The following is a 41,216-nucleotide window of genomic DNA, read 5'->3' as shown; positions in this document are numbered from 1 at the left end:
TGCGAATCGGTGCCAGACAAGGAATCACGGTCGATTCCTGCGATGCAATAGTTGGTGCGCTCCCTAAGCCCTCTCGGCTAAATGTGGGTAATTGAAAGCCTCACCGGACGGTTACGATCAAACTCGGGACAGCAACAAAAACGCCGCCCACTTAAATAAAGCGCAGGCGGCGGCTTACCAGCCCCGGGAGGGTGAGAGTAAATCCCGATGAAAATTGGTCTCCACGCGTCGTACCGAGGTTCATCACCTTGGCGAAGAAACTTAGATTGGGGGTTGTAGTCCCGGCGAGGTCAGCCACGTGTTGACCTCTCCGGCAGCATCGATCTGCCGGGCCTTTTGCAAGAGTTCCGTACGGCGGATGCCAGGGGGCATCCCTCTGGCCTGCTGGCGCAAACTAATCGCCTCTTGTGCGAGACGGTACTCGAATGTCGGTGATTGTTCCAGGATACGTGGGGCCGGCATGTTTGTGCTCCGCTGTGGCATTGAGCGAGAGCGCAATTTTGCGTCCACACCACCGATAGATGCTACGGGCCGCGCGGTGGCGGTGGGACCGTGCGCCTTTGGTGGCTGGATAGCGAGCGTTTTATTTCGTCGCAAACTATTTGCAACTGCCCCGGCGCTCGCGACTGGCTGGATCAATCATTCGCTCAAGGTCTTGTTCGAACGATCAACGCGGACCGCCGAAATTCCGCACGTCTTCAAGCAGGGCGCTGCTTTCTTATCGATTGGTCCTTGGAACTCGCTGAGTTGTCTGCTCTGTCATCTATAACGGCGCCGGCCAGATGAAGAGCACGCTTTCGTTGACTGGCCACTCGGCGACCTTTGGCACCCTCTTTCGTCATTTGACTGGCCCTCTGAATTGGAGCGCAAATGTTCGGAACACGCTCGCGCCATCGATGAACTCAGCAACCGCGGCAAATGTTCTTTAGCTTTGCGGCGGTTCGAGCTTCTTCCGCAAGGAATGGATCCTTGTCGCCTGGCGATGAGTCGATAACGGTCTCGGCTGGCTTCCTCTTTTTGGAGGAAAGGCCGCGTCGTAGCAGGAGAGGCGCGCGCTGGTGCTTTCGACCGCACGGCAGTTCGGCTCCGCGGCGAAAGCGGCTGGCGTAGGGATGCCAAGTGCCGAGGCCAGGAAAAGCGCCGCCGTCCATGAACCTGTTAGGCCCTTCGTCATGCTGAACCTCTCATTCCTACTTACCTGCCCAAGAGGGACGCTCGCCGGTCCATGCCAAGAGCATCCCACTCGGACCAACGCATCCGGCGCTCCTCGTCTCCGACCCTGACGAAAACAAAGGGCGCATCGTCCCGTCCTGTTTTCGAACCAACAAAAATTGCCGGAACCCCATAGGCATTCCTGATAATTGCTGCGTTTGCCATTTCCGACTCCTGTCTGGGGCCTGCCTTGTGTTGAGCTGCCCGGCCGCGATTGAAGGGACCTGCCGCTATAGAACGGCGGCGACAGCGATCAGCAGTAACAGGAAAATCGGCACCAATAATGGTGGTACGAGCCACTGACGAATATCGAATTTGCCGGGATCGGACATCTGACCGCCCTCTTTCGGGTGGAGGCGGGAGCGCAATGCTCTCAGCACCGATAGATGCCACTGATCGGGCGGTGATGGGTGATACCCTAGGCTTAAACAGCGCGCAGCGATACCGAAATGCACACAGGAACGCAGCACAATGGCTGTCAGCGGCCTAGCTCTGACGAGGGCAGAACGGTGGGATGCATCGCATCCCGTTTCTGCTGTAGGTCGACGATCACGCCACTAATGCGCTCCGCGGTGCATTCGAGGCGCATCTCGACAGATGGGAGCGTGAGGTTGCGAACGTTCGTATCCACGGCACGACCGGCGAGGCGCCGATCATCCGCTCCGCGCGTGACGAGATACATCGGTTGAAGCCGCTCGGCGGGCAGCCGTCGTTCGGATCCTTGCGTCAACTGACCCGCGTCGTCGGCAATGATTGCGCCGTCGAGATCGACACGAACAGCTACTCGGTGCCGTGGCGCCTGATTGGCGAGCGCGTGGCGGTAACGATCGCGGCCGGCCAGGTGCGGATCCGCCATGGATTGCACCAGGTCGCGGTTCACGAGCAATCGAAGGGGCGCCGGTTGCGGATCATCGACTCCGCCCATCTTGATGGTGTTGCTGGTCGCAATGGCGCGGTCCGCCGGGCGGAGATCGCGGCGGCCGCGGTGCTGGCGCCGTCCTCACCGCCGTCGTTGTTACTTCCTCTTGCCGAATACGAAGCCGTGGTCGGAGGAAGCTTCTGATGACGCGGGCAAAAAAGGTAACGGAAGCAACGACCGATCCGCTAGATGCTATGTTGGCGCGATTGCAGCTCTCCGGGATCCGCGATCAGCTCGACAGCCTGTGCGACGAGGCGGCGCGCGCGAACCTGTCGGCGCGTGAGACGCTGATCCTGCTGTGCGAGCGCGAGATCGCGCGCAAGGACCATCGCCGCATCGAGATGGCGCTGAAGCTCGCACACTTCCCGGCCGTGAAGGAGCTTGCGGGCTTCGACTTCGAGGCGCAGCCGTCGATCGACCCAAAGCAAATCCGCGACCTGGCCGCATCACGTTGGATCGCCAACGGAGAGAACGTGCTGCTGCTCGGGCCGCCCGGCGTCGGCAAGACGCACTTGTCGATCGCGCTGGGGCGAGAGGCGATCCTGGCCGGGTACACGGTGCAGTTCACCACGGCGACGACGCTGGTCGCGGGCCTTGCCAAGGCGCATGGCGAACGGCGTCTGGACGAGAAGCTGCTCGCGTTGTCGAAGCCAAAGCTGCTGATCGTCGACGAGCTCGGCTACCTGCCGCTGGAGCCTGACGCGGCACATCTGTTCTTCCAACTGGTCAGCCGGCGCTATGAAACTGGCGCCATGCTGATCACCTCGAACCGCAGTGTTGCCGAATGGGGCGCCGTGTTCGCCGATCCCGTGGTCGCCACCGCGATCCTCGACCGGCTCTTGCACCACAGCCACGTGCTGACGATCCGCGGCGACAGCTACCGGCTCCGCGCCAAGCGCAAGAGCGGCCTCATTAAGACGCCGACCGCCGGTGACGGCCCTCCGGTCGGCTCCGCCTCCCTCCGGCCCGTCACCGGCGGAAACAACCTTCAACCGAGATCATAATCCCGATGGTGGGGGCAGTTCTTCATGACGCAAAGGGGGCAGTTCCGGATGGCGTTTGACAGGGTATGAGCTGAAGATCTACGAATGCGCCAGCTGCGGCAGCGATTTGTGGCTTGTAACCAGACCGACCAAATCATTGGCGCGCAAACGGCCGAGGGGAAGACTTCCTTTGGGTACGCGGTTCAACACGATCGAGGCAGCGCTGAAGGGGGCCGCTCGTGCGACAGCTACTCCAAAGCTGAAGGGCCGCCCGCCAGCGTGAACCGGCGCAAACGAAGAGGCCGCCAACCGAGGCGGCTTTACCTTTAGGTCGGAGCTTTTAGGCCGGGTGAGGAGAGCCACTCGCCAACGTGGGAGGCGGTTTCCGCAAGCCGCGCCCTGCGAAGAAGTCGGTCGCGCTCTACCCCGGGCAGGGTGCCACGGGCTTCTGTCCTCAGACGCTCAGCCACGCCAGAAATGCGCTCGTCGAGGGGGTCGACTTGTTTGAAATGACGCCGCTCCTGCATGGCTCGCCCTTTTTCTCTGAGGAAGGCGGGAGCGCAACTGGCGTTCTCATCACAGATATAAGCCACATACCGTGCTGTGACGCCGAGAGTATGCGCCTACACGTTCCAAGGCGTGAGTCATTTATTATAACGGATTCGACCTCGTGGTCCCGTGGCAATACGGTGTCCGATCACCGATACACTCGCGTTCGCAATCTATTCGGTGTGACCGACGTGAACCGGCGAGATCGTGTCCCCCGGCGTGGTGTAGCTAAGCGGAGTTCACCACGTTCGCCGGCATGGGCCGGACAGGTCAGCTGGCGATTGCCGGGAAGCTGACGGCGGGATCATCGCTCAACGGCGCGATGGTTTCCAGCGTCATGTAGCGGGCGCGCTGGACGGCCCATTCATCGTTCTGCTCGAGCAGGATCGCACCAACGAGGCGAACGATGGCGTCCTCCTCCGACCACCTCGGTGCGCCGCTTGATCTCGCCGTTGAGGCGCTCGATCGGGTTGGTAACCGGTATGAGATGTCTCGGTGTCAACGTTCCCGCTGCGGTGTTCTAGATCGTGGCATATGGTGCGACCATCGGGACAGAGGCACCGGGAGCACGAAGTGCGGGCAGGCCGATGTTATTCGATGAGCCGAGAGCTCGAGTTAGTAGCTGGCCGCCTCTGCGACTCGCCCGGTTGCGCTGTGAGCGCGAATCCGTAGTTGTCGTGTCGCGCGCAGCTCCCGTCATATGTCAGGCAGGAGGTGCGAATGCGACGGGTGATTGGCATCGACGTCCACCGAACTTTCGGCGAGGTGGTGTTTTGGGAGGACGGCAGGCTCCGACATGCGGGCCGCATCGACATGACGCGGACTGCGCTGGAGGGATTTGGCAAGACCCTGCTGGCCAGTGATGAGGTGGTGGTCGAAGCGACTGCCAACAGCATGGCGGTGTCGCGGGTTCTGGCGCCGTTCGTGGCACGGGTGATTATCGCCAATCCGCTGCAGGTGAAGGCGATCGCCCAGGCTCACGTTAAGACCGACAAGATCGATGCCGGCACGCTCGCCAGTCTGCAGGCGGCCGGGTACCTGCCGCAGATCTGGACGCCTGACGCGGAGACCGAACGCAAGCGTCGGCTGGTGGCGCGGCGCTACCAGGTCGTGCGGCATCGCACGCGGCTCAAGAACGAGGTGCATTCGATCCTGCACGCGCACCTAATCCCGAAGTGCCCGCATGCCGATCTTTTCAACGCCCGCGGCCGGGCGTGGTTGGCCGCCCAACAGCTGCCGGGCGATGAGCGCGCGGCCATCGATCGGCACGTCCGTGAGCTTGACCGGCTGGCGGAAGACCTGGCTCTGCTCGACCGCGAGATCGCGCAGGTCGCAATCGATGATCCCGCGGCCAACAGATTGATGACCATCACCGGCGTGAACCTGGCGGTTGCCGCCGGCATCGTGGCGGCGATCGGCGACATCAGCCGGTTCAACAGCCCGCAGAAGCTGGTGAGCTATTTCGGGCTGAACCCGCGGGTGCGGCAGTCGGGACTGGGAGCCGCCCATCACGGTCGCATCAGCAAGATCGGCCGCAGTCACGCGCGCGCCATGCTGGTCGAGGCGGCCTGGGCCGCGGCCAAGGCGCCCGGTCCACTGCATGCTTTTTTCGTGCGGATCCGCGCCCGGCGTGGCCATCAGGTCGCCGCGGTGGCCGTGGCTCGCAAGCTCACGGTGCTCTGCTGGCATTTGCTGACGAAGGGCGAGGATTACCTGTGGGCGCGCCCGGCGCTGGTCGCCAACAAGACCCGCGCGATGCAACTTCAAGCTGGACATCCGCAACAGAAGGGCAGCCGGCGCGGACCAGCCTATGCCTACAACATCAAGGCGCTGCGCGACCGTGAGATGTTGATTGCCGCCCAGGCGGAGCGAAGCTACGAACGATTGGTGTCGCAATGGAAACCGCGGCGGCCAAACCCCGGCGCGCGGGCGCCTCAGCTCGGCAGGACAAAATAGGCAGTCCGGTAACGCTTGCAGCCGACGCGTCACGCTTCGCCACGAGGTCGCCCGCGCCCGACAACCATAACCGCCGCTGACGGCAAGTGCCAGCCAGGAATGCAGTCCCGTTCCACGCCAGCATGCCGCCGTGCTCGGGCCGGTCAAGGCCAAGCCGTGCGGTGGCCGCAAATGCGGCCAGCCTTGACCGACCCTGCGCGCGGCGGCTGCGAGATCGGTGGCCGGGACGGAAGAATGGCCCGCGGCGCGGCCGAACCAAAGAATGGACGCGATTCCCGCAATCGTCATCGCGGCGCGGTCATAAAAAATCGCTTGTCCATCTCATCCGTCGAGTGCAGCTTGGTCCGGTGCTGGGGCGGGAAGGTCATGTAGGCGAGTACATCGGTCTCCGCTTCGTCGAGGAAGCCGGCGAGCTTGGGGAGCTTGGGGCGGAGCTGGTCGGCGACCTTTCGCCATTGGGTCTTTGCGGCCTCGGCATCGTCCTGGGCAAAGGCGGTGGCGATGAAGGCGGAGACGACACGCCGCCCGCTTTTGCCGGCATGCGCGAGCGCGTTGCGCATGAAGTGCACGCGGCAGCGCTGCCAGGAGGCGTTGAGCACCTTGGCGACAGTGGCCTTGATGCCCTCATGGGCATCAGACACGACCAGCTTGACGCCGCGCAGGCCGCGGCGCGCGAGCTTGCGCAGGAACGCCGTCCAGAACGTCTCGGCTCAGACGGATCAATATCCATGCCGAGCACTTCGCGCCGGCCATCACTGTTGACGCCGACCGCGACAATCACCGCGACCGAGACGATGCGGCCCTGCTGGCGCACCTTCACGTAGGTGGCGTCGATCCACAAATACGGCCAGTCGCCCTCGATCAGACGGGCGAGGAAGGCCTTCACCTTGTCATCGATCTCGGCACACAGCCGGCTCACCTGGCTCTTGGAGATCCCGCTCATGCCCATGGCCTGCACGAGATCGTCGACCGAGCGGGTCGAGACGCCCTGCACGTAGGCTTCCTGCACCACGGCGGTGAGCGCCTTCTCGGCCATGCGGCGGGGCTCCAGGAAGCCGGGGAAGTAGGAGCCCTTGCGCAGCTTGGGGATGCGCAGTTCGACCGCGCCGGCGCGAGTTTTCCAAATCCGGTCGCGGTAGCCGTTGCGCTGCGCCAGACGCTCGGAGCTCTTCTCGCCATAGGCGGCCCCGGTCTGGCTTTCCACTTCCAGCTCCATCAGACGCTGGGCGGCAAAGCCGATCATCTCGCGCAGCAAATCCGCATCGGGGGTTTTCTCCACGAGCGTTCGCAGGTTCATCATCTCGTCGGTCATCGGTGGTTCCTCGAATCAGGTTGGTGTCAGCAACCCGACCCTACCGGCGGATCGCCGGTGACCACCGCAAAGCCGTCCGCCCGCTACGGCGCTATTTGAGGGCGCGCGTGCGGACGGCTTTGCTCTACCGAGCTACACCATCACTGGGGACACGACCACCGGCGAGCCTTAGTTCGTGGGCAATCAAACAATCAGCGAACCTTTACGCGCGCTGTGCAGACAGAGCAGTATCCGGGATTTTTGTTAATCCCGTCCCGGGGCTGGACGGATCAAGCCGCCGGGACGAAGGTATTGCGTGCCCGGCGGCGTATTTTTGTACAATTCATTCTACCGTTTGGATGACCGAAACCTCAGGTGATCGGAGCGACGAACCATCTCCGCCGCCGCTTCTTAATGGCTTTCATCTCCCCTGTGCTTTCGACCTCCGCGGTCTCTTCATGACCACACTTTGCGCACCGAAACTCAATTTGGGGCAACTGGCCTGCCCAGCTCGAGCGGATGAAGTTGGCGGGCATCGGCCAAGCATGACAGTTCGGGCAATCACGTAGGACATGATCTGGAGAGACCACGGGAAGTTATCTCCCATCAGCCTGGAGCACCCTGTTGATCGCCAACAATGCATTTTTCGGATCGTTCCGATAAAAACGGCCCCTGCGTCGGGGAGGCGCAGGAGCCGGGGATCAAATACTCCGGTCTGCAGGGGGCTTGAAGCCGGAGCACAGTGAGAACTGGGTGCATTGCCGTTTGTTCCCGACTCGCAAAACGCTTTGACGCTCCTATCGCACATGCGTATGGCGTACGAGCTTTGGCTGGCGACAGCCGAAAAGCGGGTCCCCTCGGGACCGGACTGGATTCACGAAGTCAAACACGATGGCTACCGGATGCTGGTCATCCGGGAGAACGAGCGCGTGCGGCTGTTCTCTCGCAACGGCACCGACTGGACCAGGCGCTATCCGTGGGTTGCCGAAGCCGCTTTGAAGAACCGACAGAAGCATTTCGTCGTTGACGGGGAAGCGGTCATTCTCGGCGTCGATGGCGTCTCCGACTTAACGCGCTGCACAGTCGCAAGCACGAGCACGAGGTTCAGCTCTACGCTTTCGACGTTCTCGCTATGGAAGGGGATGATCTCCGGCAGCTCCCGCTGCACCTGCGCAAGACCAACCTGGCGCGGCTGTTGCCCGCCGGCCGGACGGAATCACCGTCGCGCCGTTCGAGCGCGGCGAGATCGGGCCCGGACTGCACGTCTTCAAGAACCATCAGGGTCTGAGTCTTGGTATCGATTGATGCGACGACAGCACTATCGAATGCCTCAAACCCGGCGATCAATTCACTCGCTGAATCGAAGACGCGCCGCGGGTCGCCCACGCCTTTCCTGAAATCTATCGTAAATGAAAAATCCGAATCTGGCGGCACCGGCCAAGACGAAATGACCAAAGGCTGGGGGCGGCCTTTCGAAGATCCGATCGAGGTGGACGGCGCACGCTAGCGACATTGCTCGATGCGGGCGAGTACATCTCTAAGCTGCCGAAGAAGGAGCACGCCGCGCCTGAATGGCGAGCCGCGATGGAGGCCCTGATCCTGGTAGCCGAAGGTGGCGGCCCGACGATGTTCGCGCGGATCGGCATCATGCGGGCTCTGAACCGACACTACGCCCCGGAGCTTAACCCGAAAGGCAAAGAGCCGCACTGGGAACGCCGCAAGTTAAAGCGGGATCAATGAAAGACCGCCAACTGAGGCGACCTTACTCTTTGTCCTCGGTCCAAGTCTGCTCGCCGCACTGGCACTTGAACATGCGGACGACCCCGCCGGTCTGGGTGTTGAGCATCTTCACCGCGAGGGCTGGCCTTCGGCCACAGTGACTACATGGCTTGGCTGGATTTGGCTGATAGCTGGAAAAGACTTCGTTCTTAAAATCGCGGTCCACGGTACTGCCCTCGCCGAGAGGACTCACTAAGTGCCAAAGTATACACAAGTTCCAAATAGCCTAAGTTATAGGCGTCTCCAAAAGAGGGCAGGCTCGGAAGTTCGAGGGCGGCTATTCCGGTGGCTGTAGGCCGGGGGATCTCAGCCATTCGCTTATGTGCGATCCGGTTTCGGCTTGGCGGGCTTTGCGGATCATGTCCTCCCGCGCGCTACCATGTGGAAGCGACTTAGCTTCCTCGCGGAGGCGCTTCGCCTCTTCGGCAAGCCGTGTTTCTAGCGAGGACAATTGCACAACCTGGCGGCGCGATCCCATGGCTTTCTCTCCACGATGATGAAACCGACCATCCAAACGCGAAAGTTCCGGGTGGGTTCCTTCAGGTCGCTGTGATCGGACCTCCAAGATTTCGGATAGGTCGTTGAGAGGCGCCCGCCGGCGTGAACCGGCGGGCCTGCATAGTATGTAGACACCGTACTGTGCTGCCCGCCTGGCTCCCTCCTTTGGAGGGAGCCCATGTTATTCAGCAACGTGATCGCAAACGCACTCTTGGGCGTTGCTCGTGAAGGCGAGGCAGTTGCGCGCCCGATGCTTTGACTTTGTGCCTTATCTTGCCGATCAGACGCAGCGTCGCCTTCATCTCTTCTGGCGCGTCTTTGTTGTGACGGAGGAGTTGCCCGATGAAACTGTTAGCCTCGAAGTGTTTCGAGACGAACTCATCGAACTCAGGATCGAGCCTGCGTTGTCGCTGCAACTTGGGTCCTGTGGTGAGTATCAGCGAACGGTCGATTTCCCCACCGCCGGCCGGGTAGCCGTGACATATCTGGTTAAAGGTCGCGCCGTTAGCTACCGCTCCTTTGATTTCCTCGACCTTCTCAACCGGCATAGGATGCCCCGCCGCTGCGGCGTAGTGGCATGTTCGACACCGACGATGACCGATAGCGTTGACGATCATCACATTCTCCCCGTCATGCGGTGAAGCCCCTTGAGACAATATTCTTGCGTCAAGGCACGACGATCGCTGCCGTCCCTTTTCTTTATGCTGATGTTTTTCTTGTTGAGTTTCGCGATGCGCCTCGCCCATGCCGGATGCATGCCACAGTGCACCTTGTAGCGGGAGGCCGGCACTACATACGTCTTGCGGTCTGGACTCGTGAGATGCTTGACGGTATCGCCTCGCGTCATCCCCCGCTCGAAACGGCCAGCCAATGCTGGTGTCATCCCCGGGGCCATAGCCCACGACTTGCGTGAGGTTTTGCGTCGCGGCTTCATTGCTTTGTTCCATTCAAAGCCTTGAGGGCCTTGTTCAGGGGGTTTATCTCGACCTGCGGCAGATGCGACCTCGGGTCTAAGCCATGGTCGGAGATGATCTTCGCGGCCTGCACTTGCAGCGTAGCGCGACGCAATATTTGGTCCGCAACTGCTACAACAGCGTTCCCACGCTTAACTTCCGTTTCGATTTGCTCGGTTGTCAGATCCTCGTTTCCGAGCCGCTCTAATTGCGCGAAAAGATGGTCGTTGAGGTCGGTTAACCTGTTCTTTGTCATTCGGTCTTCTTTCGCTGTCAAAGCGCGAAATGCGCAACGCGGAGCCGAATCCTGAATCGCGGCAACGAAGCGACAATCGGCTCCATCAGGATTCCGCATTCGACGCGATCAACACTGAGTCGCAGTCGCAATATCATCGGAGTGTTTAGGAGCGCGCTCAATGAACAGGCGCGCTCCCTTCCCTCAGTTCGGGAGGCTGTCGAGCCGCGGATGATAGGCGGCAAGCATCTCAGTGGTAGGGGCCTGCTCCTGCATCATGCGGCCGATCTCAAAGATGGCCTCAGCGCTCATGATCAGCTTAGCTGTCACGGCTCGCATGCGTTCACCGCCCGAAGGATCTCGCACGGCGAAGACCAGCCGGCGGCAAGGCCCAGGTTGTCGATGCGCACCAGCGTCTCGCAAAACTGGTCAACGATCGCGAATGGTTCGAACGTGTTCTCGTCTGCCACAGTCAGGCCTCCCCGATTTTTGCCAAAGAGGGGAGGCGCTGGTTTGTGTTTGCGGGCGAACAGGACGCAGATTCCCATTGCCTCGCGATTGCTACCGCGTTGCTCATATCGTCTCTCGATTGTGAGGTTTGGGTGGGTCTATGCGCTTCAGCCGAGCGGTATGGTTCCGCCCTCGCCCGGCTGTTGCGCCTAAAGGACGGCTAGGATTGATTCACCTCCTTTCGATCTTCCCAGCCGAATAGCTGCGGCCAGAGCGGGTCAAAGTGGTCGCAAAGCGACTGGAAAGCAGTGCGCGCGGCGCTTTCAATCAACTGCATGCAGGCGCGGCCAGACGGCTGTTACGTGCACCTCGGGCGTCCAATGGTTGGAGGCAAAGCCCCTGCGCACAGGTCGGGATGGGCTCGGACGGCTCGTTGAAGGCGGAGAACGTGTCCCTGACACCAATGATGCGCCCGTTCGGCGTGTAGTCGAACTTGACCATGCCCAGCTCGATGAGTTCGTCTTTTCGGTGGTCGAGGCCGGTGGTTTCGGTGTCGAGCAGGATCCCGATCCTCGTTTCCTGTCCTGAGGCCGGCATCGACGTCGGCCGCGGCACCAGGCGGCGCAGCACCCGGTAGTCCGTCGACCGGCTCAAGGCTTGGGCCATCGCGGCCAGGTCCGATGCGTTTTGAAACATCTCTTCTCGTGGTGAGGGCAGGTGCCGCGTCAGCCCACAATACCGGGGGCGCCGGTCACGCGATATCCGGAACACAAGCAATTCACGGGCTTTTCGGGAGCGTCGGTGCAGTCGGATCCTGTTGCGGGGGCACTCGCGAAAGGGCTGCCGAGCGCGAGCGTTCCCTGTGGGCGCCGCTGTTCCACCGGCCTGCGAGCTACAGGGGCATATCGTCGCGCCAAGGCAAGCCGAACTACGGCTCGTTAACGCTGTGGCATGTAGGTTTGGGAGCCATGCAATACACGGACGGTTCATTCGCCGATGTGAAGTCCATCAGTCAGCAGGCCATGTGCCGGTACTGGGCACGCACGGCCGGCGATCTGCCCTTTCCTTCGCTCGATCAGTTCAGGCCGGAAGCGCGGCTGCATGACCCAAAACAGCTCATCATCTGGAGCGTTGAGCGGCGGGGAGACGGGCACACATTTCGCGCGCTTTACCAAGGTGCCAGCGTTGGAGAGGTCTTCAATTCGAGCTGGGCCGGGAAATCGATGGAAGAGGTTCTTCCACCAGCCTTGAAGGAGTTCGGTTTAGCCGCCGCCGAGCAATGCGTGACCAGCGGCTGCGCCACCTACAGCGTGTTTTCGACCTACAACAGCGGCGGCCATACGATCGATTGTGAGCGCTTGCTCCTGCCTTTGGGAAGGGCCGGCCGGGTCGAGCAAATGGTTGGCTCCCTTCAACTGATCAGCACGGCCGGATCGTTCAACCGCAAGACCGTCATCCGACACTTCGAATGGAAAACCGAGGTATCCTGCGCAATCCGCATCTACGCTTCAGCCGGTCTCCGCGGTCACCTCACATCGACGACCGAAAAGCGGGAAGCGGCTCGCTCTCCTTAGCCGGCTGCGCGCCGAAGGAGTGGGCGGATGGGCGGGGCATGTCCGGACGGCTAGACAGCAGCCGCGTATGGTTGCCGACCCCGGATTGCTACGGTCACACTGGTGCGTGATCGTTTACGATCTGCAACTATATTGCATCCATGGATCTCCAGTACGACCCCAAGCGCGAGGCCGTCGCGGCGATGAAGCTTGCCGCCGAAGCCGATGGGCTAGAACGGCAGAGATGGATCACCGCCGCGCTGGCATGGTCGGAACTGACTCGTCTACGCGGGTCTGCGAGGACACCTTGCCGGAACGGTGGCCTACACAGCAACTCGTTACCGGTGCAAGGCGCAGCGCCTTCCCACCGTGTTTCAGGCCGCTAGGCCCGCGTTCAGGGCGAAAGCGACGCCGCACCCGTCTACGATCTCAAATCCTCGCTGGTGAGGCCAGAACCACCGGCTGGGTAACGCGAGCTTCTCGGGAGGCGTCCGTCGGCGGCTTTCTTCGCGCCTTGCGGGAAGGCGGCCACGATCGCTAGAACGGGGGCGCGCTGCGCCACCATCAAGAAGGACAGGGGCGTGCGCGTCAGGCCTCGCCGGCTCCGGAGAAGCTCGATGCAGGCGGCGTCGTGCGAGACGCCAGCAGCGGCCGCTCGGTACGTCCGCTTATCCGCTAGACCGGAAGTCAAAGCCTCACGGGCAAACCGACACGATTGACCTGCAGCGGACGTGCACGCACTCGTCGGTGAAATCACGATTGGTACACCTAGTGGACTTCGGTGTGTTTTTTGTCAGAATCGTCCCGCGATCGTCAACCGCACCGCGAGCGGCTCGGCGGGGTGCACGTGGCGGTCGGCGACTCCCTCGATCGGCTCGCCCGGCAGGCGTGACAGGTAGTAGTATTCGATCTGATTGGTCTGCGCGTCGAAGAGATTGAGCACGTCGAGCTGCACCCGCAGGCCATTGTCGAAGCGATAGCCAGCGCGTGCGTTGAAAATGAGCGAGGAGAGCGAGCGAACGCTGTCGTCCTCGATGAGAGGCCGCGGGCCGAAATAGCGTGTCTTCAGGGCGCCGAACCAGCCGGTTTCGCAGCCGAGGACAATGGAGGCGCTTCCCACCCATGCCGGTGCGCCCGGTATGCGGTCGCCAGCGACGTCGAAATCGGTGAAACGCGCCTTCGTGTAGGCGACGTTGAGATCGAACGACAACCAGGGCACCGGTTTGTACTGGTTGACCCATTGGACGCCGACGCGCTGGCTCGGTCGGCTCGGCTCAGTTGTGCCGGCATCACCGACAAACAGGAGTTCGGAGTCGAAATCGAGCACAAAAACCGCAACCGAGCTAGTGAGACCCTCAATCGCCTTCGTGCGGACACCGACTTCCGCACCACGCGAACGCACCAGCAGCGGCACGCGATCGAGCAGGGTCACCTTGTCATTGGGATCGACGGTGATGGTGACGCCGCGCATGTCGTTACTGTGCAGACCATAGCCCGTATTGCCGTAGAATTCGGTCTTGAACCAGGGCCCAAGCACGATGCCTCCCTTCGGACTCGCCATCGAAGCCTGCGCATTGCCGGAATTCTCTGGCGTGTCGCTCAGCACATGTCCGCTGAAGAAATCTTCGCGGATACCGAAGGTGGTCCGCAGCCAGTCGGTCCAGCGGGTGGTAGTGTCGGTCCAGATCCCGACATCACCTTCCTGCACACGGTCCTCGCGCACCGTCGAAAGCCAGTTGCGTTGCTCGGTCTTGAAAAGTCCAACCTGAATGTCGTCGTATCGGCTCTGCAGGCCGATGCGGGTTTGCGTCTCCAGCCCCGAAAATCGCCAATCAAAGGTGTGCCGCGCGTCAAAGCCGGCGATGGTACGGCGATCAAGTTGATTGAACTGATCGCCGTTGATGGGTTTGTCGAGAAAATAGGTGAAATTGTTGTAGAGCTGCAGGTCGGAGCGAATGACGTAGGCGCTGACCTTGGTCTGGCCGTACTCGCTGGAATGCGCAAAATTGCCGGACAGGCTGAAGCGGCTGGAGACGCCGCCGTCGGTAGGATCGAGCGAACCAAGGCGGCCGATAATACCCTGATCGATCGCACGCTGAGCGACCTGATCGGTCGAATTCCAGGCATTGGAATAGGCCATGCCGGTGAGCATGAAGCCATCGGTCTCAGTGCCTTGGCTATAGCGCATCACGCTGTTTATTTTCCGGACATCGTCCGGCACATCCCACGGGCCGTCGTATTTGGTGCCTTCGATCGCCGCGAGGAGCGTGCCGTCGCCGACGGCGGTCGATGCGGCTGCAACGCCGCGGCGATATCCGAAACTGCCGAAAGTCATTTCTGCGATGTTCTTTGGCAGCTTGCTGATGTAGTCGATCCCGACCGTACCGGCGGAGCCGAAGTCGCCGACGTCGGCGTAGTACGGCCCTTTGCGGACATTCACCGACCGGATCAATTCGGGGATGAGGAAATTGACGTCAGCATAGCCCTGCCCGTGGCCGTGAGTCGGCATGTTGACGGGCATACCGTCCACGGTGAGGGCAAGATCAGTGCCGTGATCGAGATTGAAGCCGCGCAGGAAATACTGGTTGGCTTTGCCCTCGCCGGAGTGCTGGGTGACGATCAGGCCGGGCACGATTTCCAGAGCTTCGCCGGGCCGCGTGAAGGGCACTGCATTGACCTCGGCACCAGTGAAGCGGATAGCGCTGGCTGCAGAGGGCTGCAGGGTGCCCGTGCCGTCGGATGAAGCTGCAGGCGTAACGCCGCCGGAGCCTTGCGAAGCAGACTGCGGTTGCTCGGGGCGGAGAACGGCTCTGCTTCGTGCGCCGCGATTTTGCGCCGGCTTCGATCGGGCCACGCGCTTGGGCAACCCCGCACCGGGCGAAGAGACTGTGACCGGAGGGAGCTGGTCAGGCGAAGCCGCCGTGCGTTCCTGCGCCTCTGCGGGCAGCATCAGGACGGCAGACGAAGCTGTGGCGGAAAATAACCGCAACAGGACCGTACGCACTGCCGTGCCCCCGCACATCTGCTGCAGTCGCAAGCGGCTGCGCTAAATCCATACGCTTTCTTACCTAGCAGCGCGAGTATGACGTTTCAATAATAATATCATACTTGCGCAGCTTACGGAATCTTCGAATGCAACGGAGCTCCTGTGTCGCAGGTGTCGGACACGCGCCGACAAATGTCCGTTCTTGGCCCGCGGCTGACCGTTGCTGCCAGCACCGTGCCGTCTGCTGTTAGGCGATGAACGGACCAGGCTCGCGCGAACTCCTGAGGGTCGCCTTTGTGAAGGGTTTCGGATCCCGGCCGCTTGAGAGACGGCGCGGCAAGTTCGGCGGCCGGCGTCCGAAAGCCTCCAAGGGAGATGCTATGGGGCGGGCGGCGAGGATATTGCATCCATCGTTGCTGATGTGAACCGATGGAGCGCCCCATGCAGAAGTTGAACGACCTGAGCCGATCCTCGAACCCCCTCGATCCGGACGGCACACTGATCGCCGTTATCGAACTGAGCCTGTTGAGTTGGCTCGTCGCCGGCATAGTGCCTGGCGTCGAACGCCAGCCGTTAAAGAAGCTCGCGGTCGACGAGAACGCTTTGCTGAAGTTGCTGCATCGATGGCGAGAGGAAGCGGCGCAGGCAGGACATCGGATCAAACGCATTGCTGTCGCCTTCGAGGCCGGCCGTGACGGCTTCTGGCTGGCGCGCTGGCTCAGGGCGCGCGACATTGAGGCCCACGTCATTCACGCATCGAGTGTGGCGGTATCGCGCGAGCACCGGCGCGCCAAGACCGATCGGCTCGACACCGAGCTGCTCAAACGCTCTTTTCTCGGTTGGCTGCGCGGCGAGCGTGATCACTGCAAGATGGTGGCGATTCCGACAACCCAGGACGAAGATGCCAAGCGGCCCAACCGCGAGCACGAGAGCCTCGTCGGCGAGCAAAGTCGGATCGTCAACCGAATGAAAGCAACGTTGATCCGGCTCGGCATCCGCGGCTTCAATCCCAAGCTGAAGAAGGCCGCCGAACGCCTTGATGGCTTGCGCACCCCCGAGGGCGAACCGATCCCGCCCAACACGCGGGCTGAGCTGCGTCGCGACATGGCGCGCCGGCGGCTCGTCAGTGATCAGATAAGGCAGATCGAGCACGCTCGCCTGGAGCGTCTCAAGCAAGCGCCCAGTGATGGACCACACGCGATGGTGCGCCTGTTGGCGCGGGTGATCGGGGTTGGTGTCGAGACCGCCGACATGCTGGTGCAGGAAGTACTATCGCGAAGCATGCGCGACCGACGGGCCGTAGCGCGTTATGCCGGCCTCACGGGCTCGCCCGACGAGAGCGGCAGAAAACGCCGCGAGAAAGGGCTGACCCGTTCCGGCAACGCTCGGGTCCGACGAGGCATGATCCAATTGGCGTGGCGATTTCTCATGTTCCAGAAGGATAGCACCTTGGCGCAGTGGTTTCGAGCCCGCACCGAGAGCGCCCGTGGCACTCGCAAGACCATGATCGTGGCCTTGGCGCGCAAGCTACTGATCGCCCTGTGGCATCTCGTGCGGGAGGGCGTGGTCCCGGACGGCATCATTCTGCGGCCGGCATCATGAACGGAGGTCATTGAAGGACACCCAATAGTTTCGGCCCCGGTCCCGCTGTGACAAGGTCGCCGATGACGGTTCGAGGTGGCGGAGTCCCGACGTGTTTCCTTGGCTTTCAATGCCGAAAGGGAGAATGGGTCCGCCGCTTCGGAGCTTCGCTGCCGATGCGCATGACTGCATCATGGTTCGGGTCCTTGGACCCACCGGATACAAGGTTGTGGCGCGATTGATCGCGCCCGCAAGCGGGCTCCCCTCTGATCGTTACCCCGATCGCACCAAGCATGCCGTCGTGCTCGAAGCCGTCAAGGTGTGGCCTGGCAACCGCGGAGCATGCCGCAAGGCTGGCGCGGCGGCCAACCTTGACGGCTCCTGCGCGCGACGGCGCCAGCGAACCGCGGGTCGGGACGAAGAAACGGGCTTTGAGATCGAACAAAGAAACTGACGAAGGACAAAAGATTTGCCGCTGGCGAACACCTTGACAAAAAGTCCCATACAAGGAAACCGCGCTTGGGGAACGTAGAGCAGTGCGGCAGGCGCTATGGTGATTTGAGTGCCGCGGGCGAGCTGTCTGATTTGGATCGAGCCGATGCAACGAGTCGTACGACGGTGAAGCGGCTGACTAATAAGCGGCGGGTGGTATCGAACGCGGTAGATTGTCGGACGATTTGCGGCGGGTGAAGGATATCTGGGTGCGCTCTGCCGTGGCCGATCGAGAGCCGGCGAGCGCGAGGGGCAGATCTGCGGGATTGTGACGCGGTCATGAGGTGTCGATCCTGATGACGCTGGTTGGGGCTGTCGGCCGATGCCGCGGCGTTGCACCGCGCGCGAAGACCTCGATGATGATCATGTGACCGCCGCAGCATGGACAAGTCGGCTTGCTTGGATCGGCGGCCGCGGTGGGCTGGGCTTCAGGTTTTGCAACGGCGAGCAGCTCCCGCGCGCGTGCGACGTTGGCGGCGCACGCGCTTTTGGCGAACAGGCCGTAGTGGCGGATGCGGTGCAAGCCTTTTGGCAGCACATGGATGAGGAAGCGGCGGATGAACTCGTCGGTCGCGAGCGTCATGCGCTTGTGCCGATTGTGGCCCTCGATCCGGTAGTCCTTCCACTTGAAGGTGACGCCCTGCTCGTCGACGGCGATCAAGCGGCTGTTGGCGATTGCGACGCGATGGGTGTAGCGCGACAGATAGGCCAGCACCGCCTCGGGTCCGCCGAACGGGCGCTTGCTATAGACCACCCATTCGCTTCTGCGCAGCGGCGCCAGATGGGTCGCGAAGGCCTGCGTGTCGGCAAGCAGGGCATGATCGCCGAAGAAGTTGAGGCGGCCGGCGGCGTACGCCGCCATGAGCTTCTCCAGGAACAGCCGGCGGAACAGGCGGGAGAGCACGCGCACGGGGAGAAAGAATCCCGGCCGGCAGGACACCCAGCGCTCGCCGTCGGGCGAGATGCCGCCGCCCGGCACGATCATGTGCACATGGGGATGATGGGTGAGCGCCGAGCCCCAGGTATGCAGCATGGAGGTGACGCCGACGCGGGCGCCGAGATGCTTGGGGTCGGCGGCGATGGTGATCAGCGTCTCGGCCGAGACCTTGAACAGGAGATCGTAGACCACGGCCTTGTTCTGGTAGGCGATGTTGGCAATGACCGCAGGCAGCGTGAACACCACGTGATAGTACGGCACCGGCAACAGGTCGGCTTCGCGGTCGGCAAGCCAGTCCTTCGCCGCGGCGCCCTGGCACTTTGGGCAATGCCGATTGCGGCAGGAGTTGTAGGCGATCGTCGTGTAGGCGCAGTCCGCGCAACGCGCGACATGGCCGCCGAGCGCTGCCGTGCGGCAACACTCAATCGCCGACATCACCTTGAGCTGGTCGAGGCTGACATGGCCGGCATGGGCTCGACGCCATGCCGGACCATGGCTGCGGAAGACATCCGCAACCTCCAAGGCCGGGCGCGACACGCGCGCCGCGTCAGCCGGGCGGCCGGATCTCCTTGAGCTTGAGCGCGATGTGCTCCAGCGGGCTCATGACCTCGCTGATCGTCTTGGTAGCGACGCGGGTATAGAGCGCCGTGGTGTCGAGCTTGGCGTGACCGAGCAGCACCTGGATGACGCGGACATCGATGTTCTGCTCGAGCAGGTGGGTGGCGAAGCTATGCCGCAGGGTGTGCAGCGAGACGCGCTTGTTGATCTCCGCCATCTGCGCAGCGGCGTGACAGGCGCGATTGAGCTGGCGCGTGGTCATCGGCTGGGCCGGATCGCGGCCCGGGAACAGCCAGCCCTGTGGACGCGCCGCCTTCCACCAGGCCCGCAGCAGGTCGAGTAGAACAGGCGAAAGCATAACGTTGCGGTCCTTGCCGCCCTTGCCCTGCTCGACGCGGATGATCATCCGCTTGCTGTCGATGTCGGGGACCTTGAGCGAAACCACTTCGGTCGCGCGCAGCCCGGCGCCATAGGCCACGCTCAGCGCGGCCTTGTACTTCAGCCCCGGCGCGGCATCGAGCAGCCGCGCCACTTCCTCGGGGCTGAGCGCCACCGGCAGCTTGCGCGGCTCGTGAATGACATGGGTGTGCTCGACGATCTCGTGGCGCTTGAGCGTGACCCGGAAGAAGAACCGCAGCGTCGATACCGTCTGATTGATGGTCGGCACACCGACGCCGCTCGCCGCCAGATGCAGCTGGTAGCGGCGCACGTCCTCGAAGCTCGCCGTATCCGGGGATCGCCCGAGAAACGCAGCGAAGTTCTTGACCCTTTGCACATAGTCATGTTGGGTCTTCGGCGCGAGCTTGCGGATCGTCATGTCTTCGATCATGCGCCGGCGCAACGGGCTTACTGCCTCGTCGGTCATGGGGATGCTCCTGTTTTGAGGTGAAGGTTGCGAACCCCTCATCTCAAGACAGGACGCCCCGTTGCGCTATCCTCTCGGCTCCGCTGCCAGCCGTCGTGACAAAAGGGACCCCTTTGATCGGCGTGCTCTGCTGGTAGCGCTCGGGTCGTCGGAGCTGGTCGGGGTTGCGGAGACGGCGCGAGCGCGGGTTGTTTGAACATCGTCGCGGCTTTTGAATCGCCAGCTGTCGTTGCCGGTCTTGACGATGTCGCAGTGATGGGTCAATCGGTCGAGTAGCGCGGTGGTCATTTTGGCATCGCCGAACACGCTCGGCCATTCGCCGAACGCGAGATTGGTGGTGACAATGATGGAGGTGCGCTCGTAGAGCCGGCTGATGAGATGGAACAGGAGCTGACCGCCGGATTGCGCAAACGGCAGATAGCCCAGCTCGTCGAGAACGATGAAGTCCATGCGGGTCAGATGCTCGGCGAGCCGTCCCTGCCGACCGTTGCGGATTTCGGTCTCGAGCCGGTTGACGAGGTCGACGACGTTGTAGAAGCGTCCTCTAGCGCCATCGCGGATGCAACTTCTGGCGATGGCAATGGCCGGGTGTGTTTTGCCTGTTACCGGTGCCGCCGACCAGCACGACGTTGCGTTGTTGGGCGATGAAGCCGCCGCCAGCGAGATCATTGACGAGAGTCTGATTGATCGGCGTGCCGTCGAACTGGAAGTCGGCGATGTCCTTGGCGAGCGGCAGCTTGGCAATGGTGAGCTGGTATTTGATCGACCTGGCTTGCTTCTCGTTGATCTCGGCGTTGAGCAGGTCGCCGACAATGCGCTGAGGCTCGTGCTGGCGCTTAACGGCAGTTGCCATGATCTCGTCGAAGGCAGCCTTCATGCCGTAGAGCTTGAGTTCGCCCATGAGGTCGAAGATTTGGGTTCGTTCCATCAGATGGTCCTCCGGAGGTTGTCGTAACGGGCACAATCGGCGATCGGGGCATGACGGAGCGTCAGTGCGGCCGGCGTCATGATGTTGGCCGGCGGGGCAGGTTCACGTTGACGGGCCAGGATATTGAGAACGACATCGCCTTCTGTTCATGGCATTTCACCGATAGGGCCTCAAGACCGTGATGGGTGGGGAACAAAGAAGATCGGACGGCAGGTTCAACGCGAACAACTGGTGGGTTATCCCGTCGTTGCACGATCCAAAAGCCCGAGCCGAGCCTTGATCACGACGATGTCTTTCTCGATCTGCTGGATAGTGCTCGTGCACTCGATCCCGGTACACGCGGTGAGGTCTGCGAGAAGTTTCTGGCGCTGTATCCGAAGCTCCGAGAGCCTTCTCGTCCTTGAGGGAAACCTAACCCTCTACGATCAGCCCAATTGCTCCTGACATCTCCCATACCGCCAGGGTTCATACCTCCCAAGCTATGTTTGGGAACCCAAAAGGTTACATCGCGCTCACGCTCCCCGCGTTCGTCTAGCACAACGCCCCTCCGTAATTGTCCCCGAGATGTATCTCAAAACCCAAACGCGTGCCTGATTTGCCGCAGCATGGCCATGGCCGCGTCGGTGTACCGACCGTTGGTCAGGCATCGATCCAGCGCGCTGTACGAATCAGCGCCACAACTGCCACCGTGAAGCCCTTAAACATTGGTCCCTCTTGCAAGAGATCGCCAACTGGGCGTGTCGAAGTATTAAGCTGTTCTGAGAATGCGCTGCCGTAGCCCTGGCGTTGAGTTGGTAGCGATCAGTTCGACCGAACTGTCCGCAGCTCGCGAGACGATGCGCTGGCGCGTTTTGCGGTTGTCGAGCCGAGCCGGTTGGCGCTGCAGTGGCTGCGGAAGTTGGTCGAAGAGTCGTGAACCTGCAGCGGCAGCGAGAACCGGACGTCTGGCCCCATTGAGACGAGCGACGCGAATGACCGTGCGCCCCGAGGGCGCGAACTACCAGTGAGGGAGGGTCTCACCCGGATAATTGTCGATTGGTCCGGAAGCTAGCAGGCGGCTCGGTCGGGTAACAATCGCAATCGCAGCGAGATCTCTCATGGCAATCGCTCCTTCGGTCCACAATTTATGCGCTGGTGCACATCTTCGGTTGGTCCGTCCCGGCATGGCCGAATGACGTCTGGTTCTTCAATCCGCTGGCTTGGCAGCTGCTCGTTGTTCTTGGTGCCTGGTGTGTCATCGAAGGCAAGACGTTCTGGCCCTGGGTGATCTCGCGCACGGCGCTTGCAATTGCCATTCTCTATCTGGGTTTCGGCCTGACGATCGCATTGGGTTGGAGCATTAGACCCCTGGTCCTACAAATGCTTGCGGAGCTGGTTTACCCGCTGGACAAATCGAATCTCGCGCCCTTCCGGCTGCTGCATTTTGTTGCTCTCGCGATTCTGGTTGCGTGGGTCGTGCCTCGCGATTGGCGTTGGCTTACGACTCCGGTGATGCGTGGGGCGATCCGCTGTGGCGAGAACTCCCTCGCAATCTATTGCCTTGGCGTCCTGCTGGCGCTTGCCGGCCACATAGTACTGATTGATATCTCGGATAGGCTTGCCATGCAGATCACGCTGAGTCTCGGAGGCATTTTGGTCATGATTGCGGCCGCAACGTTCCTGAACGCGATCAGGATCAAACCGGCGGCAACCACGATCGGCGGGAAGACCGTGATCTCCTCAGAATAGTAATGGTAACCTGATTAGTTGATTAGTTCGCCGCCGCTTACGACGTAGCGGATGCGGTGGCCGTTCGCTTGGAAAGGTGGGAGTCCGCCTTGGCTTACAAGCGCCATCTTGGTTGTTGACGTGCAGATCCGGTCGATCGCGACAATCGGACGTATCAGTCTCGGCAGACACTTCGCAAAAGGGCCAAATAGCAGTCGTTCGGTGCTCTGACCGCATCGCGGTGAAAGCGTGCTAGGCTGTCACCGCGCGGAACAGACGCCATTCGTCGGGCACGCCTTTGAGAACGTGACGGCCGCGCTCTTCAAACGTCAATCCGGAGCCTGCTACAAGGTCGCGGACCGTTTGCGAGACCAGAACTTCACCCGGGGCAGCTAGTGCGGCTACACGCGCGCCAATGTGTACGGCAATTCCGACGATATCGTGAGAGACGAATTCGCACTCGCCGGTATGCAAACCGCAACGGATATTCAGATCGAGCGGGCGCACCGCATCGCCGATTGCGCTGGCGCAACGCACGGCACGCGCAGGCCCGTCGAACGTGGCAAGGAAACCGTCACCGGCGGTGTTGATTTCGCGCCCTCGATACTGGCCGAGCACGCCCCTAGCTTTGGCATAGAACGCATCCAGCAGCACGCGCCAGGCGCCGTCGCCGAGTGCGGCGGCGCGTTCTGTCGATCCCGCAATGTCGACAAACAGCACAGTCGCCAGCACCCTATCGGGCGCCGCTACTTGCCGATGCCCAGTGACGAACTCTTCGACCTCATCAAGAATTGCGTCCTGATTGCCAAGCCAGACCATATGGTCCTGACCGCTGAGCTCAATGAGTCTGGCGCAAGGAATCTGTTGCGCCATGTAGCGCGCATGCCTCACGTCAATGACTCGCTCATCAGTGCGATGCAAAATTAAGGTCGGTACGCGGGTGATAGGCAGAATATCTCTGACATCGATTTCGCGGTTCATGCGCATGATCGCAGAAGCTGCGCCTGGGCTTGCTGAAGCCCTGAAGTAAGCGGCCACTTGCTCGAGTGCGTGTTTATCGCCGACAAGGCTGGGCGCCCACATCAGCAAGCTCATTGCATCCGTCGTGCCCCAGTGGTGGTCAATGTCGTCGAGAAAAGCGCTCCACTGAGCATCGGTCCATGCGAATGTGTAGTCAGGCGCCCAGGAGCGCCGCGCATAAGTGCCACAAAGCACAAGAGCCGACGTGCGCTCAGGATAGGTCGCCGCGTAGAGCAACGACATTGGACCCCCCTCGGACACGCCAAACAAGGTGGCCCGCTGAGAACCAACCTGATCCAGCACCGCCTGCACGTCGTGCATCCGCTGTTCAAGCGTGAATATCTGGGAGCCGCGATCGGACATTCCGGTGCCGCGCTTATCGAACATGATGACTCGCGAAAACGTTGCAAGCCTGTGGAAAAAGGAGGCGCGAGCCGGCGATTGCCAGAGCGCTTCAACATTGGAGACAAACCCCGGAACGAACAGCAGGTCGCGCGGACCGTCGCCAATCACCTGATAGGCAATATGGACGTCGTCACTTTTCACGTAGTGAGTGGCCGGGATGTCAGCCATGTTGGCCTACTGCGTGACAAAACAGCGCGGCGCGAGTGTCGCACCTCATTCCGCGTCGGACCAGCAAAATTCAGTCGAAAGTTCGATGCGCGCGACCCCCGTATGGGGAGCAGGGACCCGGAGCGCGCTGAGCATTCACCGCCGCGGTATCATACTTGGGCCTGTGCGCTCGACCACCGCAGTACCGTTTTGCAGACCGGACATTCATACGAGCTCTCAGCTTTGATACTGTCAGCTTTCCAATGCCTTCCGGCCTTGTCCGCTTGATCTCCACGGCTTGGCTAGCTTGAAGGGCGGAGCCCATGAGGGGCTGGCTATGTCGTTCCTGTGCCAGCATGATGAACGCGACCCCATGATGAGGCCAGGGCGTTTATCCATGTGTATTGTTGGTAGGCTCCACGGCGCTTTTGACAGCTTGCCGGGCAGGTAGCCCCGTCGACACGAGCACATTTGAATGGTACAATCACCAAATCAGTCGTCGCGCTAAGCCATTGTTGTTGCTGTGTTTCGGTGGATTGAGGCCCAGTCCGCCCCTGGCACCATTACTCGATTTTCCACGCCGAAGCACGATCTTGTACGATTGCGTTCGCTAGATGCTCAGTGCGAGGCGCGCTCGCGGATTTCCGTCCTTGGAACTCGTTGAGTTTGCCGCGCCAAAGCCTCCTGGGTGGTCTGCAGACCCATCTCCTTTGGTCGCAGGAAACTACTGAACTCGATCAAAGCGTGTTCGAGGTCCCTGCCGGGCAACTGAACGGCCTTTCAGACAGCCTCAACTATTCCGTCGTGTATCGGGCCGTCAGCGAATGTCCATGCAGGCTGGCGGAAAACACAACGATTGCTTTCGGGGTAAGCTCGACCTGGAGCTTTCCGGCCATCATGTTCGGACTGGCGGGAGCAAGCGGAACAGTGACCGTCTTGCCGCCATCCTGGATCGTTGCGCGGCCGCGCATGTCCTTTGTCGAAAGCGGCGAACCGTCGTCGTCTCCCACATAGAAGACGATATCGAGCCCTTTCCGCACAAACTCGATCGGGTGCCCTTGCGACTTGACGACCGGACCGCCGTTGCTGCCCTTGGTCTGTGCAAGTGGGGGCACAGCCGCGATCGCGGCGATAAAGGCAAGGAAGATGTACTTTCGCATTTTTCACTCCTTTGGCGGTTGGTGCGGACCCTAGTAGGCTTCCGCTCGCGTCAGATTTTCGGCCTGCTCGGTCAGCAGCCGGTCGAGCGGCTTCTTGCCAAAAATTAGAAACAGGATGGGGGTTACGACGGTATCGAGTAGGGTGGCGCTGAGCAGGCCACCGAAAATCGTGACGGCAACCGGGTGCAGGATCTCCCGGCCTGGCTCGTCCGCGCCGATCAGCAGCGGAGTAAGCGCAAGCCCCGCGCAAAGTGCTGTCATCAAGACGGGACTGAGGCGTTCCATGCTTCCCCGCACGATCAGGCCAGTCCCGAAACGCTCGCCCTCGTGAATGGTGAGATTGATGTAATGGGAAATCTTCAGAATGCCGTTGCGCGCGGAGATGCCAGCAAGCGTGATGAAGCCGATCATCGATGCCACCGACAACGGTTGACCGGCGATCTTCAAGGCGGCGACGCTGCCGATCAGGGCCAAGGGAATGCCGTGATCAGCGACAGCGCAGTCGATCGGTAGCGGCTGTAGAGAACGATGAAGATCATCGCCAGCGACGCAAGCGAGATGATGCCGATGCGCCAGGAGGCTTCCTGCTGCGCCTGGAATGCTCCTTCGAGGTTGGTTGTGTAGCCCTGCGGAAAACCCAGCTGCGAAACGGCTCGCTGGATGTCGGCGGCGATGTCGGCGATGTCGCGGCGCCCATCGCCGTTGCCATAAACCACGATCCTGCGCTGAGTCCCCTCACGCTGTATCTGGTTTGGGCCATCCGTCTCCACAACTTCGGCCAGAGCGCTCAGCGGTACAAATTCCAAGCCGGTGGGTATGAGAAGGTTCTGCAGTCCCGTCGTCGAACGGTCCTGTTCCGAAAGCCGCATCACGACGTCGAAGCGGCGATTGCCGTCCACGATCTGGGATACCTTCCGCCCGTTCGACAGGCTATCGAGCGCCTGCGTGATGGCGGCCGGCGTCAATCCGGCGAAACCGACACCAATGGAAAGATATCTCGATGGGGCGACGGGCTTCTCCGAACTTGTTCGAGGCCGCCACTGTCCTTCTTTATCGAACCAAAAAGTGGTCTTCACTAAAGGCCTGGGGCATGAAGCTCGCCAAGCGGATCGGCATGAAGAAAGCAAAGGTCGCCATCGCCCGAAAGATCGCCGTGATTCTCCACTGCATCTGGGTCGATGGAACATCGTTCGACTGGGGGCAGCCGAAGCCAATCTGATATTTGCTCGCAAGTTCCTGGTCCGGTCCGCCGGACTGGCGATGTCCCGCTGGGACGGTGGTCGTGGTGACCTCGGTCAATCGGCTGGTGGCGGTTCGCCCGCACTCCGCTGCAAACGTTGAGGCGCCCGATCCGGACATCATCATGAGGCGCTCGCGACCTCGGAAAGGACCATGACCCCAGCTACGACATCCACCCCACCCCGCTCAAGCCGCCAACGACATCGATTGCCAATCCCGCTAGGCAATCGTCTCGCCATCCGCGATCGCTCCGTCTCCGCAACTTGACCAGCTCCGACGGAGCAATCGCTACCACCGTGTCACTGGAAAGAGAGAAAGAATGGTAGCTTGACAACAAACCGCAATTAAAGGGCCGATTGACACCCCCTGCCGCTACGGACGCTACGCAGGTATGGTTAATGACTGGTTAATTTACCCGTACATTTGCGGGGCATCGCAGTACAGCCTGTACTCTCGTCGCAATCAGCACCTAAATTCCACGCCGCCGTTCCTCTTGGAACCCAATTGGACAGTTTCCGGCAAAGTTCGTTGATAGAGCGCCAATACGGAGTGACGCGGGATAAACCACCGGACTCGGACGAAATGCCGCCAAAGCAGCGCCTGTATGGTTACGATGTCCTTACGTCGACCAACGCTGCTATGCCTTCTGACGCTGTTGACGCTTGCATTCGGCTGCTGCACCTAAGGCGGTAGGTCGACTCACGCTACTAACCACCTCGCTGCACATGGGAATGAATGGCTGCAGCCAACCTGATCTGAAGCATAGGACAAGCTTTCTTCAGTTCTTCTCCACCTGCTCTGGCGCCGACTCTGGTTTGCAAATTCGGCAGTCGGCCGGCCATTCAACGCGTAACTCGGCAATTCACCCGCGCAGACGAATGCGCGCGAGGAGATTTAGGCCGTGAACCGACGATGCGCTGGGCGGATGGCGTGCCATAGTCCGCTGTGCTCCCGATAGTCGGACATATCGTTGCATAGCAACGACACGACGCGAAGGGCCATGTGTGGACGGCTCCGGGTTGGCAAGGAGAATCTTCACTTGCGGCGTTGGTCGAAGCAGCCATGTGTTCGGCCTTTTTGCGCGGTACTCATGACCGCTGGCCATAATGCCTTCCGCGGATCAGGTCCCGATCAACAGCTCGCATTCGAAAATGCCATGGCCCATGTGGGTTATCCTGATCGCCGGATCGACCGGCGCTGCATTAGTGCTGTTCGCCCTTCCAACCGTTACGTCACACCCGAATCCGGCTGTGATCTCGTTTACGCCGTGAGAGCGGCGGGTTCCTTGTAGCGTTCGTTCCTGGCCATCATTGCCCATGCCATCCTGGCGAGCTTGTTGGCGAGCGCGATCGCGGCAACCTTGGTGGGACGCCGCGCTAACAACGCTGTGAGCCAGGGCCGATGCGGCGCGCCATGGATCTTGGCATAGCGGATCACGGCGAGTGCGCCTGCCGTGAACAGGCTGCGTAAGTAGCGATCGCCTTGCTTACTGATACTACCAAGCTTGTCCTTGCCTCCGCTCGAGTTCTGCTTCGGCACGAGTCCAACCCAGGCCGAGAAGTCCCGCCCCGATCGGAATGCATTGGCATCTGCAACGCTCGCGACTAGCGCCGTTGCCAGCGCTGGACCGACGCCGGGGATCGCATCCAGTCGCTTGCTTGTCGCGTTCGATCGATGCCAGGCGACAATGCGTCTGTCGAACTCCAGGATCTGAGCCTTCAATGCCCGCAACTGAATGCCGAGAGCCGCAAGACACGCACGGGCCACCTCCGGGAGCCGGCGTTCAGCTGGATCGGCGACGACTTCCAACAGCTGTTCGACACCCCTGCGCCCGACGGGTGCGACGATCCCGAACTCGGCTAGATAGGCGCGGATTGAATTGATGACGGCAGTCTGCTGGCGAATGAAGAGATGGCGCACGCGATGAAGCATCAGACAGCTCTGTTGCTCGATCGTCTTGATCGGCACGAACCGCATGTTCGGTCTCGTGACCGCCTCGCAAATCGCCTCCGCGTCGGTGCTGTCGTTCTTCTGCCGCTTGACGTACGGCTTCACATAGGCCGGAGGCATCAATCGCACCGCATGCCCCAACGCCTGCAACTCACGGGACCAATAGTGGGATGACGCGCAAGCCTCGATCCCCACTAAGCACGGTGGCAACTTCTCAAAGAAGGACAGCACGAAACGGCGCTTGAGCTGACGGCGTATGACCACTTGGCCGACTGCATCGACGCCATGCACCTGAAAGACCGACTTCGCAATATCCAGACCGATCGTCGAAATTGACTGCATAGGCTGCTCCTCCGAATCGTGGGAGCCTCAAAACGGCGCCCATACCTTGGCACTCTCGTGCCGGTGGAGGAGCCGTCCACAGCATCAACAGCCGACAATAGAAAGAAAGCCGGACAAAGTCTAGCCAACGGCCCCAGCCGACGACTCTGTCACCGGGCCGTGGATGCGCTCCGGTTGGGGGCTTAAGGGGGCCGTAGCAAACTGACGATCATCGATCACGGAGGCCTTACGCGCAACTAGCGGGTTCGCCGCCGTCTCAGTAGCCAGTACACGCAGGATCCAACCGCGAGACTAGGAAGACCAGCGCCCGCAATCGGTCCGGGGGCTCCTCTCGTTTGGCCGGGCCCATCGGAACACTTCCCGTTGCCGTTGCAGGCCGATGCAGGTGACACGGTCATCGCCAGAGACAACACAAATGCCGCTGCGGAAAGAACGCCCCACGTGAGCTTCATGGATGCTCTCCTCTTCCAAGGCTTGCCCCCGCCGAGGTGCCCGCAAATTAAATTGCATTAATCATTATATCTCCCGTTAACTATACAAAAGTTAACCCCGGTTTCGAGCCCACAAAATCCTGAAAACCCGCGGGAAGTTCGCGGAAGTAAACGCCGCCGTGGCCGTTACCCTTCTGGCTCTCCGACCTACGGCCGGCGTGGGATGCAATTGCAAGTCCGGCGCGGGATCGGTCGGACCTCGTGGCATAATGGCCGGGCACGGCAGCGGTGATGGCAGCGCGACCGGCCGTCGGTTTAGCACCGACAGCCGTGGTGCTGCGGCGAGGGAATTAGTCGCAGCGGCGCTCCCTGCGCGTAATCGTGCGGCCATCACGTTCGACTGTGACAGTCTCTGTGCGGCAGCGCTGTCTTGGGCCGACGGCACAAGCCACGCTCAATCGGGCTCCTTAAAGAACGACTTAGCGAGATCGGCCCGAGTGAAAGACATCATTGATCGAGATTCATCGCTTTAGCGCGACCTCCCTGAAGGATAACACCAGCGCCTTTTCCAATTTTCCCTGCATGCCGCAGAGAATGCTGTAGGCCTCCTCGCGGGGCATCGTCGGCTTGTACGGCCGGTGCTCGATCAGGGCGGCGAAGATGTCTGATATCGTGAGGATTCGGACAATGTCGGGGATGCTTTCGGCGCAGAGCGCGTCCGGATATCCGCTGCCGTCAAGATATTCGTGATGATGGCGAACGGCGTCGAGGATTTCGGGCGAGATGTCTTTCTGGACCCTCAAGATCTCATATCCCGCGGCGGGGTGCGTTCCGATCAGCGCGCGCTCGCCGGGGCTGAGGCGTCCCGGTTTGTCCAGAACCGCGAGCGGAATCTTCGCCTTGCCGATGTCGTGAAACATCGCGGCCGAATAGAGCCGCTCGAGATCGGTCTTTCGCACGCCCAGGCTCAACCCAAAGTCAACGGCCAAGCCGGTCACGAGAAGGCAATGCTGATAGGTCCCTTCGTGATGGCGTCGCACGGCCGTCAGCCACTCGGACAATCCGCGCTCAGCGACGCGATTGGCAATCTTGCGGCCGGCTTCCTTGGTGCCGTCGACATTGACCCGCTCGCCCAGCATGACGGAGGTGAACATCGATGCAATGGCTGCCCCCGCGACCTCGACGGCATCGCCCGGCTCTGATGCGCTGGCCGGCGCAGTGGTTTGCAGCTCTGTCGGGTCGACCAAGGCGGCCAGAAGCTGGGTCCTGTTGAGAGGGCCGGGGATGACGCGCGTCGCCCCCAAGGCATAGGCCTGCGAGATGCAGAGATGGGAGGGTTGCTCGACGAGGAAGATGCGTCTGCTCGCCTTGGCGAGCCGCGCGGCCCTCATCTTAAGTGCCGCAATGTTTTCGATAGCGCGCAGGTCCGCGCGGACGATGATAGCGAGCGGCGTGTTTGGAAGCCTCGCCTCGGCGTCGAGCCGTTCGCCGGCGACGGTGAATCTCCGCTCGAGAATCGAGCAAACCCCGGTCAGCCGATCCGAGCTATCTGCCAGCACATGCACGACGTTGGCTGTCGCCGGTGCTCCGCGGGAGATGTTGCGGCTCTCGGCTGGCTTGATCCGGCTGTAATACGACACGGGTCGGCTTGCCATGTTCTAGGTGTTCTGAGTTCTACGGTAGTCATTTGCTGCGCGCAGGCGTCTATTGCTTCGTTTGCTCGCTCGCCGCCTTCTGCTGCCCCGTCTTGCTCGTGGCATTGATAAAGTGGACGCCTGCCATTGTTCCGTCGATCCAGACCAGCTCGCAACGCCGATAGGCCAATCCGGTCGATGACAGGAGCATGAAGAACTCCTTGGCCTGCAGCACGTCGAGCGTTCCCTCGACCTCGATCTTGGCGCCCGTCTGCGAAACATCGAGCAGGACACAGCTGCGCCGCCATGTGCCGTCGGAGCCCATCAGATTCACTGGCTGTTTGTGTTCCATCCGAACCCGGAGGGCTTTGCGATTGTCGAACCTCATCCGCTTGCTCCCGATCTTGCAACACCGTCGAACGTTGCCGGTTTGTTGCTTGCGGCCATTTCGCCCCAGCGGACGCTCCACTGGCTGGTTGAGAGGTACAGCGACTCGAACAACTGCTGCGCCCGTTCGCGCTCCTCAAAGGAAAGCCGGGCTCCGCCGCGATTGCTGAGGATCGTGAGGGTCGTCGCCCAGTTCAGGCGAGACGCCCGGCACGCCATGACGAGGCTCTCGCAATCGATATCTACCATCACGTGCTCGATGATCTCGATGGGCGCCCCTGATAGTACCGACAATGCGGTGAAGAGATTGGCGGCTTCGCCCCGGATCGCAAAGCGGTTGACGGTCGAGTCGTTTAGCTTGCCGGCGCGGTTGAGCGCGACGATCTTCGGCTTCGCGTTCGCATACTCGGTTAAAGACGGTTGCGCTTTGTGCGCGGGAGGAGCCCACTGCGGCGCCGCACAGAGGAGCTTGCGGACGACCATGTCGGGCACGCCGGGTCTGAGCGCCAGCGCTTTGGTAATTTCCCTGTCGGTTTGAGCCTTGTGAATCAGGAGCGAATAGACCGCGCCGGAAATCTGCGCACCGGAATTCTTGATGAGTGCCAGGCACACCGCCTTGCTGCCGCGCTTCGCCAGGATCTCGGCGAGATTCGCGTTGATCCTGAGCCGGTCTGCAATCGCCAGCAGGTGCGACTCGCCATATGAAGTGGCGACCGCCTCCAGGTCGGCTTGCGACAGGGCCGGCGATTTCCGCAGCAGCGGGGCGGCCACGGCTGGATCCTCGTGGTAGACGAGGCGTCGCAGCGTCTCCCTTGGCGCGGTGGTAAACTCCGCCAGGGTCGACGCGAACTGGACCAGCGTCTTGGGCTCGACCCGTTCCGTCAGACGCAGCAGCACGTCGTCGACGACGCCGATCTCGCGCTCGCGAAAGTGGCCACGGCCGGCAATAAGCAGATCGATTGTGCGCCACAACATGCGTGCACAGCGTTCGGACGAGCGGCCCGCGATCGCATGTTCCAGCTCAACAATAATATCCGCAGGCGAAATTGCCATCATTGGCGGGCCTGAATTTGCAAAAGGGCTCTACACTGCAACAGCTGAATTGCACCCCAAATTTCTTAAGATGGAATTACGGATCAGGTTTTCCGGAGACAGCACCAGTGAGCCCTTGAGGGGCTCGACATTGATGTCGTGCGGGCTTGGAGGTGAACAGCCCAACAAACGCGCACCGATCCCGGCTGCTGGGGTGGGAGAGTTCTGCGGGCCGGCGACTCCGGAGACGTGCTAGGTGCGCGGCGGGACCCCCCTGTGTCGGCCATTCTGGCGCCCAGAGCCCCGATCGGCTTCGGCGAGCCGGTCGTCGTATCGCTCAAAGGCCACCCAGTGTGTGGATCGAGCGTCGTCGCGCAACAATGCCGCGCAGTCGCCCCTGCCGCAATAATTTTTGTCCTGGACGCGGATTTTCACGCCACCGCAGGGACCGATTGTCGCTGCAGTCCTGAGTTGCGCAGGTCCCGACCTCCGAAGCATCGTTGCAGCTTGCGAGCAACATGAGTTGGCTGGACGATCCTGCGACCCACGCTGATCTACGCCGAAGGCCGCGACACCACATCGGCTGATCCGCCGTTTTGGATTCATGCGCTGGTCGGAGGCGCACGGCCTGCGACAGCCCGTGCACGCCGAGGAATCTGAGCCATCGCTGCAGCCACAAGCTAAGTCGCCGTAAACAAGTTCTATTCGCTGCCGGGTGTGAAATCATTTCATGTCGGGAGATGATCGGCCGGGTGTTCGATGCATTGCACCTACCACGACGTCTAATTTCCGCGCCGCCATGGCTGTGGCGTCCCGGCTTCGGCATAGCGAAGCCACACTTTCAAGGCTCAAATGTTGCGATGGGCACTAGCATAATGAAGGACGTGGCCTTCGATTCGTCGTCCGCCGTATGGGATTCCGGCTGGAATCCAAGGGACTTCCGTCCGACTTTCAATATCTGTCCTCAGTAGTCAATTGGTGGGGAATAAGCCATGGCCGCACGGACTGCTGGGAACGAGACGAGAGATGCAATCGTCGGTCTAAATTATAACAATATTTCAATAACATATGAGTTCGTAGTTTTATTCTGAGTGGCGCGCCAAAATGCACGACATTCCGCGATATTTTGGGATGGGAGTCCCGATCGGGAGTGGCAGCCTCTTGATCGATTGATCTTGCAAGCGGCGGCGGGCAGGAGTCTTGCCCTGGCTCGGAGACCTGTTTGCCAGTTCTTCGGGGTTTCTCAGATGCCTGTCGACTGCAAACGCGATTTGTCGTTGCTGCACACGATCTATTCCCGCTCCATCATGTTGGCGATCGCCTTGATGCGGCTTCTGGCGTATTTCGGCAGGCCGGCGCTCAGCGAATCGCCGCTGTTGAAGGAGCTCTTGCCCATGAGCAGTTGCGCGGGCACGAGGTTTCGCAGAACGGGTGTATTGCTGTATTCCCTTTGCTTGTGCAGCACGTCGTTCCTGACCGCAATCAGGATGTAGACCGTTGCGATGGCGGCTTCCCGCTCGGTCGGATGCTGTTGCAGAACCGCAAGCAGCTTGCCGAACTGGATGACCTGGTTCACCCAAAAGATGTTCTGCTCGAGCGCGCTGGTGACTGTGGAGTCGAGCCCTGTCAGGGTCGGCAACTCGGTAAGGCGCGGCTGCGTGACCAACATGATCTCACTCTGGAACTCGATGAAATCCGGAATCGGTTTTTTGCTCTCCTCGCGCAGCTTGTTGGCAAGCTGAATGCCCGCCGGAATTTTCCCTTCGAACATGTAGCGGGACCGCACGCAGATCGCGTTCGCGTCCTCGCACCAGCGGCGATCCGGCGGACGGTGCGCGGCGCCAGCGTCTTTGTTGGGAGCATCATCGCCCGCGGTGATCGGCCGGTGCTTGACTGCCGGATCGATCTGCTCAAGGAAGGTGACGTTCGCATAGCGCGACAGATCCAATGCCGCTGCCGGTCTTGGCAGTCGAAACCGAGCCTCCGCCTGGTAGACCGAGAGCTTCAGCTTCGTTTGTTGGTTGAGCGTGGGCTCAACGAAGCTCGGGAAGAGCGAGAGGAAGCGCCGCTGAACCGGACGTGAGCGGGCCCAATCGTCGAAAGGAATGAGCTCGGTCGCGGGATCAGCGAGTTTGTCGTTGCGTTGGTCGGCGAAGATGACTGTGCTCGGCTTGATCTGTGCGATCGGGACGCTGGCGACTGCGGGCACGTCCTCCAGCTGGAATTCCTGCGCGGCCGCACCTGTGTAGGCGGTCACGCAGGCGGCGATGAGGACAGCGGCACGGTGCAGTCTCATGGGTCAATGCTCAATTCAGCCGCCGCCAGAAATAATCGGGATCGACTCGGAGCGGCGGTCGCGGGAGGCGGTCCTCGTCATCGGAAGGTCCGCGCCAGGAGGGATATTCGCGCGGACCAAGACGCCAGGTCGGGAATGGAAAGGGCGACCGGTTATCGCCGTAATGGCGGTTCTCATAGGACCACTGCTGGAATGGCCCGTCTTCGTCACGACCGCCACGATAAGCGTAGCTTTCTGCACGCGAGACGATCCGAAATTGCGTATCATCGATTCTGCCCGACGGATCCCTCTTGAGATACTCGGTGAAAGCGCGGCCCGAGCCGGCCGGTGAAGGATCGCCGGTATAGGGATCGATCGACAGAGTAGCGAGCTGATGCATTGCTTCGCGCGAAGGGCCGTTCAATGCCGTCTTGGGGGCGTGCAGCTCCCAGGCTGCCTGCACGATCGGCTCGAACATCGGCAGCGCCACTTTTGATCCGGTCTGGCCGGGGCCAAGGGAGCGGCGTCCGCCAATGCTGTTGTCGTAGCCGACCCAGATGGCGATGGTTACGTCATTTGTGAAACCGACGAACCAGGCGTCGACCGCATTATCAGTGGTACCAGTCTTGCCGCCGACAAAGGGCGAAAGATGCTTCACGACGCGCGCGGTTCCGCGCGCGAGCACGCCCTGCAGCATTGATTTCAACTGGTAAAACGATGCGCGGTCGGCCGAGCCGATCCAGTCCAGCGCACGCGGATCGTGCTGGTAGATTGGTCGGCCGTCCTGTTCGATCGTTTCGATCGCATGGGGCCGGGGCCGGGCGCCCTCGTTGGCGATCGCTGCATAGAACGCGGCAAGGTCGATGAGCCGCACGGTTTGGGCACCGAGCACGAACGGGTAGTAGCGCATGCAGTCCTTGTAGAGCTGCGCTTCCATCGCGAGCTCGCAGACTCGGTCGAGGCCTCGCTCGGCACTGTCGTCGAGCCCGGACGCGAGCAGTTGCACGGTGGCGAGATTGCGGGAGTTTTCCAGCGCACGTCGCAGTGTAATGGCGCCCAAAGCGCCGCCGTCATAGTTCTTCGGCGACCAGAAATCGCCCCGGCGCGCGTGGACCGTCGCGCCGATCGGAGTCAGCGTAATGGGTTCGTCCATCACCAGCGTGTTGGGTTGCAATCCCTTGCGAAGGGCGGCGAGATAGGTCAGCGGCTTCAAGGTGGAGCCGGGTTGGCGCAAGCTCTGGACGACGCGGTTGAGCTGGCTTGCCGGATACGAAAAGCCGCCCGCCATCGCGAGAATGCGGCCGGTTTCGTTACCGAGTACGAGCGCCGCTCCCTGCACGGTCGGTCGAATACGCAGGTCGGCACGCGCCGCTTCCTTGCCCTTGGCTTCCCGCGGTTGCACGTAGACTACATCGTACGGCTTAAGGCCGCGCTGGATCGCGGTGCTCCAGGTGTTCAGCGGCAGGATTCTTCCGTCGGTCAGGCCGACGTTGATCGCATGGCCACGCTTGCCACGCGCATTCTCCAGGACGACCGCCGATTGCCAGTGAACGTCATAGAGAGGTAGCCGCGTCGTCTTCAACGCGGCGAGCCAAGCCGGTTCCGTGGTCTTCAGGTCTGCCGCAATACGATGGACGTCATCGGAAATGTTCGCCTCGGGTCCCTCAAATTTGTAACGGCCGGTGTTCAGCTCGTACCGCGCGAGGCCCTCCTGCAATATCGCTTCGACGACGCGCTGCAAGGCCGAGTTGACGGTCGAGCGCACCGTGTAGGAGGAGTTGGTCAGAGTATCAAGGCCCGCGGTCAACTTTGCCTCGCGGGCGATGTGATCGACGAAGTGAAAGCCGAAGTCCCGTCGCGTCGGCCGGTACTCGACCAGCTGCGGCAATTCTGCCTTCGCCGCGGCGGCGTCGATCATGGCGTCGTCCCGCATGCGGCCGAGCACGTAGGCAAGGCGCTCGCGCGCGCGCTCGGGATGGTGGTCGGGGTTGAAGTAGTTCGGTCCCTTGGCGAGCCCTGCGAGGAGGGCGCCCTCGACAGCGGAGAGCGCCTTGGCCGGTTTGCCGAAATAGCTGCGCGCCGCCATCTCGATGCCCCAGGCTCCGCGACCGAGATAAATCGAGTTGAGATAGAGCTCGAGGATTTCCGCCTTGGTCAGGGCGCGCTCCATTCGCGAGGCAACGATCATTTCGCGCAGTTTTCTTTCGTAAGTGATGTCGTTGCCTACCAGCAGGTTCTTGGCGACCTGCTGCGTAATGGTCGAGCCGCCCTGCGGCCGGCCCGGGTGCGTGAAGTTGCCGATGAAGGCGCGGACCAGTCCGCGCTCGTCAATGCCGGTATGTTGGAAGAAGCGCTTGTCCTCGGCGGCGACAAATGCGTTGCGCACCGCTTCCGGGATATCCGCAAGCTTGGCCCAGATGCGGCGGTTGTTCGGCACGTAAATCTCGGCAAAGCGCTCGCTCTTGTTGTCGAGGACTATGCTGGTGCCAGGCAGCCTGAGGTGCTTAAGCTGCGCCGCGTCGGGCAGATCCTTGACCGCGCTGTTGTAGAAGGCGATGACCTGACCAAGATCGACCGGAGATTCTTCCACGTTGTCGACCTTGCAGAACTGCCTATAGGCCACCTGGAGGTTGGCCAGATTCAGTCCTTTGAGCGCCTTGATCTCGCTGTTCAACGCTTCCTTGTCATCCATGGCAGTGGCAATCAGATCGTCCAGGTTGATGTCCTCGATGTCGAAAGCCTTGCGCATGTGGGCGCAGCCGGCACTCAAAAGCTGCGCCACCTCGAAGCGGTCGCGCACCGCATCGAACTCCGTCTTGACTCCATCCGGCCGGGTAGTGACCTGGCTGAAGGCAAGCGCCGTGGCGAAGATCTTGATGAGTATCGAGTCCATGACCGGCCGACGGTCGAAAAAGCCGCCTCCGTAAGGTCGTCAAACAATAACAAACAAGACTGTGTTGAGAAAAAAGTTCCTGAGCTGCCGCCACCCGCTTCTCCGGGCCTTCATGATTGCTCCGACCTGGCCGCGGTCGCGGAACCAATGCCGAGGCCCGTGCGTTTTAGAAAGACCGAATTGGCAGCGCACTCATGAATGCCCCTCTTCCAGTCGTGCTGGCAGTGGCGCTCCTCAGCGCCGCCATCGCCACGATGCCTGCGGATGCTGCTCCTCGAAAAAAGAAACTTGCCGCAGTCTCCCCTGCAGCTACCCTTGCTCAGCCGCCCACGGACAGATTTTTGGCCTGCGATGTCCGGGTGCGAGATTATCTTCGCGAAGGCGGAGCGGTGACGCGGGTGACGAAGATCGAAGTGGACGATGCCCGACTGCAGTTGAACATTCATCATGAGTACGGGGAGGCAGGAAAGTCGTCTCGAAAATACCTCCGCGGGGACACTGAAGAAGAAATGCGCAAAAATCTGCGCGGAATATTGGATGAGTTCGCTGCGGCTGCGAAGGCGGCAACGGCTGGTCGCGCTTGGTATGTGGTCGCTGCTCGCAAGGTCATGCCGGACCCCCGCGACGGTTCGGGCGAGACCACGAGTCCGTGGACCGCCGTCGTCCTCGCGGATTTCGACGGAAAATGCAGACCTGTCACGTTCTATCAGTCTGTCGACCGGACCAAGCTCGATCCTGAACTGAACAAGAAATTGGATGAGTGAAGCTTTACGCCTGAATTGATTTGCAGTCGTTGCAATCGCAATGCCGCCAATCAAGCGCCGCCGTTGCAGCGCTTTTCGTCGCTTACCGGATCCTTGTCATCACGTCGGGTCGGTTTTTCTCGAGCCAGGCCACGGCCTCCGGTCCGTCGACGACGCACTCGAAGGTTTCCCAGGTCGGGTCCTCCAGGGATTCTGATTGCAGTCGCTTCGCCGCATACTCAACGAGGTCGTGCAGCCGTTCGTATCCGCGTCGGCCCTCGAGGGAATCTGCAATCGCGGTACTGGCCCATCCTCGTTGGGCCAAGTCGATAATGCTCGGAGCGTCAGCCTCGTTGAACCAGGGTGTGGCATCGAACTCGATGCAGCGGACATTGTCGGCGGTATGGCAAGTGGCGTGGATCATTGGATTCCTCCGTTCGCCGGCGACAAGTGGCGCTGGCATTGCACGTGTTACATCGCTGCCTCGCAACGTCCTCAGGCTTTGACCAAGTCCCCCAGCAGGTTCGCCGCTACCGTCAGCTTGGCGAGCGTCAGGCCGCTGGCAGCAATCTCCTCGACCGAGCGGCGGATGCGCGTCGCTTCGGGGTGAGCCGCGAGCCAGGTCTCGACGGCCTGCTGGCCGGACTGGCCGGTCGCCAGCATATCCGCGGCCAGTCTTCTTTCGGCGCCAGCGATCTGCTCAACGGCGCGATCGATGGCTAGACGTTCGAAATAGTCGTTTGCCGGCACGTGGCGCGCGGCGGCAATGATGCGGTCGAGACGGAAATTCGCCTCGGCGGCAAAGAACGTCGCGGCGGCGTCGCCAATGGGGCGGGTGGTGCGCTCGGCGACCGTCACGATATCGGGTGCCGAGACCAGAGCGTCGAGATCGGCGAGCTCGCCGGCAACGCCGGCCGGGACGCCAGCGTCGGTCAGGTCCTGCCGACGCTTGGCGCGTGCGGCCAGTAAGTCCGGCGGCAGGGTAGTGTCGAGCGCGGCGACAATCTGGCGGATAGCCGGGCCGAAGCGCGCGACCACGGCCTCCAGCCCGCCCCTGAAATCGACATTGCGCACATACCAGACCATGCGGGAGAGCAGGAGGTCCTGAACGGAAGCGTAGAGCGACAGCTGCACCTGACCGTCGATGCAGGCGTCGAGTGCATCGATCGCGTCATTGAGCCCCTTAAGACCGTAGCATTCATCGACCGCCACATAGGCCATGGCGATGGTCGGGATATCGGCGTCCGTCTCGTCGATCAGGCGTACGACACAGGCCGGGCCGCCGCGGTTGATCACCGCATTGGCGAGGCTGGTCGCGATGATCTCCCGCCGCAGACGATGCAGTTCGGCCGCTGTCGGGAACTTGTCCTGAAGCTCGCGCGGAAAATACTGAGACAACTCGCGGGCAAGATAGGGATCATCGGGCACGCTGGTGACGAGCAGGTCATCGTAGAGGGTCAGCTTGGCGTAGGCGAGCAACACGGCCAGCTCGGGCCGCGTCAGGAACTGGCCGCGCCGTGTGCGCTCGGTGAGCGCTGCGTCGTCGGGCAAGAACTCCACCGCGCGGCTGAGCAAGCCGCGCCGCTCGAGCGACTGCATCAGCCGGGCCAGGAAGCCGGTCTCGGCCACGCCCTTGCGCTCGGCCAGCGAGAGCGCCAGCGTCTGCAGATAGTTGTTGCGCAGCACCAGCGCGCCGACCTCGTCGGTCATCGCGGCAAGCAGGCTGTTGCGGTCAGCGGGGCTGAGGCGTCCCTCGCGCTCGGGACGCGCCAGCGCGATCTTGATATTGACCTCGACGTCGGACGTGTTCACGCCGGCCGAATTGTCGATGGCGTCGGTGTTGAGCTTGACGCCCTTCTGCGCCGCTTCGATGCGGCCGCGCTGGGTGACGCCGAGATTGGCGCCTTCGCCGATCACCCGGGCGCGCACGTCGCCACCCGCGATGCGGATCGGATCGTTGGCGCGGTCCCCGACCTGATCGTCGCTCTCCGCCGACGCGCGAATATAGGTGCCGATGCCACCAAACCACAGCAAGTCCACGCGCGCTTTCAGGATTGCCGTCATCACTTCGAAAGGCGTGGCTTGCGGCTTGTCGAGATCGAGCAGGGTGCGCACCTCCGGGGCGAGCGGGATCGCCTTGAGGAGGCGCGAGAACACGCCGCCGCCCTGCGAGATCAGCGACTTGTTGTAGTCCTGCCAGCTCGATCGCGGCGCGTCGAACAAGCGCTTGCGCTCAGCAAAGCTGATCGCGGGATCAGGCGAGGGATCGATGAAGATGTCGCGATGATCGAAAGCCGCCACAAGCTTTGTCGCCGGCGAAAGCAGCATGCCATTGCCGAAAACGTCGCCGGACATGTCGCCCACGCCGACAGCGGTGAATGGCGTGGTCTGAATGTCGGTGCCGAACTCGCGGAAGTGGCGCTTGACCGCCTCCCAGGCGCCGCGCGCCGTGATCCCCATCTTCTTGTGATCGTAGCCCTGGCTGCCGCCGGATGCGAAGGCATCGCCGAGCCAATGGTTCTTCTTGGCCGAGATCGCGTTGGCGACGTCGGAGAAGGTGGCGGTGCCCTTGTCGGCGGCGACGACGAGGTAGGGGTCGTCGCCGTCGTTGCGCACGGTGGATTCGGGCGGCACGACGATGTCGCCGTCGAGATTGTCGGTGAGTTCGAGCAGCGAGCGAACGAAGATGCGATAGGCTTCGGTGCCCTCCGCGAGCCAGGCGTCGCGATTGGAAGGCGACGGCAGGCGCTTGGGCACGAAGCCGCCTTTGGCGCCGACCGGCACGATCACGGCGTTCTTGACCTGCTGCGCTTTCACCAGGCCGAGAATCTCGGTGCGGAAATCCTGCGGCCGGTCGGACCAGCGCAAACCACCGCGCGCAACCTTGCCAAAGCGCAGGTGAATACCTTCGACACGAGGTGAATAGACGAAGATCTCGTAGAGCGGTCGTGGCGCCGGCAGGTCATCGATCCTGCGCGCGTCGAACTTGAAGGAGATCACCGGACGCGGATGTCCATCCTCGCCGACCTGCCACAGATTGGTGCGAATGGTTGCCTGCACCAGATTGGTGAAGCGGCGCAGGATGCGGTCTTCATCGAGCGAGGCGACGGATTTGAGCTGCTCCTC

General features: G+C 61.5%; 27 protein-coding genes and 8 pseudogenes. 11 read left to right on the top strand and 24 right to left on the bottom strand.

What is annotated here, in order from left to right:
- Positions 1 to 1,819: 1,819 nt before the first annotated feature.
- Both IVB01_RS35200 and istB (IVB01_RS35195) read left to right on the top strand, forming a co-directional pair.
- Positions 1,820 to 2,275: pseudogene (locus tag IVB01_RS35200) on the top strand (IS21 family transposase); the annotation flags it as partial.
- Entirely contained in the window at positions 2,275 to 3,135 is an 861-nt protein-coding gene (gene istB, locus IVB01_RS35195; protein ID WP_247495245.1) for an IS21-like element helper ATPase IstB, read from the top strand. The pseudogene IVB01_RS35200 and the gene istB (IVB01_RS35195), both read left to right, overlap by 1 nt.
- Positions 3,136 to 3,933: 798 nt before the next feature.
- Here the strand turns inward: istB (IVB01_RS35195) and IVB01_RS35185 are convergent.
- Positions 3,934 to 4,138 (bottom strand): annotated as a pseudogene (locus IVB01_RS35185) (transposase); the annotation flags it as partial.
- Positions 4,139 to 4,401: 263 nt separating this feature from the next.
- Here IVB01_RS35185 and IVB01_RS35180 point away from each other — a divergent pair.
- On the top strand, positions 4,402 to 5,619 hold the full coding sequence (locus IVB01_RS35180) for an IS110 family transposase (RefSeq protein ID WP_247495247.1): 1,218 nt from the start codon (positions 4,402 to 4,404) through the stop codon (positions 5,617 to 5,619).
- 311 nt (positions 5,620 to 5,930) lie between these two features.
- Here IVB01_RS35180 and IVB01_RS35175 read toward each other — a convergent pair.
- A pseudogene (locus IVB01_RS35175) lies at positions 5,931 to 6,931 on the bottom strand (IS256 family transposase); the annotation flags it as partial.
- 785 nt (positions 6,932 to 7,716) lie between these two features.
- Here IVB01_RS35175 and IVB01_RS35170 point away from each other — a divergent pair.
- The 3 genes from IVB01_RS35170 to IVB01_RS35165 are packed head-to-tail and all read left to right on the top strand — an operon-like array spanning position 7,717 to position 8,650.
- Positions 7,717 to 8,307, top strand: coding sequence for a hypothetical protein (locus tag IVB01_RS35170; protein ID WP_346659355.1), 591 nt, complete (start codon positions 7,717 to 7,719; stop codon positions 8,305 to 8,307).
- Positions 8,202 to 8,417: a hypothetical protein gene (locus tag IVB01_RS35840; protein ID WP_346659356.1), complete on the top strand. Its 216-nt coding sequence runs from the start codon at positions 8,202 to 8,204 to the stop codon at positions 8,415 to 8,417. Before IVB01_RS35170 ends, IVB01_RS35840 begins: the two co-directional genes overlap by 106 nt.
- 5 nt (positions 8,418 to 8,422) lie before the next feature.
- The gene (locus IVB01_RS35165) at positions 8,423 to 8,650 is read left to right on the top strand and encodes a hypothetical protein (protein WP_346659354.1); all 228 of its coding nucleotides are present in this window, start codon (positions 8,423 to 8,425) and stop codon (positions 8,648 to 8,650) included.
- A gap of 316 nt (positions 8,651 to 8,966) precedes the next feature.
- Here the strand turns inward: IVB01_RS35165 and IVB01_RS35160 are convergent, their stop codons facing one another.
- The 6 genes from IVB01_RS35160 to IVB01_RS35135 all read right to left on the bottom strand — a co-directional run bounded on the left by IVB01_RS35160 (position 8,967) and on the right by IVB01_RS35135 (position 11,521).
- On the bottom strand, positions 8,967 to 9,167 hold the full coding sequence (locus IVB01_RS35160; RefSeq protein ID WP_247495243.1) for a hypothetical protein: 201 nt from the start codon (positions 9,165 to 9,167) through the stop codon (positions 8,967 to 8,969).
- A gap of 205 nt (positions 9,168 to 9,372) precedes the next feature.
- Positions 9,373 to 9,804, bottom strand: coding sequence for a hypothetical protein (locus IVB01_RS35155; protein WP_247495242.1), 432 nt, complete (start codon positions 9,802 to 9,804; stop codon positions 9,373 to 9,375).
- Positions 9,804 to 10,121 carry a hypothetical protein gene (locus IVB01_RS35150; protein ID WP_247495241.1) on the bottom strand — a complete coding sequence of 106 codons (318 nt, stop codon included), beginning with the start codon at positions 10,119 to 10,121 and terminating at the stop codon, positions 9,804 to 9,806. The genes IVB01_RS35155 and IVB01_RS35150 overlap by 1 nt, the downstream gene beginning before the upstream one ends.
- Positions 10,118 to 10,396 (bottom strand): hypothetical protein, encoded by a 279-nt coding sequence (locus IVB01_RS35145; protein ID WP_247495240.1) that lies wholly within the window; start codon positions 10,394 to 10,396, stop codon positions 10,118 to 10,120. Before IVB01_RS35145 ends, IVB01_RS35150 begins: the two co-directional genes overlap by 4 nt.
- Positions 10,397 to 10,701: 305 nt before the next feature.
- The gene (locus IVB01_RS35140; RefSeq protein ID WP_247495239.1) at positions 10,702 to 10,845 is read right to left on the bottom strand and encodes a hypothetical protein; all 144 of its coding nucleotides are present in this window, start codon (positions 10,843 to 10,845) and stop codon (positions 10,702 to 10,704) included.
- Positions 10,846 to 11,152: 307 nt separating this feature from the next.
- Entirely contained in the window at positions 11,153 to 11,521 is a 369-nt protein-coding gene (locus tag IVB01_RS35135) for an exonuclease domain-containing protein (RefSeq protein ID WP_247495238.1), read from the bottom strand.
- Positions 11,522 to 11,793: 272 nt separating this feature from the next.
- On the opposite strand from IVB01_RS35135, the gene IVB01_RS35130 reads away from it, so the two are divergent.
- Positions 11,794 to 12,399: a hypothetical protein gene (locus IVB01_RS35130; protein WP_247495237.1), complete on the top strand. Its 606-nt coding sequence runs from the start codon at positions 11,794 to 11,796 to the stop codon at positions 12,397 to 12,399.
- A gap of 772 nt (positions 12,400 to 13,171) precedes the next feature.
- Here IVB01_RS35130 and IVB01_RS35125 read toward each other — a convergent pair.
- Positions 13,172 to 15,400: a TonB-dependent receptor gene (locus IVB01_RS35125; protein ID WP_247495236.1), complete on the bottom strand. Its 2,229-nt coding sequence runs from the start codon at positions 15,398 to 15,400 to the stop codon at positions 13,172 to 13,174.
- 405 nt (positions 15,401 to 15,805) lie between these two features.
- Between IVB01_RS35125 and IVB01_RS35120 the strand changes: the two genes are divergently transcribed.
- Positions 15,806 to 16,966 carry an IS110 family transposase gene (locus tag IVB01_RS35120; protein ID WP_247472811.1) on the top strand — a complete coding sequence of 387 codons (1,161 nt, stop codon included), beginning with the start codon at positions 15,806 to 15,808 and terminating at the stop codon, positions 16,964 to 16,966.
- A 748-nt stretch (positions 16,967 to 17,714) separates the two neighbouring features.
- Here IVB01_RS35120 and IVB01_RS35115 read toward each other — a convergent pair.
- The 4 genes and pseudogenes from IVB01_RS35115 to IVB01_RS35100 form a co-directional block, all read right to left on the bottom strand.
- The gene (locus tag IVB01_RS35115) at positions 17,715 to 18,911 is read right to left on the bottom strand and encodes an IS91 family transposase (RefSeq protein WP_247495235.1); all 1,197 of its coding nucleotides are present in this window, start codon (positions 18,909 to 18,911) and stop codon (positions 17,715 to 17,717) included.
- A 10-nt stretch (positions 18,912 to 18,921) separates the two neighbouring features.
- Positions 18,922 to 19,797, bottom strand: a complete 876-nt coding sequence (locus tag IVB01_RS35110) for a site-specific integrase (RefSeq protein ID WP_247495234.1) — start codon at positions 19,795 to 19,797, stop codon at positions 18,922 to 18,924.
- Between the two features lie 204 nt (positions 19,798 to 20,001).
- Positions 20,002 to 20,725: pseudogene (istB, locus tag IVB01_RS35105) on the bottom strand (IS21-like element helper ATPase IstB); the annotation flags it as partial.
- Positions 20,634 to 20,862 (bottom strand): annotated as a pseudogene (locus tag IVB01_RS35100) (hypothetical protein); the annotation flags it as partial. The pseudogenes istB (IVB01_RS35105) and IVB01_RS35100, both read right to left, overlap by 92 nt.
- A gap of 967 nt (positions 20,863 to 21,829) precedes the next feature.
- Here IVB01_RS35100 and opgC point away from each other — a divergent pair.
- Positions 21,830 to 22,453 (top strand): annotated as a pseudogene (opgC, locus tag IVB01_RS35095) (OpgC domain-containing protein); the annotation flags it as partial.
- Positions 22,454 to 22,684: 231 nt separating this feature from the next.
- On the opposite strand, the gene IVB01_RS35090 reads toward opgC, so the two are convergent.
- From IVB01_RS35090 to IVB01_RS35080, 3 genes and pseudogenes are all read right to left on the bottom strand, one after another.
- On the bottom strand, positions 22,685 to 24,025 hold the full coding sequence (locus IVB01_RS35090; protein ID WP_247495233.1) for an adenylate/guanylate cyclase domain-containing protein: 1,341 nt from the start codon (positions 24,023 to 24,025) through the stop codon (positions 22,685 to 22,687).
- 773 nt (positions 24,026 to 24,798) lie between these two features.
- Positions 24,799 to 25,164 carry a hypothetical protein gene (locus IVB01_RS35085; protein WP_247495232.1) on the bottom strand — a complete coding sequence of 122 codons (366 nt, stop codon included), beginning with the start codon at positions 25,162 to 25,164 and terminating at the stop codon, positions 24,799 to 24,801.
- 30 nt (positions 25,165 to 25,194) lie between these two features.
- Positions 25,195 to 26,132, bottom strand: a pseudogene (locus tag IVB01_RS35080) (efflux RND transporter permease subunit); the annotation flags it as partial.
- Between IVB01_RS35080 and IVB01_RS35075 the strand changes: the two are divergent.
- A pseudogene (locus IVB01_RS35075) lies at positions 26,121 to 26,383 on the top strand (IS110 family transposase); the annotation flags it as partial. The pseudogenes IVB01_RS35080 and IVB01_RS35075 sit on opposite strands and share 12 nt — an antisense overlap.
- Positions 26,384 to 27,663: 1,280 nt before the next feature.
- Here IVB01_RS35075 and IVB01_RS35070 read toward each other — a convergent pair.
- From IVB01_RS35070 to IVB01_RS35045, 6 genes are all read right to left on the bottom strand, one after another.
- Complete coding sequence (locus IVB01_RS35070) at positions 27,664 to 28,695, bottom strand: IS110 family transposase (protein WP_247495231.1); 1,032 nt, start codon at positions 28,693 to 28,695, stop codon at positions 27,664 to 27,666.
- A gap of 952 nt (positions 28,696 to 29,647) precedes the next feature.
- Positions 29,648 to 30,781, bottom strand: coding sequence for an HD domain-containing phosphohydrolase (locus IVB01_RS35065; RefSeq protein WP_247495230.1), 1,134 nt, complete (start codon positions 30,779 to 30,781; stop codon positions 29,648 to 29,650).
- 49 nt (positions 30,782 to 30,830) lie between these two features.
- Positions 30,831 to 31,148 (bottom strand): PilZ domain-containing protein, encoded by a 318-nt coding sequence (locus IVB01_RS35060; RefSeq protein WP_247495229.1) that lies wholly within the window; start codon positions 31,146 to 31,148, stop codon positions 30,831 to 30,833.
- Positions 31,145 to 32,203 carry a DUF2336 domain-containing protein gene (locus tag IVB01_RS35055; protein ID WP_247495228.1) on the bottom strand — a complete coding sequence of 353 codons (1,059 nt, stop codon included), beginning with the start codon at positions 32,201 to 32,203 and terminating at the stop codon, positions 31,145 to 31,147. Before IVB01_RS35055 ends, IVB01_RS35060 begins: the two co-directional genes overlap by 4 nt.
- Before the next feature lie 1,267 nt (positions 32,204 to 33,470).
- Positions 33,471 to 34,388, bottom strand: a complete 918-nt coding sequence (locus tag IVB01_RS35050) for a hypothetical protein (protein ID WP_247495227.1) — start codon at positions 34,386 to 34,388, stop codon at positions 33,471 to 33,473.
- A gap of 97 nt (positions 34,389 to 34,485) precedes the next feature.
- Positions 34,486 to 37,347 (bottom strand): transglycosylase domain-containing protein, encoded by a 2,862-nt coding sequence (locus IVB01_RS35045; RefSeq protein ID WP_247495226.1) that lies wholly within the window; start codon positions 37,345 to 37,347, stop codon positions 34,486 to 34,488.
- Between the two features lie 194 nt (positions 37,348 to 37,541).
- On the opposite strand from IVB01_RS35045, the gene IVB01_RS35040 reads away from it, so the two are divergent.
- The gene (locus IVB01_RS35040; RefSeq protein WP_247495225.1) at positions 37,542 to 38,111 is read left to right on the top strand and encodes a hypothetical protein; all 570 of its coding nucleotides are present in this window, start codon (positions 37,542 to 37,544) and stop codon (positions 38,109 to 38,111) included.
- A gap of 82 nt (positions 38,112 to 38,193) precedes the next feature.
- On the opposite strand, the gene IVB01_RS35035 is transcribed toward IVB01_RS35040, so the two are convergent.
- Both IVB01_RS35035 and IVB01_RS35030 read right to left on the bottom strand, forming a co-directional pair.
- Positions 38,194 to 38,514, bottom strand: a complete 321-nt coding sequence (locus tag IVB01_RS35035; RefSeq protein ID WP_247495224.1) for a hypothetical protein — start codon at positions 38,512 to 38,514, stop codon at positions 38,194 to 38,196.
- 71 nt (positions 38,515 to 38,585) lie between these two features.
- On the bottom strand, positions 38,586 to 41,216 hold a 2,631-nt coding region (locus IVB01_RS35030), incomplete at its 5' end, for an NAD-glutamate dehydrogenase domain-containing protein (protein WP_247495223.1).

The organism is Bradyrhizobium sp. 164 (assembly GCF_023073715.1).
GTDB lineage: Bacteria > Pseudomonadota > Alphaproteobacteria > Rhizobiales > Xanthobacteraceae > Bradyrhizobium.
The sequence above is the reverse complement of the archived record's forward strand: the minus strand, read 5'-3'. Positions and strand labels throughout refer to the sequence as shown.

Coding starts and splice junctions, on each gene's coding strand:
- IVB01_RS35170 (WP_346659355.1), top strand. CDS start 7,717: ATGCGTATGGCGTACGAGCTTTGGCTGGCGACAGCCGAAAAGCGGGTC.
- IVB01_RS35040 (WP_247495225.1), top strand. CDS start 37,542: ATGAATGCCCCTCTTCCAGTCGTGCTGGCAGTGGCGCTCCTCAGCGCC.
- IVB01_RS35090 (WP_247495233.1), bottom strand. CDS start 24,025: ATGGCTGACATCCCGGCCACTCACTACGTGAAAAGTGACGACGTCCAT.
- IVB01_RS35120 (WP_247472811.1), top strand. CDS start 15,806: ATGCAGAAGTTGAACGACCTGAGCCGATCCTCGAACCCCCTCGATCCG.
- IVB01_RS35070 (WP_247495231.1), bottom strand. CDS start 28,695: ATGCAGTCAATTTCGACGATCGGTCTGGATATTGCGAAGTCGGTCTTT.
- IVB01_RS35125 (WP_247495236.1), bottom strand. CDS start 15,400: ATGTGCGGGGGCACGGCAGTGCGTACGGTCCTGTTGCGGTTATTTTCC.
- IVB01_RS35065 (WP_247495230.1), bottom strand. CDS start 30,781: ATGGCAAGCCGACCCGTGTCGTATTACAGCCGGATCAAGCCAGCCGAG.
- IVB01_RS35060 (WP_247495229.1), bottom strand. CDS start 31,148: ATGAGGTTCGACAATCGCAAAGCCCTCCGGGTTCGGATGGAACACAAA.
- IVB01_RS35035 (WP_247495224.1), bottom strand. CDS start 38,514: ATGATCCACGCCACTTGCCATACCGCCGACAATGTCCGCTGCATCGAG.
- IVB01_RS35135 (WP_247495238.1), bottom strand. CDS start 11,521: ATGTTTCAAAACGCATCGGACCTGGCCGCGATGGCCCAAGCCTTGAGC.
- IVB01_RS35045 (WP_247495226.1), bottom strand. CDS start 37,347: ATGGACTCGATACTCATCAAGATCTTCGCCACGGCGCTTGCCTTCAGC.
- IVB01_RS35055 (WP_247495228.1), bottom strand. CDS start 32,203: ATGATGGCAATTTCGCCTGCGGATATTATTGTTGAGCTGGAACATGCG.
- IVB01_RS35155 (WP_247495242.1), bottom strand. CDS start 9,804: ATGATCGTCAACGCTATCGGTCATCGTCGGTGTCGAACATGCCACTAC.
- IVB01_RS35130 (WP_247495237.1), top strand. CDS start 11,794: ATGCAATACACGGACGGTTCATTCGCCGATGTGAAGTCCATCAGTCAG.
- IVB01_RS35085 (WP_247495232.1), bottom strand. CDS start 25,164: ATGCGAAAGTACATCTTCCTTGCCTTTATCGCCGCGATCGCGGCTGTG.
- istB (WP_247495245.1), top strand. CDS start 2,275: ATGACGCGGGCAAAAAAGGTAACGGAAGCAACGACCGATCCGCTAGAT.
- IVB01_RS35150 (WP_247495241.1), bottom strand. CDS start 10,121: ATGAAGCCGCGACGCAAAACCTCACGCAAGTCGTGGGCTATGGCCCCG.
- IVB01_RS35160 (WP_247495243.1), bottom strand. CDS start 9,167: ATGGGATCGCGCCGCCAGGTTGTGCAATTGTCCTCGCTAGAAACACGG.
- IVB01_RS35110 (WP_247495234.1), bottom strand. CDS start 19,797: ATGACCGACGAGGCAGTAAGCCCGTTGCGCCGGCGCATGATCGAAGAC.
- IVB01_RS35145 (WP_247495240.1), bottom strand. CDS start 10,396: ATGACAAAGAACAGGTTAACCGACCTCAACGACCATCTTTTCGCGCAA.